58 protein-coding genes (2 of these 58 only partly in view) are annotated in these 55,619 nt (G+C 59.3%); 26 read left to right on the forward strand and 32 right to left on the reverse strand.

Going from position 1 to position 55,619, the window contains the following annotated elements; genetic code table 11:
- Positions 1-867, reverse strand: the 5' portion of a protein-coding gene (gene mtnA / locus FXO12_RS09405) for an S-methyl-5-thioribose-1-phosphate isomerase (RefSeq protein ID WP_057975719.1). 204 nt of this gene lie to the left of the window's left edge; only the first 867 of its 1,071 coding nucleotides appear in the window; the start codon lies at positions 865-867; the stop codon falls past the left edge of the window.
- Positions 868-976: 109 nt separating this feature from the next.
- On the opposite strand from mtnA, the gene FXO12_RS09410 reads away from it, so the two are divergent.
- From FXO12_RS09410 to FXO12_RS09425, 4 genes are all read left to right on the forward strand, one after another.
- Positions 977-2,308 carry a TRZ/ATZ family hydrolase gene (locus FXO12_RS09410; protein WP_057975718.1) on the forward strand — a complete coding sequence of 444 codons (1,332 nt, stop codon included), beginning with the start codon at positions 977-979 and terminating at the stop codon, positions 2,306-2,308.
- A gap of 64 nt (positions 2,309-2,372) precedes the next feature.
- On the forward strand, positions 2,373-3,071 hold the full coding sequence (ubiG, locus tag FXO12_RS09415) for a bifunctional 2-polyprenyl-6-hydroxyphenol methylase/3-demethylubiquinol 3-O-methyltransferase UbiG (protein WP_003189760.1): 699 nt from the start codon (positions 2,373-2,375) through the stop codon (positions 3,069-3,071).
- A gap of 4 nt (positions 3,072-3,075) precedes the next feature.
- Positions 3,076-3,747: an N-acetylmuramic acid 6-phosphate phosphatase MupP gene (gene mupP / locus FXO12_RS09420; protein ID WP_057975717.1), complete on the forward strand. Its 672-nt coding sequence runs from the start codon at positions 3,076-3,078 to the stop codon at positions 3,745-3,747.
- A gap of 177 nt (positions 3,748-3,924) precedes the next feature.
- Positions 3,925-4,665, forward strand: a complete 741-nt coding sequence (locus tag FXO12_RS09425) for a YciK family oxidoreductase (RefSeq protein WP_003189758.1) — start codon at positions 3,925-3,927, stop codon at positions 4,663-4,665.
- Between the two features lie 119 nt (positions 4,666-4,784).
- Here FXO12_RS09425 and FXO12_RS09430 read toward each other — a convergent pair whose 3' ends face one another.
- Genes FXO12_RS09430 through FXO12_RS09455 form a run of 6 tightly spaced genes read right to left on the reverse strand, consistent with a single transcriptional unit; the run spans position 4,785 to position 10,945 of the window.
- Entirely contained in the window at positions 4,785-6,299 is a 1,515-nt protein-coding gene (locus tag FXO12_RS09430) for an ABC transporter substrate-binding protein (RefSeq protein WP_054898619.1), read from the reverse strand.
- A gap of 32 nt (positions 6,300-6,331) precedes the next feature.
- The gene (locus FXO12_RS09435; RefSeq protein WP_057975716.1) at positions 6,332-7,303 is read right to left on the reverse strand and encodes an ABC transporter ATP-binding protein; all 972 of its coding nucleotides are present in this window, start codon (positions 7,301-7,303) and stop codon (positions 6,332-6,334) included.
- Complete coding sequence (locus FXO12_RS09440) at positions 7,300-8,256, reverse strand: ABC transporter ATP-binding protein (protein ID WP_057975715.1); 957 nt, start codon at positions 8,254-8,256, stop codon at positions 7,300-7,302. Before FXO12_RS09440 ends, FXO12_RS09435 begins: the two co-directional genes overlap by 4 nt.
- On the reverse strand, positions 8,253-9,110 hold the full coding sequence (locus FXO12_RS09445) for an ABC transporter permease (RefSeq protein ID WP_054898622.1): 858 nt from the start codon (positions 9,108-9,110) through the stop codon (positions 8,253-8,255). Before FXO12_RS09445 ends, FXO12_RS09440 begins: the two co-directional genes overlap by 4 nt.
- Positions 9,107-10,054: an ABC transporter permease gene (locus FXO12_RS09450; RefSeq protein WP_034126679.1), complete on the reverse strand. Its 948-nt coding sequence runs from the start codon at positions 10,052-10,054 to the stop codon at positions 9,107-9,109. Before FXO12_RS09450 ends, FXO12_RS09445 begins: the two co-directional genes overlap by 4 nt.
- Before the next feature lie 3 nt (positions 10,055-10,057).
- A complete protein-coding gene (locus tag FXO12_RS09455) occupies positions 10,058-10,945 on the reverse strand; it encodes a proline iminopeptidase-family hydrolase (protein WP_034126678.1) in 888 nt (295 codons plus the stop codon).
- A gap of 183 nt (positions 10,946-11,128) precedes the next feature.
- On the opposite strand from FXO12_RS09455, the gene FXO12_RS09460 reads away from it, so the two are divergent.
- Complete coding sequence (locus FXO12_RS09460) at positions 11,129-11,893, forward strand: LuxR family transcriptional regulator (RefSeq protein ID WP_057975714.1); 765 nt, start codon at positions 11,129-11,131, stop codon at positions 11,891-11,893.
- Between the two features lie 94 nt (positions 11,894-11,987).
- Positions 11,988-12,920 carry a proline iminopeptidase-family hydrolase gene (locus tag FXO12_RS09465; protein ID WP_057975713.1) on the forward strand — a complete coding sequence of 311 codons (933 nt, stop codon included), beginning with the start codon at positions 11,988-11,990 and terminating at the stop codon, positions 12,918-12,920.
- Between the two features lie 114 nt (positions 12,921-13,034).
- Here FXO12_RS09465 and FXO12_RS09470 read toward each other — a convergent pair whose 3' ends face one another.
- Entirely contained in the window at positions 13,035-14,537 is a 1,503-nt protein-coding gene (locus tag FXO12_RS09470) for a nucleobase:cation symporter-2 family protein (protein WP_032892803.1), read from the reverse strand.
- 157 nt (positions 14,538-14,694) lie between these two features.
- On the opposite strand from FXO12_RS09470, the gene FXO12_RS09475 reads away from it, so the two are divergent.
- Positions 14,695-15,528: a hypothetical protein gene (locus tag FXO12_RS09475; RefSeq protein WP_057975712.1), complete on the forward strand. Its 834-nt coding sequence runs from the start codon at positions 14,695-14,697 to the stop codon at positions 15,526-15,528.
- A 138-nt stretch (positions 15,529-15,666) separates the two neighbouring features.
- Here FXO12_RS09475 and punC read toward each other — a convergent pair whose 3' ends face one another.
- A complete protein-coding gene (punC, locus tag FXO12_RS09480) occupies positions 15,667-16,851 on the reverse strand; it encodes a purine nucleoside transporter PunC (RefSeq protein ID WP_057975711.1) in 1,185 nt (394 codons plus the stop codon).
- A gap of 122 nt (positions 16,852-16,973) precedes the next feature.
- Between punC and punR the strand changes: the two genes are divergently transcribed.
- Positions 16,974-17,888, forward strand: a complete 915-nt coding sequence (gene punR / locus FXO12_RS09485) for a DNA-binding transcriptional activator PunR (protein ID WP_057975710.1) — start codon at positions 16,974-16,976, stop codon at positions 17,886-17,888.
- A 136-nt stretch (positions 17,889-18,024) separates the two neighbouring features.
- Here the strand turns inward: punR and FXO12_RS09490 are convergent, their stop codons facing one another.
- Positions 18,025-19,194 carry an aspartate aminotransferase family protein gene (locus FXO12_RS09490; RefSeq protein WP_057975709.1) on the reverse strand — a complete coding sequence of 390 codons (1,170 nt, stop codon included), beginning with the start codon at positions 19,192-19,194 and terminating at the stop codon, positions 18,025-18,027.
- A 102-nt stretch (positions 19,195-19,296) separates the two neighbouring features.
- On the opposite strand from FXO12_RS09490, the gene FXO12_RS09495 reads away from it, so the two are divergent.
- Positions 19,297-20,202 (forward strand): LysR family transcriptional regulator, encoded by a 906-nt coding sequence (locus FXO12_RS09495; RefSeq protein WP_054898628.1) that lies wholly within the window; start codon positions 19,297-19,299, stop codon positions 20,200-20,202.
- On the opposite strand, the gene FXO12_RS09500 is transcribed toward FXO12_RS09495, so the two are convergent.
- Together FXO12_RS09500 and fabV are read right to left on the reverse strand one after the other, a co-directional pair.
- Positions 20,199-20,822, reverse strand: a complete 624-nt coding sequence (locus tag FXO12_RS09500; protein ID WP_057975708.1) for an HAD family phosphatase — start codon at positions 20,820-20,822, stop codon at positions 20,199-20,201. The two genes, FXO12_RS09495 and FXO12_RS09500, sit on opposite strands and share 4 nt — an antisense overlap.
- Before the next feature lie 305 nt (positions 20,823-21,127).
- The gene (fabV, locus tag FXO12_RS09505) at positions 21,128-22,321 is read right to left on the reverse strand and encodes an enoyl-ACP reductase FabV (RefSeq protein WP_032902674.1); all 1,194 of its coding nucleotides are present in this window, start codon (positions 22,319-22,321) and stop codon (positions 21,128-21,130) included.
- Between the two features lie 276 nt (positions 22,322-22,597).
- Here fabV and FXO12_RS09510 point away from each other — a divergent pair, with 276 nt between their 5' ends.
- The 4 genes from FXO12_RS09510 (at position 22,598) to FXO12_RS09525 (ending at position 25,766) form a co-directional block, all read left to right on the forward strand.
- Positions 22,598-23,422: an aspartyl/asparaginyl beta-hydroxylase domain-containing protein gene (locus FXO12_RS09510; RefSeq protein ID WP_032900476.1), complete on the forward strand. Its 825-nt coding sequence runs from the start codon at positions 22,598-22,600 to the stop codon at positions 23,420-23,422.
- A gap of 148 nt (positions 23,423-23,570) precedes the next feature.
- On the forward strand, positions 23,571-24,944 hold the full coding sequence (gene ppnN / locus FXO12_RS09515) for a nucleotide 5'-monophosphate nucleosidase PpnN (protein ID WP_032892811.1): 1,374 nt from the start codon (positions 23,571-23,573) through the stop codon (positions 24,942-24,944).
- 172 nt (positions 24,945-25,116) lie between these two features.
- The gene (locus FXO12_RS09520; RefSeq protein ID WP_032892812.1) at positions 25,117-25,374 is read left to right on the forward strand and encodes an AbrB/MazE/SpoVT family DNA-binding domain-containing protein; all 258 of its coding nucleotides are present in this window, start codon (positions 25,117-25,119) and stop codon (positions 25,372-25,374) included.
- Positions 25,371-25,766 (forward strand): PIN domain-containing protein, encoded by a 396-nt coding sequence (locus tag FXO12_RS09525; protein WP_054898630.1) that lies wholly within the window; start codon positions 25,371-25,373, stop codon positions 25,764-25,766. Before FXO12_RS09520 ends, FXO12_RS09525 begins: the two co-directional genes overlap by 4 nt.
- Positions 25,767-25,894: 128 nt before the next feature.
- Here the strand turns inward: FXO12_RS09525 and FXO12_RS09530 are convergent, their stop codons facing one another.
- Positions 25,895-26,224, reverse strand: a complete 330-nt coding sequence (locus FXO12_RS09530) for a YXWGXW repeat-containing protein (protein WP_034127032.1) — start codon at positions 26,222-26,224, stop codon at positions 25,895-25,897.
- Between the two features lie 192 nt (positions 26,225-26,416).
- Positions 26,417-27,313, reverse strand: a complete 897-nt coding sequence (locus FXO12_RS09535; RefSeq protein ID WP_054898631.1) for a LysR family transcriptional regulator — start codon at positions 27,311-27,313, stop codon at positions 26,417-26,419.
- 99 nt (positions 27,314-27,412) lie between these two features.
- Between FXO12_RS09535 and FXO12_RS09540 the strand changes: the two genes are divergently transcribed.
- Positions 27,413-28,084: an NADPH-dependent F420 reductase gene (locus FXO12_RS09540; protein ID WP_034126667.1), complete on the forward strand. Its 672-nt coding sequence runs from the start codon at positions 27,413-27,415 to the stop codon at positions 28,082-28,084.
- Between the two features lie 64 nt (positions 28,085-28,148).
- On the opposite strand, the gene mqo is transcribed toward FXO12_RS09540, so the two are convergent.
- Complete coding sequence (mqo, locus tag FXO12_RS09545; protein ID WP_034126666.1) at positions 28,149-29,795, reverse strand: malate dehydrogenase (quinone); 1,647 nt, start codon at positions 29,793-29,795, stop codon at positions 28,149-28,151.
- Positions 29,796-30,277: 482 nt separating this feature from the next.
- Between mqo and FXO12_RS09550 the strand changes: the two genes are divergently transcribed.
- Positions 30,278-31,465, forward strand: a complete 1,188-nt coding sequence (locus FXO12_RS09550) for an MFS transporter (protein WP_160049607.1) — start codon at positions 30,278-30,280, stop codon at positions 31,463-31,465.
- 187 nt (positions 31,466-31,652) lie between these two features.
- Here FXO12_RS09550 and FXO12_RS09555 read toward each other — a convergent pair whose 3' ends face one another.
- Positions 31,653-31,874: a hypothetical protein gene (locus FXO12_RS09555; RefSeq protein WP_082631515.1), complete on the reverse strand. Its 222-nt coding sequence runs from the start codon at positions 31,872-31,874 to the stop codon at positions 31,653-31,655.
- 147 nt (positions 31,875-32,021) lie between these two features.
- Entirely contained in the window at positions 32,022-32,387 is a 366-nt protein-coding gene (locus FXO12_RS09560; protein WP_054919819.1) for a DUF6124 family protein, read from the reverse strand.
- Positions 32,388-32,657: 270 nt separating this feature from the next.
- Between FXO12_RS09560 and FXO12_RS09565 the strand changes: the two genes are divergently transcribed.
- Positions 32,658-33,605 carry a restriction endonuclease gene (locus FXO12_RS09565; RefSeq protein ID WP_057975706.1) on the forward strand — a complete coding sequence of 316 codons (948 nt, stop codon included), beginning with the start codon at positions 32,658-32,660 and terminating at the stop codon, positions 33,603-33,605.
- 190 nt (positions 33,606-33,795) lie between these two features.
- On the opposite strand, the gene FXO12_RS09570 is transcribed toward FXO12_RS09565, so the two are convergent.
- From FXO12_RS09570 to FXO12_RS09585, 4 genes are all read right to left on the reverse strand, one after another.
- Positions 33,796-34,608: a hypothetical protein gene (locus tag FXO12_RS09570; protein ID WP_054919823.1), complete on the reverse strand. Its 813-nt coding sequence runs from the start codon at positions 34,606-34,608 to the stop codon at positions 33,796-33,798.
- A 367-nt stretch (positions 34,609-34,975) separates the two neighbouring features.
- Entirely contained in the window at positions 34,976-35,566 is a 591-nt protein-coding gene (locus tag FXO12_RS09575) for an HNH endonuclease (protein ID WP_125919845.1), read from the reverse strand.
- 189 nt (positions 35,567-35,755) lie between these two features.
- Positions 35,756-36,064 carry a BrnA antitoxin family protein gene (locus tag FXO12_RS09580; protein ID WP_054919831.1) on the reverse strand — a complete coding sequence of 103 codons (309 nt, stop codon included), beginning with the start codon at positions 36,062-36,064 and terminating at the stop codon, positions 35,756-35,758.
- Complete coding sequence (locus FXO12_RS09585) at positions 36,042-36,344, reverse strand: BrnT family toxin (RefSeq protein WP_306109893.1); 303 nt, start codon at positions 36,342-36,344, stop codon at positions 36,042-36,044. The genes FXO12_RS09580 and FXO12_RS09585 overlap by 23 nt, the downstream gene beginning before the upstream one ends.
- Positions 36,345-36,490: 146 nt before the next feature.
- Here FXO12_RS09585 and dusA point away from each other — a divergent pair, with 146 nt between their 5' ends.
- Positions 36,491-37,477 (forward strand): tRNA dihydrouridine(20/20a) synthase DusA, encoded by a 987-nt coding sequence (gene dusA / locus FXO12_RS09590; protein WP_057975704.1) that lies wholly within the window; start codon positions 36,491-36,493, stop codon positions 37,475-37,477.
- A gap of 194 nt (positions 37,478-37,671) precedes the next feature.
- Here the strand turns inward: dusA and FXO12_RS09595 are convergent, their stop codons facing one another.
- Positions 37,672-38,418, reverse strand: a complete 747-nt coding sequence (locus FXO12_RS09595; RefSeq protein WP_057975703.1) for a hypothetical protein — start codon at positions 38,416-38,418, stop codon at positions 37,672-37,674.
- Between the two features lie 412 nt (positions 38,419-38,830).
- Between FXO12_RS09595 and tal the strand changes: the two genes are divergently transcribed.
- On the forward strand, positions 38,831-39,757 hold the full coding sequence (gene tal, locus FXO12_RS09600) for a transaldolase (RefSeq protein ID WP_003189693.1): 927 nt from the start codon (positions 38,831-38,833) through the stop codon (positions 39,755-39,757).
- Between the two features lie 196 nt (positions 39,758-39,953).
- On the opposite strand, the gene rssC is transcribed toward tal, so the two are convergent.
- Entirely contained in the window at positions 39,954-40,436 is a 483-nt protein-coding gene (gene rssC, locus FXO12_RS09605) for an anti-sigma factor antagonist RssC (RefSeq protein ID WP_003172602.1), read from the reverse strand.
- Positions 40,436-41,617 (reverse strand): two-component system response regulator RssB, encoded by a 1,182-nt coding sequence (gene rssB / locus FXO12_RS09610; RefSeq protein WP_057975702.1) that lies wholly within the window; start codon positions 41,615-41,617, stop codon positions 40,436-40,438. The genes rssC and rssB overlap by 1 nt, the downstream gene beginning before the upstream one ends.
- A 276-nt stretch (positions 41,618-41,893) precedes the next feature.
- Here rssB and FXO12_RS09615 point away from each other — a divergent pair, with 276 nt between their 5' ends.
- Positions 41,894-42,190, forward strand: a complete 297-nt coding sequence (locus tag FXO12_RS09615; protein ID WP_057975701.1) for a PilZ domain-containing protein — start codon at positions 41,894-41,896, stop codon at positions 42,188-42,190.
- Between the two features lie 137 nt (positions 42,191-42,327).
- Here FXO12_RS09615 and FXO12_RS09620 read toward each other — a convergent pair whose 3' ends face one another.
- Positions 42,328-43,017 (reverse strand): VacJ family lipoprotein, encoded by a 690-nt coding sequence (locus FXO12_RS09620; RefSeq protein ID WP_003189688.1) that lies wholly within the window; start codon positions 43,015-43,017, stop codon positions 42,328-42,330.
- Between the two features lie 195 nt (positions 43,018-43,212).
- Here FXO12_RS09620 and FXO12_RS09625 point away from each other — a divergent pair, with 195 nt between their 5' ends.
- Both FXO12_RS09625 and FXO12_RS09630 read left to right on the forward strand, forming a co-directional pair.
- Entirely contained in the window at positions 43,213-43,821 is a 609-nt protein-coding gene (locus tag FXO12_RS09625; RefSeq protein ID WP_057975700.1) for a hypothetical protein, read from the forward strand.
- A 111-nt stretch (positions 43,822-43,932) separates the two neighbouring features.
- Entirely contained in the window at positions 43,933-44,199 is a 267-nt protein-coding gene (locus FXO12_RS09630) for a DUF4404 family protein (protein WP_057975699.1), read from the forward strand.
- A 135-nt stretch (positions 44,200-44,334) separates the two neighbouring features.
- Here the strand turns inward: FXO12_RS09630 and queF are convergent, their stop codons facing one another.
- Complete coding sequence (gene queF, locus FXO12_RS09635) at positions 44,335-45,165, reverse strand: NADPH-dependent 7-cyano-7-deazaguanine reductase QueF (protein WP_057975698.1); 831 nt, start codon at positions 45,163-45,165, stop codon at positions 44,335-44,337.
- 66 nt (positions 45,166-45,231) lie between these two features.
- The gene (locus FXO12_RS09640; RefSeq protein ID WP_057975697.1) at positions 45,232-45,753 is read right to left on the reverse strand and encodes a plastocyanin/azurin family copper-binding protein; all 522 of its coding nucleotides are present in this window, start codon (positions 45,751-45,753) and stop codon (positions 45,232-45,234) included.
- 260 nt (positions 45,754-46,013) lie between these two features.
- Between FXO12_RS09640 and FXO12_RS09645 the strand changes: the two genes are divergently transcribed.
- Positions 46,014-46,694 (forward strand): heavy metal response regulator transcription factor, encoded by a 681-nt coding sequence (locus FXO12_RS09645; RefSeq protein ID WP_020302902.1) that lies wholly within the window; start codon positions 46,014-46,016, stop codon positions 46,692-46,694.
- Entirely contained in the window at positions 46,691-48,040 is a 1,350-nt protein-coding gene (locus FXO12_RS09650; protein ID WP_057975696.1) for a heavy metal sensor histidine kinase, read from the forward strand. Before FXO12_RS09645 ends, FXO12_RS09650 begins: the two co-directional genes overlap by 4 nt.
- 128 nt (positions 48,041-48,168) lie before the next feature.
- Here the strand turns inward: FXO12_RS09650 and FXO12_RS09655 are convergent, their stop codons facing one another.
- The 3 genes from FXO12_RS09655 to FXO12_RS09665 are packed head-to-tail and all read right to left on the reverse strand — an operon-like array spanning position 48,169 to position 51,415.
- The gene (locus tag FXO12_RS09655) at positions 48,169-49,413 is read right to left on the reverse strand and encodes a lipoprotein-releasing ABC transporter permease subunit (protein ID WP_014717521.1); all 1,245 of its coding nucleotides are present in this window, start codon (positions 49,411-49,413) and stop codon (positions 48,169-48,171) included.
- A 60-nt stretch (positions 49,414-49,473) separates the two neighbouring features.
- Positions 49,474-50,157 (reverse strand): lipoprotein-releasing ABC transporter ATP-binding protein LolD, encoded by a 684-nt coding sequence (gene lolD, locus FXO12_RS09660; RefSeq protein WP_019818240.1) that lies wholly within the window; start codon positions 50,155-50,157, stop codon positions 49,474-49,476.
- Between the two features lie 7 nt (positions 50,158-50,164).
- Positions 50,165-51,415 carry a lipoprotein-releasing ABC transporter permease subunit gene (locus FXO12_RS09665; protein ID WP_034126653.1) on the reverse strand — a complete coding sequence of 417 codons (1,251 nt, stop codon included), beginning with the start codon at positions 51,413-51,415 and terminating at the stop codon, positions 50,165-50,167.
- 94 nt (positions 51,416-51,509) lie between these two features.
- On the opposite strand from FXO12_RS09665, the gene FXO12_RS09670 reads away from it, so the two are divergent.
- Together FXO12_RS09670 and FXO12_RS09675 are read left to right on the forward strand one after the other, a co-directional pair.
- Positions 51,510-52,088 carry a PilZ domain-containing protein gene (locus tag FXO12_RS09670; RefSeq protein ID WP_057975695.1) on the forward strand — a complete coding sequence of 193 codons (579 nt, stop codon included), beginning with the start codon at positions 51,510-51,512 and terminating at the stop codon, positions 52,086-52,088.
- A 44-nt stretch (positions 52,089-52,132) separates the two neighbouring features.
- Positions 52,133-52,855 (forward strand): glycerophosphodiester phosphodiesterase family protein, encoded by a 723-nt coding sequence (locus FXO12_RS09675; RefSeq protein WP_014717518.1) that lies wholly within the window; start codon positions 52,133-52,135, stop codon positions 52,853-52,855.
- Between the two features lie 42 nt (positions 52,856-52,897).
- On the opposite strand, the gene sthA is transcribed toward FXO12_RS09675, so the two are convergent.
- Positions 52,898-54,292, reverse strand: a complete 1,395-nt coding sequence (gene sthA / locus FXO12_RS09680; RefSeq protein WP_003189670.1) for a Si-specific NAD(P)(+) transhydrogenase — start codon at positions 54,290-54,292, stop codon at positions 52,898-52,900.
- Positions 54,293-54,506: 214 nt separating this feature from the next.
- Between sthA and FXO12_RS09685 the strand changes: the two genes are divergently transcribed.
- The gene (locus FXO12_RS09685) at positions 54,507-55,040 is read left to right on the forward strand and encodes a chalcone isomerase family protein (protein ID WP_054899070.1); all 534 of its coding nucleotides are present in this window, start codon (positions 54,507-54,509) and stop codon (positions 55,038-55,040) included.
- Between the two features lie 171 nt (positions 55,041-55,211).
- Here FXO12_RS09685 and FXO12_RS09690 read toward each other — a convergent pair whose 3' ends face one another.
- Positions 55,212-55,619, reverse strand: partial view of a glyceraldehyde-3-phosphate dehydrogenase gene (locus FXO12_RS09690; RefSeq protein ID WP_032873405.1) — the end only. 1,056 nt of this gene lie beyond the right edge of the window; only the last 408 of its 1,464 coding nucleotides appear in the window; its start codon lies beyond the right edge, outside the window — the gene reads right to left on this strand; the stop codon is at positions 55,212-55,214.

Here is a 55,619-nt window from a genome sequence, read left to right on the forward strand (position 1 = left end):
CGTAGCCATCATCAAATCGAGGGTCGAACTTGACGCCACCACCATAAAGCGCACGCCATGGTGCATGGCACAGACGGCCAGTTGATAAGTGCCGATCTTGCTGACCACATCGCCATTGGCCGCAATACAGTCAGCACCCACCACCACCCAGGTCACGCCTTTGGTCTTGAGGATATGCGCCCCGGCGGAGTCGGCATTCACCGCCACCGGGATGCCCTGGCCCGCCAACTCCCACGCCGTCAGACGCGAGCCTTGCAGCCATGGGCGGGTTTCATTGACATAGACCTGCTCGACCAACCCCTCCAGATACGCCGCGTGAATCACCCCGAGGGCTGTGCCAACGCCGCCGGAAGCCAACGCGCCGGCATTGCCATGGGTAAGGATCGCCTGGGCATTGCCCTGATGCTTGCGAATCCGCTCCATACCCAACTGGGCCATGACCACATTGGCTTCCCGATCACTCTCATGGATCGCGACGGCTTCGGCCTCCAACACCACCAGCGGGTCGGCGTCCTGCTTGAGGCGATCCAGGCGGTCGCGCATGCGCTGCAAGGCCCAGAACAAATTCGATGCGGTCGGCCGGGTGTGGGCCAGCAAGGCGTAGTCTTCTTCCCACGCGGCCTGCCAGTCACCGCCCTCGGCGATGCGCTCGCGGGCGGCGAGCACCAAGCCATAGGCAGCGCAGATGCCGATGGCCGGTGCGCCCCGCACCACCATGGTGCGAATGGCGTCAGCCACCGCTTCAACGGTACCGCAGGCCACCCAGTGCTCCCGGGACGGCAAAACACGCTGGTCGAGCAGGTGCAGCGCGCCATCACGCCATTCGATGGCCTTCACGTTCTCTGCAGCCAACAGTCGGTCGCGCATCCCTTACCCCGCACTCATGAACAAAAGCCGCCGATTATAGCGATCCGCCAGCCGGGACGCTCGGGTATACTTCGCCCTTCTTTTATAGCTGCCTGGGAAGAAGCCTGCGATGACCTCCACTGCCGCCCCGCTCGACTTGTTGCTGCTGCCGACCTGGCTGGTACCCGTCGAGCCCGCTGGGGTGGTGCTCAAGGAGCACGGCCTGGGTATCCGCGATGGCTGCATTGCCTTTATCGGGCCACGGGACGCGGCGTTGAAGCTGGCGGCGCAAGAGGTGCGTGAACTGCCCGGCATGCTGCTCAGCCCCGGCCTGGTCAATGCACACGGCCATGCAGCCATGAGCCTGTTCCGCGGCCTGGCCGACGATTTGCCACTGATGACCTGGCTGGAAAAGCACATCTGGCCCGCCGAAGCCAAGTGGGTCGATGAAGCGTTCGTGCGTGACGGTACCAACCTGGCCATTGCCGAGCAGATCAAGGGCGGCATCACCTGCTTCTCGGACATGTATTTCTACCCCAAGGTCGCCAGTGACTGCGTGCACAACAGCGGTATGCGTGCGCAGATCGCACTGCCGATCCTCGACTTCCCGATCCCCGGCGCCAGCAGTGCCGACGAGGCGATTCGCCAGGGTATCGAGCTGTTCGGCGACCTCAAGCACCACTCGCGCATCAAAATCACCTTCGGCCCCCACGCGCCCTACACCGTGTGCGATGCCAACCTGGAAAAGATCCGGGTGATCGCCGAAGAGCTGGACGCCGTGATCCATATGCACGTTCACGAAACTGCCTTTGAAGTGCAGCAAGCCGTCGAGCAGACCGGCGAGCGGCCATTGGCGCGCCTGGCTCGCCTTGGCCTGCTGGGCCCGCGCTTTCAGGCCGTGCACATGACCCAAATCAGCGAAGACGACCTGGCTTTACTGGTAGAAAGCAACACCAGCGTCATTCACTGCCCGGAATCGAACCTGAAACTGGCCAGCGGCTTTTGCCCGGTGGAGCGCTTGTGGCAGGCTGGCGTCAACGTGGCCATCGGCACCGACGGCGCTGCCAGCAACAATGACTTGGATTTGCTCGGCGAAACCCGCACGGCGGCGATGCTGGCCAAGGCCGTGGCCGGCTCGGCCACTGCGCTGGATGCCCACCGCGCCCTGCGCATGGCCACACTCAACGGCGCCAGGGCGATGGGCCTGGACAGCCAGATTGGCTCCCTGGAAGTCGGCAAGGCGGCAGACATCGTCGCTTTTGATCTTTCCGGGCTGGCGCAACAACCGATCTACGATCCGGTCTCACAGCTTATATATGCCACCGGGCGCGATTGCGTGAAACACCTTTGGGTTGCCGGCAAGCCATTGCTCGACGACCGGCAATTGACCCGCATGGATGAACAACAGTTGACCGCCACGGCCATTGCCTGGGGCCAACGCATCAGCGGGCACAGCGAATAACGACGCGGCTGAAGCCTTGGGTTCAGCCGCGACACACCGACTTATCAGATTCAGAGGATTCACCATGAGCAACGTCGATCACGCCGAAATCGCCAAGTTTGAAGCCCTGGCTCACCGCTGGTGGGACCGCGAGAGCGAATTCAAACCCCTGCACGATATCAACCCACTGCGGGTCAACTGGATTGACGAGCGCGTCAACCTGGCCGGCAAGAAGGTGCTGGACGTTGGTTGCGGCGGCGGCATCCTCAGCGAAGCCATGGCCCAGCGCGGCGCCACCGTCATGGGCATCGACATGGGTGAAGCGCCGCTGGCCGTGGCCCAGTTGCACCAGCTCGAATCCGGCGTGAGCGTGGAGTACCGCCAGATCACCGCCGAAGCCCTGGCCGAAGAAATGCCCGAGCAGTTCGACGTGGTCACCTGCCTGGAAATGCTCGAACACGTGCCAGACCCGTCCTCGGTGATCCGTGCGTGCTTCCGTATGGTCAAGCCCGGCGGCCAGGTGTTCTTCTCCACCATCAACCGCAACCCCAAGGCTTACCTGTTCGCGATCATCGGCGCCGAATACATCATGAAGCTGCTGCCGCGTGGCACCCATGATTTCAAGAAATTCATCCGCCCTTCCGAGCTGGGTGCGTGGAGCCGCCAGGCCGGGCTGACCGTCAAGGACATCATCGGCCTGACCTACAACCCGCTGACCAAGCACTACAAGCTGGCCAACGACGTTGACGTCAACTACATGATCCAGACCCTGCGCGAGGAGTAAGCCTGTGAAGTTGCGAGCGGTTCTCTTCGACATGGACGGTACCCTGCTGGATACCGCGCCGGACTTTATCGCCATCTGCCAAGCCATGCGCGCCGACCGAGGCCTGGAACCGATCAACCCGCAGCACATCCGCGATGAAATCTCCGGCGGTGCCCGGGCGATGGTTGCCGTGACCTTCTCGATGGATCCTGAATCCCAAGGTTTTGAAGAGCTGCGCCAGGAATTCCTGGAGCGCTACCTCAAGGACTGCGCGGTGCACAGCAAACTGTTCGACGGCATGGCCGAACTGCTGGAAGACATCGAGAAAGCCAAGCTGATCTGGGGCGTGGTCACCAACAAGCCGGTGCGCTTTGCCGAACCGATCATGCAGCGCCTGGGCCTGGCCGAACGCTCGGCCGTGCTGATCTGCCCGGACCATGTGAAAAACAGCAAGCCGGACCCGGAGCCGATGATCCTGGCGTGCAAAATGCTCGACCTGGACCCGGCCAGCGTGCTGTTCGTGGGCGATGACCTGCGCGACATCGAATCCGGCCGCGACGCGGGTACGCGCACGGCGGCGGTCACCTATGGCTATATCCACCCGGATGACAACCCCCGCCACTGGGGCGCGGATGTGGTGGTGGATCACCCGCTGGAATTGCGCAAGGTGCTGGATAACGCGCTGTGCAGTTGCTGATTGTTCGAAGATCTCAACAACGCTGAGATCAATGTGGGAGCTGGCTTGCCTGCGATAGCGGCCTGCCAGCCAGCACATCTGGCGGCAGTTAGTCCGCCATCGCAGGCAAGCCAGCTCCCACAGGAAATGGATTCCACTTCAAGTGGTGTATCACCTTGAATTTTGTCGAGGCTATTTATGTTTGATTACTCTGCACCGCCAGAACTGCTCAAAGGCCGGACCATCCTGGTAACCGGCGCCGGTCGCGGGATTGGCGCGGCAGCGGCGAAGACCTATGCCGCCCATGGCGCCACCGTGCTGTTGCTGGGCAAGACCGAAGCCAACCTGGCCCAGGTGTATGACGAGATCGAAGCCGCGGGCCACCCACAGCCGGTGGTAATCCCGTTCAACCTGGAGACCGCCCTGCCCCATCAATACGATGAGCTGGCAGCGATGATCGAAAAGGCATTCGGCCACCTCGACGGCCTGTTGCACAACGCCTCGATCATCGGCCCGCGCACGCCCATCGAGCAGTTGTCCGGCGAGAATTTCATGCGGGTGATGCACGTCAACGTCAACGCGATGTTCATGCTGACCAGCACTTTGCTGCCGCTGCTCAAACTGTCCCAGGACGCGTCGGTGGTGTTCACCTCCAGCAGTGTCGGGCGCAAGGGCCGTGCTTATTGGGGTGCCTATGGCGTGTCCAAGTTCGCCACCGAGGGGCTGATGCAAACCCTGGCCGATGAGCTGGAAGATGTGGCCGCAGTGCGCGCCAACAGCATCAACCCGGGCGGCACCCGCACCAGCATGCGCGCCCAGGCGTACCCAGGGGAAAACCCGATGGAAAGGCCGGCGCCGGAAGAGATCATGCCGGTGTACCTGTACCTGATGGGACCCGACAGTGCCGGCATCAATGGCCAGGCCTTCGATGCGCAATAAGCCCTGACACACCGCAAAACAAAGGTGGGAGCTGGCTTGCCTGCGATAGCGGTGGTGAATATTCCATCGCCATCGCAGGCAAGCCAGCTCCCACATTGCGTTGTGGTGTAGTTAAAAACTCAGTTTTTGACCACTTCCTCAAGGGTGAAGCGCCCCAACGGGTTCTGCAGGAAGTTGCTTATGTTCTTGCGTGAGATGTTGATGTACGGGCTGTAGTACAGGTCAATCCAGTTCACATCCTGCTTGGCCAGTTTCTGCAACTCCACATACATTTGCTCACGCTTGGCCGGGTCTGCCTCGATCCGCGCGGCCGCCACCAATGCCTTGACCTGGTCGTTCTTGTAGCGGGTCATGTAGTTCTGGTTGGTGTCGTGGCCCAGTACGAAGGTGGTTTTCTGGTCGGGGTCGAGGATGTCGTTGGTCCAGTACATCACCGAAATATCGTATTCACCGTCCACCAGCATCTGCCAGCTTTGGGTGGGGTCGACTTTCTGCAGGTTGGCGGTCACGCCGACCTTGGCTAGCTGGTCCTTGATGATCACCGCGATCTGCTCGTCGGCCTCGTTGCCGGCGTTGACCACGTAGTTGAGCTTCAAATCCTGGGCACCCGCAGCGGCCAGCAGCTTCTTGGCTTCGGCCGGGTCGTACGGGCGTTGCAGGTTGTTGGCGTAGTGGTACAGCGAGCCCTTTGGAATGTAGGAATAAGCCACGGTGCCTTGACCGTAAGTGACGGCTTTGACCAGCGATTGCTTGTCGATGGCCATGTCCAGGGCCTGGCGCACTTGCGGCTTGGCCAACAAGCCGTGCTCGTGGTTGATCAACAGGTGATCTTCACGGGTGGACGGGTCGGCGTGGATCACCACGTTCTGGTCTTTCTTCAGCTCTTCCACGCGGGAGAACGGTACAAAGATCGCCGTGTCGAGTTCGTTGTTCTGCACCATGCGCATGCGCGTGTTGTCATCGGTCACCGACACCCATTCCACGCCGTCCAGGCTCACGCTGCCGGCCTGCCAGAAATTCGGGTTTTTCTTCAGGATCACGCGGTCGCCCTTGCGCCACTCGTCCACGGTAAACGCGCCGGACGTCACCGGGTTTTCCGAGTAGGCGTCTTCGCCCATCTTGGTCATGGCTTTTTCCGACAGGATCGACACCGTCGGCGACGCCAGTTGCGAGAGGAAGGCCACAGCCGGGGTTTTCAGGGTGACCACCAGGGTCTTGGCATCGCTGGCCGTGGCGGTGTTGATCAGGCTGAACGGGTCGCTCCACAACGAGGCCTTGTTGTCGCGGATGCGCAGCAGGCTGAACGCGGCGTCGGCGGCAGTGATCGGCGAGCCGTCAGAGAACTTCGCCTCGCGCAGCTTGAAGGTGTAGGTCAGGCCATCCTTGGAAATGTCCCAGCTTTCGGCGAGGCCCGGTTCCATCTTGGTGCCCAGGTTATCCACGCGCACCAGGGTGTCGTAGACGTTGGCAAATACCCAGGTGTCGCGGTTTTGCGCGCTTTTGATCGGGTCGAAAGTGGTGCTGTCTTCACGGCAGCCGATGGTGAGCACACCGGCGGCATGGGCCAGGCCGGCGGTCAGCGACCAGGCCGTGAGGGTAGCGGCGGCGAGCAATTTCAAGTGGCGCGAGTGCATATCACAACTCCTTGTTAATGAATGGCAGAGGGTCAAAGCAAAGGGTCTTCAAGCACGCAACTGTACCGATGCTCGTGCTGGAAATGGGTGGGGGGCAATACCGAGGAACACATGGCTTGCGCATACCGGCAACGCGGGTGAAAGGCACAGCCTGTCGGCAGATTCAGCGGGCTCGGCGGTTCGCCGGGCAATGGCTGCGCAGGCAATGGCCGGTGCGGATCGATCTCCGGGATGGCCTGGATCAGCGCCGCCGTGTACGGGTGACGGGGCGCGGTGAACACCGCTTCCACCGGGCCCTCTTCGACGATCTTGCCCAGGTACATCACCGCCACGCGGTCGCATAGGCGCCTTACGATGGCCAGGTCATGGGCGATAAACAGGATCGCCAGGTTCATACGCTGTTGCAGTTCCAGCAGCAGGTTGATGATCTGGCCCTGGATAGACACATCCAGCGCGGCCACACATTCATCGGCAATGATCAGGCGCGGCTCCACTGCCAGCGCCCGGGCGATACCCACGCGCTGGCACTGACCACCACTGAGCGAGCCGGGCTTGCGTGAAGCCAGCTCAGGACGCAAGCCGACCAGTTCGAGCAACTCATTCACACGATCAGGAATCTGCTGCGCCGCCACCTTACGCTGCACACGCAGTACCTCGGCGATGGTTTCGCCAATGCTGTGCCGTGGATTGAGCGCGGCGTAGGGGTCCTGGAAAATCATCGCGGTCTCATGCCGCAGCCGGGCGATGTCGATGGCACTGCCATGGGCCATGTCGATACCGTCGAACAACACCTGCCCTGCGCTGATCGGGTTGAGGTGCAGAATGGCCCGGCCCAGGGTGCTCTTGCCACTGCCGGACTCGCCCACCAAACCCAGGGTTTCACCGGCGGCGAGGTTCAGCGACACCCCGTTCACCGCCCTCACCCACTGGCGGTTGAGGCCAAACAGGCCGCTGCCGGACGCGGCAAAGCGTACTTCCAGATCCTTGACCTGTAACAGGCTCATGGGCGCGCTCCCAACGGGTAGTGACAGGCCACGCGTGCGCCCTGGGGCAGCAACTCGGTGCACAAGGCGCCGGCCTGCGGGCAGCGCGGGTGGAAGCGGCAGCCGTCGGGCAGTGCGTCGAGTAACGGCGGCTGGCCAGCAATGGTGCGCAACAACGCATGCCCGCTGCTGTGGGCCGGCTGGCAGTCGATCAGGCCTGCGGTATACGGATGTTGCGGTTGGGCCAGCAGTTCGTATTTGCTGCCGTGCTCGCACAGGCGCCCGGCATACATCACGGCGATGGCATCGCAGGTTTGCGCCACCACGCCCAGGTCATGGGTGATCATGATGATCGACAGGCCACGCTGGTCGCGCAGGTCGAGCAACAGCCGCAGGATTTGCGCCTGCACCGTCACATCCAGGGCCGTGGTCGGTTCGTCGGCGATCAACACCTTCGGGTTGCAGCCCAGGGCCACGGCGATCATGGCGCGCTGGCGCATGCCACCGGAAAACTCATGGGGGTAGTTGTCGACCCGCGCCTGCGGGTCGGGAATCCCGACCTGACGCAATACCTCGATCGCCTGCAAGCGCGCGTCTTTTTTCGACGCGCCTTGGTGCAGGCGGATGCCCTCGGCGATCTGCTCACCGATGCGCATCAACGGGTCGAGGTGGCTGCTGGGGTTCTGGAAGACCATGCCCAACTGCCCGCCGCGCACGGCACGCATGCCGGCATCATCCAGTGCCAACAGGTCCTGGCCGGCCAACTGCACAGCGCCGCCCTGCACGCGCAGATTGGGCGATGGCAACAGACGCATCAGGCCGCGACAGGCCATGGTCTTGCCGGAACCGCTCTCGCCCACCAGGCCAAGGATTTCACCTTCGGCCAGGTCGAAGGACACCCGATCCACCAAGGTGACCTCACGCCCGGCGTTGTTGGCGATCACACTGAGGTCGCGCACCTGCAACAGGCTCATGAGCGCTCTCCCAATACCTGCGCAACACCATCGGCCAACAGGCTGAAGCCCATGGCCAAGGTCACGATGGCCAGGCCCGGAAAGGTGCAGATCCACCAGGCGGTGGTGATAAAGGCTTGCCCCTCGGCCACCATCGTCCCCCATTCGGCGGTCGGTGGTTGCACCCCCAGGCCCAGGTAACTGACGGCGGCGCCGTTGAGCAGCACCAGCACCGCGTCGGACATGGAAAACACAATGGAGCCAAACAGCGCATTAGGCAGCAAATGCCGGAACAGAATGCGCCCATGGCCAAAGCCCAGGCTCTTGGCGGCCAGGGCGAACTCGCTTTCCTTGAGCACCAGGATCTGCGAGCGAATCAGGCGCGCGTACGACACCCAGCCCACCAGCGCCATGGCGATATAAAAACTCTGCAAGCCCGGCCCGAGGATGGCCATGATCGCCAGCATCAGCACCAGGAACGGGAACGCCAGCACCACATCGATCACACGCATGCAGACACTGTCGAAACGCCCGCCGATATAACCCGAGACCGCACCGATAAAGGTGCCAATGATGAACGGGAAGATCACCCCGATAACCGCCAACTGCAGGTCGATGCGCGCACCCCAGATCACCCTCGACAGGATGTCCCTGCCGTAATTGTCCGTACCCAACGGATGGGCAAGGCTGGGGGCCAGCAAACTCATGCTGGTGTCCTGCGCGATAGGGTCATAGGGCGCGACCCACGGCGCAAACAGCGCCAGGGCCAACCACGCGAACAGGATCAACAAACCCCATGCGGCGGTCAGCCGGCCATTGCGAAAACCAAAGCGCAGGCGCAAGCGCCACGGGGCAATCAATGGGCGGCTGCTCATTGCATCTTTACCCGTGGGTCGAGGGCCACCGTCACCAGGTCGGCCAGGAAGTTGACCACCACCGTGGCACAGGCCAGCACCATCGCCACACCCTGCACCACCATGTAGTCACGGGTGAAAATGCCGCGCACCAGCAACTGGCCGATGCCTGGAATCGCGAACAGGCTTTCGATGACCACCGTGCCGCTGATCAGCCAACCGATGTTGACCGCCAGCAGGTTGACCGCCGGCACCAGAGCGTTGGGCAGTACATGCCGGCGAAACACCGCGCCTTCCGCCAGCCCGCGTGCACGTGCGGCGGTGACGTGATCCGCCTGCAACTCCATCAACATGCTCGCCCGCAGGTTGCGCACCAGCACCGCCGACAGCGCCAGGGCGATGGTCAGGCATGGCAAAAGCATGTGGTGCGCCTTATCCAGCCAAGTGCGCCCGTAACCGGACACCGGGAACAAGCCCCATTTCACGCTGAGCAGCAGGATCAGCATCAACCCCAGCCAGAACGCCGGCATGCCCAGGCCGACCGTGGTGAACACGCGGATCAGCTTGTCCGCCCAACGGCCTTGCTGGCGCGCCGCAATCGTTGCCAGTGGCACCGCTATCAACAAAGCGAGCACCACGCTGCCCAGCACCAGCACCAGCGTCGGCTCGATCCGGGTGACGATCAGTTTGAGGGCGTCGACCTTGTACAGCAGCGATTGGCCGAGGTCGCCCTTGAGCAGGTTTTTCAGGAAGTAAAAGTATTGCAGCCACAAGGGCTGGTCGAGGCCGAACTGGGCGCGGATCTTCAGCAGCGCATCCGGCGTGCTGCGCGAACCCAGCAAGGCACGCGCCGGGTCGCCAGGAATCGAGCGCACCAACACGAAGGTGATCAGGCTGATGCCCAGCAGCACCGGCAGCAATTGCAGGGGCCGGGACAACACAAAACGGTAGCGCGCCAGGTTCATGCGTCAGCCTCGGTGGCGAGCGAGAAAGTCCAGCAGCACCGGGAAGTACGCCTGTGGCTCCTCGTAAAAAGGCATATGACTGCTGTTGGGGAACACATGCAACTCGGCGTGGGGGGCTGCAAGTTTCATGCGCATCGCACAGGCGGGGGTGAGTTCATCATGCTGGCCGGTGGTGATCAGGATCGGCATCGTGAACTCGGCCATTTCCTTGAGGCGGTTCCAGTCCTTGAGGTTACCGATATAGAGGAACTCGTTGGGACCTTGCATGGTTTCGTACGGCCCCATGTTCCAGTCGCCCAGGGAGCGCTTGACCGGCTCTGGCCATTCGTCGAGCCGGCACACGTGGCGGTAGTTGAGCAAGGTGATGGCGGCCTGGTACTGCGGGTGGTCCAGGGTGCCCATGGCTTCGTGGCGTTGCATCATGGCCACGGTTTCGCTGCCCAGGGCGCCGCGCAGACGCTCCAGTTCCTGGGACAGGTGGGGAATGTCGCCGACGGTGTTTTCCAGGATCAGGCTTTTGAGCGCACCGGGATAATGCACGGCATATTCGATCCCCAGCCAACCGCCCCAGGAATGCCCGAGCAGATGCACGCGGCCCAGGCCCAGCGCCTGGCGCACGGTCTCGACTTCTTCGACATAACGGCGGATTTCCCACAGTGAGGCATCGGTCGGTCTGGCTGATGCGCCCGTGCCAAGCTGGTCGAATGCAACAACTCGCAGGTTATGTGCTTTGAGCCAGCCATGGGCGTCGCGCAGATAGTCACACGGCAGGCCCGGCCCGCCGTTGAGACACAGCAGCACCTCATCGCCTTCGCCAAAGCTGTAGACCACGAGGTTATGGCCGTCGACTTGCACGTTGTACTGCTGGTCGGGGGCAATTTCACGCCACATGCATACATTCCTTGTGTTGTATCGGCCTGGCGGGTAGCGGCCGTTTATCAGGTCAACACTACCGAGGATGCCGTGCGTCCATAACCTAGTATTTCTTATAGGTTTGGCCTGGCAGTCCTTCGCCGGGGCGTGGCATTCTACTTGCAGCAAGTCGAGATTCAAATGAATTCGGGAGCAGAACGGATGCTGGCCAAGCTGACCGCCTTCAATAATCGCCTCATACCGGGCAGGAGCCTGGATGAACAGATGGACAATACGTTTATCCTTGCCCAACAACTGGGCTTCGATGCCCTGGTGTATGACTACACCCCGGTGCCCATCGACCTCAACGGCGCACTGATCACGCCCTCGCTGTTGCAACTGCGCAACACACCGAGCGATTGGCACGCCTTATGGTGCAGCGAAGGGTTTTACCAGATCGACCCGGTGCAACACCTGGCGCTGAGCACAGTGTCGCCGTTTGTCTGGTCCTATGAGGCCAAGACTGAGACGGCCCTGCAAAGGATCATCGACCCCTGCCACGCCCCCGTTTCTTCTTATCTGCATGAGCGTCAGCTGACCTGCGGCGTCAGCGTGCCGATTCATCTGCCCCGGGGCGGCTTCGCCTCGCTGACCGGGTTGCGCACCGGCAAGGCGCGCACGGTATTGAAGGACGCCCAACATACGCTGGCCGATTTCAGCCTGATTACCCATGCCCTCCAGGAAGCGGCGTACCCGCTGTTCAGCAAGGAGGTGCGGGCTTATCCGCACATACGCCTGACCAAGCGCGAGCGCGAATGCCTGAAATGGGCGGCTGAAGGCCTGACCGCCGCCGAAATCGCCTCGCAATTGAGCCGCTCCCTGGCGGTGGTCACTCTGCACCTGGCCTCGGCCATGCACAAACTGGGCGCCAAGAACCGTGTTCAGGCCGTGGTTCGCGCCACCCACTACCGCTTGCTGGAAGGTTGAGCTTTCGGCAAAAACCTATCTGTTTTGCTAGTTACCTAAACTTTTTGTTCAGACTATCGTAACCCTGATCCTTTTTTTCAGAGCAGGGTACGAAATGGAATTCATCGAAAAAGTTCGCGAAGGCTACGCGCCCTTTGGCGCCTATCAGACCTGGTATCGCGTCACCGGCGACCTGACCACAGGCCGTACGCCCTTGGTGATCATCCATGGCGGCCCGGGCTGCACCCACGATTACGTCGACGCCTTCAAGGACGTCGCCGCCAGCGGCCACGCGGTCATCCACTACGACCAGTTGGGCAACGGCCGGTCCACGCACTTGCCGGAGAAAGACCCGTCGTTCTGGACCATCGGCCTGTTCCTCGACGAGTTGAACAACCTGCTGGACCACCTGCAAATCAGTGAGAACTACGCGATCCTCGGTCAATCCTGGGGCGGCATGCTTGGCAGCGAACACGCGATCTTGCAACCCAAGGGCCTGCGCGCGTTTATCCCTGCCAACTCCCCCACCTGCATGCGCACCTGGGTCAGCGAAGCCAACCGCCTGCGCAAGCTGTTGCCTGAAGGCGTGCATGAAACCCTGCTAAAGCACGAGCAGGCCGGCACCTACCAAGACCCGCAATACCTGGCGACCTCACGGATTTTCTATGACCAGCATGTGTGCCGGGTCAACCCGTGGCCCGAAGAAGTGGCACGCACCTTCGCCCAGGTGGATGCCGACCCGACGGTGTACCACGCCATGAGCGGCCCGACCGAATTCCACGTGATTGGCAGCTTGAAGGACTGGAATGTGATCGGCCGCCTGTCAGCCATCAAGGTGCCAACCCTGGTGATTTCCGGTCGACATGACGAAGCCACACCGTTGGTGGTCAAGCCATTCCTGGATGAGATATCGGACGTGCGCTGGGCACTGTTTGAAGACTCCAGTCACATGCCCCATGTGGAAGAGCGCCAGGCGTGCATGGGGACGGTGGTGAAGTTTCTGGATGAGGCGTGTTCGTTGCCGCACAAAGCCCTCAAGGCCGGCTGAAATCCGCCCTCTGTAGGAGCGAGCTTGCTCGCGAAAAACTATCAGACGCCGTGTTTATTCAGAAAGCACGCGTCATCGTTGACGTTTTTCGCGAGCAAGCTCGCTCCTACCTGTTTAAACCTCAGTGGTTTCGGGTTTTGCGGCTTTCTTTGAGGTATCTGCTACCAGGGGAATTTCCTTGCCCTCGGCATCAAACAACTTGCCACCCCGGTAGTAATCCCCATCGCGCAACGCAGCCACGTCGCGAAAGCACAAGCTGCGCTCAGTCCCCGCCACAAACACTGACTGCTGGTCCGAGTTGCCGGCGGTGAAGTGGTTGAACGCCAGGTTCAGCAATATCGCCATGATTGCCGACGAGCTGATGCCCGAGTGGAAGATGGTCGCGAACCAGCTTGGAAACTGATCGTAGAAGCTCGGCGCGGCGATGGGGATCATGCCGAAGCCGATAGACGTGGCAACGATGATCAGGTTCATGTTGTTGCGGTAATCCACCTTGGACAGCGTGCGAATCCCACTGGCCGCCACTGTGCCGAACAACACAATCCCGGCGCCGCCCAACACGGAGGTGGGCACGGCCGCGATCACTCGCCCCATGAACGGCAACAGGCCGAGCACCACCAGGAACACTCCGCCAGTGGCCACCACAAACCGACTCTTGACCCCTGTCACCGCCACCAGGCCGACGTTCTGGGCGAATGCGCTCTGGGTAAACGAACCGAAGATCGGCGCAAACATGCTCGACAACATGTCGGCACGCAGGCCGTTGCCCAGGCGCTTGGAGTCCACCTTGGTGTCGATGATCTCACCCACCGCCAGGATGTCCGCCGACGTTTCCACCAGCGTCACCATCACCACGATGCACATGGAAATGATCGCCGCCACATGGAAGGTGGGCATGCCGAAGTGAAAGGGTGTGGGGAAACCGAACATCGGCCCCTGCATGACGCCAGAGAAGTCCGCCATGCCGAGCAGCACCGCGATCACGGTGCCGATCACCATGGCCAGCAGGATCGACAAGCGAGAGATGGTTGCGCTGCCGATCTTGCTCAGCAGCAGCACCAGCACCAGGGTCAGCGCGGCCAGGCCGATGTTGGACATGCTGCCAAAATCTGCCGCCCGGCTGTTGCCACCCATGGCCCAGCGCGCCGCTACAGGCATCAGGGTCAGGCCGATGGTGGTAATCACAATGCCCGTCACCAGCGGCGGAAAAAACTTGGTGATCCTTGAGAACACCGGGGTAATCAACAAACCGATAAAGGACGCGGCCATCACCGCCCCGAGAATCGCTGGCACACCACCGGCACCGTCGCTGCCGACAATCGCCACCATGGTCGCCACACCCGCGAACGACACGCCCTGCACCAGCGGCAACTGACAGCCGAAGAACGGCAGGCCCAGGGTTTGCAAAAGCGTGGCCAGGCCACCGGCAAACAGCGATGCAGCGATCAGCAGACCGATATCCGCCGGCGACAACCCGGCTGCCTGGCCGACGATCAACGGCACGGCGACGATGCCGCCATACATGGTGAGCACATGCTGCAGGCCGTAAGCCATGTTGGCGGCGACGCCCAGATTTTCATCTTCGGGCCGCTGCGGTGACGCCTTCGGGATAGTCATGGTGAGGGGTTCTCTGTTTTTGTTGTGCGCTCACTGTATGCAATGTTCAGACTGTATGTCCATAGAGTTGTATACAATCAATCGAACAAGATACCCTCCAACGGCGTTACAAAAACAATCCGGCCGTCACGAGCCAGAACGCCAAAGGACAAAAATAATGAAAAAGGCACTACAGGGCGCCACCGTCGCATTGACCCTTCTCGGCGGCGGGGAGGCTGTTGCGGTGGAATGGATGAACAACAGCGTCGGGTTCCGCTACGGGCAGCACTTCACCAACCCGAACAACCCCGACGACTTCAGCAAGCGCATCTACAGTTTTACCCACGCCAGCGGCTACCGTTACGGCAGCAATTTCCTCAACCTCGACGTATTCCTGTCCGACAGCAGCGACCCGCGCAAAGGCACCGACCACGGTGGCAGCGAGGTGTACGCTGTGTACCGGCATCAGCTGTATGCCTCACGCGTGTTCGACTTGCCGCCGGGCACGGGGCTGATCAAGGATTACGCGCTGACCCTGGGCTTCGACGCCAACCGTAACAACAACTTCGCCTCCGCCAAGAAGCGCGCCCTGGTGATTGGCCCTACGTTGAAGTTCAACACTGTCGGCGTGCTGGACCTGAGCCTGATGTACTACAAGGAAAAGAACCACACCGGCATTCCCGGCGCGCAAGAGTCGAACCACACCTTCGACGCTACCTACATGCTCAACCTGAGCTGGATGCGACCGTTCGAGGTGGGCAACCATGCGGCGAAATTCCAGGGGTTTATCAATTACGTCGGGGAGAAAGGCGAGGACTACCATGGCCGCGATACGGCAGCGGAGGCCTTGATGCGTACAGCGCTGATGGTGGCGGTGCGACCAGGTAAAAGCGTGAAGCCGAACCTGTATCTGGGGGTGGGGTATGAGTACTGGCATAACAAGTTCGGGGTGGACGGCGGCCGTGGTAGCCGCACCTCAACACCGACGCTGAACATGGAAGTGACGTTCTGACTGAAGAAGCAGGCTTTTTGTAGGAGCGAGCTTGCTCGCGAAAAACTCACCGACGCCGCGTTCATTCAGAAAGCCCGCGTTATCGTTGACGTTTTTCGCGAGCAAGCTCGCTCCTACCAGTTTGATCGTATTGTCAGCTCAGGCGTTGGCCAGTTCGGAAGCGTTGCCCTTCGGCCGTGCCAGCCAATAGCCCAACACCGCCAGTGGCGCCGTCGCCAGCATCACAATCACCGTGATCAACAGCGGTTGCTCAATCATCGACGACACCAACAGGCTGGCCACGAAGCACAGGCCCAACTGCAGGGTGTTTTGCAGGGCCGCCGCCTTGCCGGAATTTTCCGCAAAGGGCATCAGCGCATTCGCCACCACAATCGGGTAGCTGGCGCCGTTGCACAGCGCCATCAGGCAGAACGGGATCAACAAGGTGGTCAGGGTCGGCACACTCAAGGTAGCCACCAAGTACAACGCCACCATACTCAAGCAATAGGCGACCAGCAACCACGGCAGCAGGGTTTTACCCGGCAGGCGCTGCAAGGCACTGCGGCAACTGTAGCCGCCAACGAGAAACGCCAGGGTCGGCAGCACGTAGCTGAGGCCAATGTCATTCGGGCTGTAACCCATGCCACCGAGGATGAACGGCGAGGCGGTCAGCCAAGCGAAGAAGCTGGCCGAACAGGCGGCGAAGATCATCACATTGCCGGTAAACACCCGAGAAGTGAGCAATTGCCCATACCCCAGGCGCACCGGGCTGCCCTTGTGCTCCGAACGCTTGGGCACATTGCGCAGGAACAAGGTCGGCAACAACAGCAACAACGACACCACCAGCAACACGCCGAAGATCGCCTGCCAGCCAAAGTGATTCAGCACCATGGCGCCCAACAGCGGTGCCAGGGCCGGCGATAGCGACATCAACGGCATGATGCTGGCGAAGACGCGGTGAGCCTTGTCGGCCGGGTAGCGATCAATCACCAAGGCCTGCCAACTGACGGCGGCGGCACACACGCCAATCGCCTGCATAAAGCGCAGGGCCAGCAGTTGCGGCGCGCTCTGAACCCAGAACATGCCCAGGCAACCGAGCACAAACAGGCTCAGGCCCGCGATCAGAATCGGCTTGCGCCCCAGGCGGTCCGAGAGCGGCCCCCACAGCAACTGCCCCAGCGCAAAGCCGGCAAGGAAAATACTCAAGCTGGCGCCCACCGCGCTAGCACCAATGTTCAACTGCTCGCCCATGGCGCCAAATGCCGGCAAGTACATGTCCATGGCGAGATAACCGAGCATGCTCAGCCCCGCCAGATACCAGGTAAAACCAAAAGAATTTTTCATCGAAGCCTTGTAGATACTGCCATCAAACTATTTGCTGACTGGCGCCCATTATGAGGCTGACAATATCTGTGTGAAGCGATAATAATTGGACACTCATATCAATAATTTTGAAGGCAGTACCTATGTGGTCGGAATATTCCCTGGATGTAGTCGACGCCGTCGCCCGTCACGGCAGCTTCAGCGCCGCCGCCCAGGAACTGCACCGCGTACCGTCGGCCATCAGCTACACCGTGCGTCAGCTCGAAGAATGGTTGGCCGTGCCGCTGTTTGTGCGCCGGCATCGCGACGTGGAACTGACCCCTGCCGGCCGCCTGTTTATCGACGAAGCCCGCGGCGTGATGAAAAAAATGCTCGGCACCCGACGCCTGTGCCAACAGGTGGCCAATGGTTGGAGCGGCCAATTGAAGGTGGCCGTGGACTCCATCGTCAAACCCCAGCGCTGCCGGCAATTGGTGCTCGACTTCTATCGACAGTTTCCCGAAGTGGAATTGCTGCTCGAATACGAGGTGTACAACGGCGTGTGGGATGCGTTGGCCGATGAACGCACCGACATCGTGATCGGCGCCACCAGCGCGGTGCCGGTGGCCAGCCACTTCAGCTTCCGCGACATGGGCCTGTTGAACTGGCTGTGCGTGGTCAGCGCCCGGCACCCGCTGGCTGCGGTGGAAGGTTTGCTCAGTGATGACCAACTGCGCCCCTTTGCCTCGTTGTGCATGACCGACACCTCCCGCAACCTGCCCAAGCGCGACACCTGGACCCTGGATAACCAGCGCCGCCTGGTGGTGCCCAACTGGGCGTCGGCCCTGGATTGCCTGCGCGATGGCCTGTGTGTAGGGATGGCGCCGGCCCATCAGGTGTTGCCATGGATCGAGCGCGGGGAGTTGGTGGCGCTGCAATTGAGCCGGCCATTTCCGGCCAGCCCGTCGTGTGTGGCGTGGGCGCAGAACAAACTGTCGCCGGCCATGGCGTGGTTGTTGGAGTACTTGGGCGATACGAAGACCATGAACCAGGAATGGCTGAATGGCCCCTCCCTCTGATCTGATCGTTCCCACGCTCTGCGTGGGAATGCTGCCCTGGACGCTCCGCGTCCGCTCTTAAGGCGTGACGCAGAGCGTCACAGGAGGCGTTACCACGCAGAGCGTGGGAACGAGCATCGCCCCCTTCCGCACTTTTTCAGTCCAGTAGGCGGGTGATGGCTCGCACGATCATCTCCACTTCCTTGCGCTCCAGCGTCAGCGGCGGCAACAGCCGAATGATCTTGCCCCGCGTGACGTTGATCAACAGCCCGTGCTCCTGCGCGGCCCGTTGGGCCAGGTCACGGTAAGGGCTGGCCAGTTCAATGCCGATCATCAAGCCCTTGCCACGAATCGCCCGCACCTGCGGATGGTCCTCCAACTCCATGCGTAAACGCGCCAGCAAGTGTTCGCCCTGGCGTGCGGCGTTTTCCAGCAAGCCTTGCTCCTGGATAATCTCCAGCACCGTACACCCGACGCGACACGCCAGCGGGTTGCCACCAAAGGTGCTGCCATGGCTGCCGGGGGTGAACAGCTCAGCGACGCCAGCGCGGGCCAGGCAGGCGCCGATGGGCACGCCATTTCCCAGGCCTTTGGCCAGGGTCATCACGTCCGGCACGATGCCTTCGTGCTGGAAGGCAAACCAGGTGCCGGTGCGCCCGATGCCGGTCTGGATTTCGTCGAGCATCATCAGCCAGCCGTGGCGCGTGCAGTGATCGCGCATGGCTTTCAGGTAGCCTGGTGGCGCCACCAACACACCACTTTCACCTTGGATTGGTTCAAGCAGTACCGCCGCGATGCGTGTACCGAACTGCGCGGTGACCGCCTCCAGAGCCGCCATGTCGCCAAACCCAATCTTGATGAAATCGCCGGGCAATCGCTGGAACCCCAGGCGCACCGAAGGCCCGTCGCTGGCAGCCATGGTGCCTAGCGTGCGGCCGTGGAAGGCGTTCTCCATCACGACCACCAACGGCTGTTCGATGCCTTTTTTCCAGCCATGCAAACGCGCCAACTTCAGCGCCGTCTCGTTGGCCTCGGCGCCGGAATTGTTGAAGAACGCGCGGTCCAGCCCGGACAGCTGGGCCAGGCGCCGGGCCAATTGTTGTTGCCAGTCGATGCTGTAGAGGTTGGAGGTGTGCAGCAGCAAGCCGGCCTGTTCGCTGATGGCGGCCACTAACCTTGGGTGGGAATGGCCAACATTGGTCACCGCCACGCCGGCCACGGCGTCCAGGTATTCGCGGCCCTGTTGGTCCCACAGGCGCGTGCCCAGGCCGCGGGTGAAGCTCAGGGCCAGGGGTTGATAAGTGCTCATCAGGCAGGCGGCGGTCATGGTGGCGGCTCCAGTGCATCGTTGGGGTGGATCAAGTATGGTTAACCACCCTCGCTGGATAAACGCAGAATTGCTGCAATAACTTTAAACCAGGGCTTGATAATGGATCTGTTCCAGGCAATGTCGGTGTACGTGAAAGTCGTCGAGACCGGCAGCATGACCGCCGCCGCGCAGGAATGCGGGATTTCGACCACCATGGTGGGCAACCATCTGCGAGCGCTGGAACAACGGCTTGGCGTCAGCTTGCTCAAACGCACCACGCGCAAACAAAACCTCACCGAATTTGGCGGGCAGTATTATCAGCGCTGCCTGGAAGTGCTGGGGCTGGTGGCCGACTCCGAGCTGCTGGCCGAGCAGGTCCACAGCGAAACCCCCAAAGGCAGCCTGCGCATCACCGCGCCCCCGGTGTTCGGCACCGAACGCCTGGTGCCGGCCTTGAGTGAGTTTTCCCAGCGCTACCCACTTATCGACCTGTACGTGGTGATGAGCAATGAGCGCATGGACCTGGTCGACAGCGGTTTTGACGTGGCGATCCGTCTCGGCGAACTGGAAAGCTCCAGCCTGATCGCCCGGCCTCTGCAGGCCTATACCCTCACCCTTTGCGCCTCCCCTGCCTACCTGGCGCGACGCGGCACACCGCAAACCCCGGATGACCTGCAGCAGCATGACTGCCTGGCATTCGCCTACCCCGCGAACGACAACTGGCGCGACACCGATAAACTCTGGCGCATGACCGGCGATGAAGGTGAAGTGGAGGTGCCGGTGTCTGGCTCATTGACCATCAACAGCTCCCAAGGCTTGCGCCAGGCCGCCATCAACGGCATGGGCATCAGCATGTTGGCCGATGCCCTGGTGCAACCGGACCTGGAGAGCGGCAAGCTGGTGGCCTTGCTGACCACCTATAAACTGCCCAGCCGCCCCATGCACCTGATGTATCGCCAAGACCGCTACCGCCTGCCCAAGCTGCGGGCGTTCGTCGACTTTGTAATGGAGAAATGGGCGCGCTAGAACGCCACGCCCAACTCACGCAAACGCGCAGCGGTGCGCTCGGCCGATACGTGATGAATGCCCTGCCAGCCCAACGCAATGGCAGCCTCGATGTTGCCGGCGACGTCGTCGACAAACACCACTTCACTGGCCTGGACATCCGGCAGGTGCGCACGCACCTGGGTGAGGCTGGCGTGGTAGATCGCCGGGTCAGGCTTGATCAACTTCACCTCGCCGGACACCAGAATGTCGCGAAAACGCGTCAGGAATGGATAGTTGGCCCGGGCGTAAGGGAAGGTTTCAGATGACCAGTTGGTGAGCCCGAACAGCGGCATCTCAACCTGATGCAACGCTTCGAGAATCGCCACGCCCTCGGGTAATTCAGCCCGCAGCATTTCGGGCCAGCGCTCGTAATAAGCCTGGATCAGGGTCGTGTGTTCGGGGTATTGGGCAACCAGGGTGCAGGTGGCTTCAGCCAGGGAGCGCCCGGCATCTTGCTCGGTGTTCCAGTCCTGGGTACAGATGGTGTCGAGGAACCACTGGCGCTCGACGTCGTCGGCAATCAGCTTGCGGTACAGGTGCTGCGGGCTCCAGTCGAACAGGACACCGCCGAAATCAAAAACTACTGCACGAATCGTCATCAGATCCTCCGTTAGCGTGGCTTGATAGCTGCTGGAGTCTGACAGATCTGAAAGAGGGAGGCGGCCGCCGAGATGTAAGAAGTGTCTGAAAAGACAGGTGGGAGGAGGCATGGCCTCATTGAGCGAACGCAATGCTCAAAACAACGAAGATCAAATGTGGGAGCTGGCTTGCCTGCGAAAGCGGTCGTACAGCCTCAGATGCTGCGACTGACACACCGCCTTCGCGGGCAAGCCCGCTCCCACAGGGGATTTGCGTTAACTGACTGGCATCAGGGCAAGCCAGTTTCCACCTTATTGACCGCGTTTTAAGCCTGGATCAGGCCGTTGATTTTGACGGTCGGGTTCACATCCGCGTCGTAATCCACGCCGTCGACTTCAAAGCCAAACAAGCGCAGGAATTCAGCCTTGTAACCGGCAAAATCGCTGATCTCGTTGACGTTGTCGTCGGTCACCTGGTTCCACAGTGCGGCCACGGCGTCCTGAACCTTCGGTTCCAGCTCGGCCAGGTCGGCACGCAGGCGGCCATCGGCGTCGAGTTTCGGCTCGCTGCCGTACAGGCTGTCCTTGAACAGGCCGTAGACCTGCTCGATGCAGCCTTCATGGGTGCCCTGCTCTTTCATCACCTTGAACAGCAGCGACAGGTACAGCGGCATGATCGGGATCGCCGAGCTGGCCTGGGTGACCACGGCCTTGAGCACCGACACACGGGCGTCGCCCTTGAGCGCAGCGAGGTTCTCGCGCAGGGTCAACACTTTCTTGTCCAGGTCTTTCTTGGCTTCGCCGATGGAGCCGTTCCAGTAGATGTCCTGGGTCAGCTTCTCACCGAGATAGGTGAACGCGGTGGTCTTGGCGCCTTCGGCCAATACATCGGCGTCACGCAGGGCGTCGATCCACAGCTGCCAGTCTTCGCCGCCCATGACCTTCACGGTACCGTCGATTTCTTCCTGGGTCGCAGGCTCAAGCGTGGTGTCGACCACCACGCCCTTGTCGGTGTTGATCCCGCGCAGGGTCACGGCCTTGCCGATTGGCTTGAGGGTGGAGTTGTGCACCACGCCTTGCGGGTCGGTACGGCGTGGCGCAGCCAGGCTATAGACCACCAGGTCGATCTTGCCCAGGTCTTTCTTGATGGTCTCGATGGTCAGGCGCTTGATCTCGTCGGAGAACGCGTCGCCGTTGATGCTCTTGGCGTACAGGCCCTTTTCCACGGCAAACTTCTCGAACGCTGCGCTGTTGTACCAGCCGGCGGAGCTCAGCTTGCCTTCTTCGCCTTCTTTCTCAAAAAACACGCCCAGGGTGTCGGCGCCACAGCCAAACGCAGCACTGATGCGCGCGGCCAGGCCGTAGCCGGTGGAGGCACCGAGGACCAGTACCTTTTTAGGGCCGCCCTCGATGACGCCGTTTTTGGTTACGTAGTCGATCTGCTCTTTGACGTTCGCTTCACAGCCAACAGGGTGAGCGGTCACACAGATAAAGCCACGAACCCGCGGTTTGATGATCATAAAAATTTCTGCCTCTTCCAAGGTGCCGAAGGCCAATAGTGGCCATTCAACTTCAATCGTACCGGTCTATGACGCCTGAAAAACCGAAGCGTCACGATAGTCGCAAATCTTCTGTTCTCAAAATTCAATCCACAAAACGTCGGAGCCTGCACGGCAACGGTTACAAATTGTGCAGCAGCTTCACAATTTCACCCTATTTAAAAACGCCTGCCGGCCCCATAAACCCCTATGATGACGAGATTGTTTCAATATGTTTCGGCTTTGGAGCCTCGTTTCATGAGCAAAAATGCTGTCGGCAAGAAGCTGGTGTCCCTGGCGTGGGTACTCGGCGTTCTGCTATTGATCTATTGTTTCCCGCGCAGTTGCCTGGTGTTTCTGCTGTTGGTGGTGTGCTGCGGCGTTTATGACTTCCTGCGTAACGGCCTGTACGACCGCGACACCATCAAGAAGTATTTTATCGGCAACGGCCGTAATACCTGGGTGCTGGCACCGTTCAACACCCTGCTCGACCTGCTCAGCAGCCGCAACCGGCATGTCTACACCATGAACGACCTGCCACCGGCTTGGCGCGAAGACCTGCAACAGGTGATCGACGACGCCATGGCCCGCAAGGATGAAATCATCAGCTACCTGGACGAGCGCATGGCCGAGAAGAAACGCGGCATGTTGTTCTTCCAGTGGTACGGTCGCCCGATCGAAACCACCCTGGATATCCCGCAGCTGCGCAAGAAACTGCCGTTCGTGAAAACCATCGGCGTCTCGGTGTTCAACGAGAACCGCTCGACCTCGTTCCACTTCGGCCCCCTGCGCATGATGTTCCGTGTGCTCTACAACATGGCGCCGGCACCGCACCATGAGGGCGTGTACATCCAGGTGGGCAAGCACAAGCACTACTGGCACGACGACCCGCTGTTTATCTTCGATGACACGCTGATGCACGCCTCCTTCAACAAAAACGACGCCAAACGCTACTGCCTGTTCATTGATATTGTGCGCCCGACCCTGCTGCCCTCGGTGCTCAACGCCGTGATCGCAGGGTTTGCCGGCCTGGTCTTTACCCTGCGTCGGGTTTTCTACAAAAACTGGAAGCTGATTCAGTAAGTTCTGCGGCATGATGGTGTTGGACGGCATTTGCGCTGGGCCTTGCGCCTGAGGTAAATAACCGTCTCGTGCGACCTTAATTGGCGCTCACCATTCTCAAGCCATCGCCCCCTAGCGGGCGCGGTGGCTATGCTTTCAAGGAATCAGAATGCCCCAACGTCAAGTCATCAACGCCTCCGTCAGCCCCAAGGGCAGCCTCGAAACCCTGTCCCAACGTGAAGTGCAGCAACTGAGCGAAGCCGGTACCGGCAGCATCTACACCCTGTTCCGCCAATGCGCCCTGGCGATTCTCAATACCGGCGCGCATATCGACAACGCCAAGACCATCCTCGACGCCTACAAAGACTTTGAAGTGCGTATTCACCAGCAGGACCGCGGCGTACGCCTGGAACTACTCAACGCCCCCGCCGATGCCTTCGTCGATGGCGAAATGATTGCCAGCACCCGCGAAATGCTGTTCAGCGCCCTGCGCGACATCGTCTACACCGAGAACGAGCTGGATAGCCAGCGTATCGACCTGAGCAACTCCCAAGGCATCACCGATTACGTGTTCCACCTGCTGCGTAACGCCCGTACGCTGCGCCCGGGTGTCGAGCCGAAGATCGTGGTGTGCTGGGGCGGCCATTCGATCAACACCGAAGAATACAAATACACCAAGAAAGTCGGGCACGAACTGGGCCTGCGCAGCCTCGACGTGTGCACCGGTTGCGGCCCCGGCGTGATGAAAGGCCCGATGAAGGGCGCAACCATTTCCCACGCCAAGCAGCGCATCACCAATGGCCGTTACCTGGGCTTGACCGAACCAGGCATCATCGCTGCCGAAGCGCCGAACCCCATCGTCAACGAGCTGGTGATTTTGCCGGACATCGAAAAGCGCCTGGAAGCCTTCGTGCGTGTGGGCCACGGCATCATCATCTTCCCCGGCGGCGCAGGCACGGCCGAGGAGTTCCTGTACCTGCTCGGCATCCTCATGCACCCGGACAACCGCGACCTGCCGTTCCCGGTGGTGCTCACCGGGCCGAAACATGCCGCGCCTTACCTGGAACAATTGCACGCGTTCGTCGGCGCCACCTTGGGCGAAGCGGCGCAGAAGCATTACCAGATCATCATCGACGACCCGGCTGAAGTGGCCCGCCAGATGACCACCGGCCTCAAGGCGGTGAAGCAATTCCGCCGCGAGCGTAACGACGCGTTCCACTTCAACTGGCTGCTGAAGATCGACGAAGGCTTCCAGCGCCCGTTCGACCCCACCCACGAAAACATGGCCAGCCTGCAACTCAACCACGCGCTGCCGGCCCATGAACTGGCGGCCAACCTGCGCCGTGCGTTCTCGGGGATCGTGGCGGGTAACGTCAAAGACAAGGGTATTCGCCTGATCGAGGAGAACGGCCCGTATGAGATTCACGGCGACCCGGCGATCATGAAACCGTTGGATGAATTGTTGAAGGCGTTCGTGGCCCAGCACCGCATGAAACTGCCGGGCGGAGCCGCGTATGTGCCGTGCTATCGCGTGGTGCAATAAGCCAGCGGCGGTCGGTCATAGTTTGTATTCGTTTGGGACATAGCAACGCGTGTGAGGAACAAGAGTTCGGACTAGGGTTTTACTATTCCGACTCATTCACCTCAGCGAGCGACCTATGGACCAACGGATATTGTCCTCCGTCATTCCTTACCTTAAGGTAAGGAATATCACGATGGAGATCTTCACTATGGCCACCGCCACACTCACTTCAAAAGGGCAAATCACCATCCCAGTCCAGGTCAGGACAGCCCTGGGCCTGGAAACAGGCGACCGGGTGGAATTCGTCGAAATGGAAGACGGCAAGTTTTCCATGATTGCCGCGAGCAAAACCGTCAAGGACCTCAAGGGTTTGATCCGCAAGCCTGCCCATGCCGTGTCTATCGAAGACATGAACCGCGCCATCGCGGCCCAGGGAGCAACAGCTGGATGATCGGCCTGGATACCAACGTGCTGGTGCGTTACGTGACCCAGGACGACCCGGTTCAATCAGCCAAGGCGTCCCAGCTCATCGAATCGCTCACCGCCACCTCGCCAGGCTTTGTCAGTCTGGTGACGCTTACGGAGCTGGTGTGGGTGTTGCAGTCCTGCTACCAGTCGGCCAAAAGCGAGGTGGTGATGGTGTTGGAAACCTTGTTGCACACGCGGGAACTGACCGTCGAGCACGCCGATATCATCTGGCAGGCATTGCGCAAGTTCAGCGCAGGCAAAGCCGACTTTGCCGACTGCCTGGTTGAACGCTGTGGCCATGCGGCGGGATGCGAGTACACCGCCACCTTTGATCTGAACGCGGCCAAGGCAGCGGGAATGAAACGGCTCGGCTAGCCCGCTTTGTTTGTGTAGGAGCGAGCTTGCTCCCGAAAAAATCACAGGCACCGCGTGCAACCTGAATGCCCGCGTAACCGTTGACGTTTTTCGTGAGCAAGCTCACTCCTACAGAGAAGGAGGTTAGGTCAGCGTATCCAGCCGCCGATCTGCCAGTGGTAGCCATCATTACGCTGCACCCAGTGCGGGTGTACATAACGATAGCCCTGGCGCACCGGCTCCCAATGGCCGTGCACCGCCACATAGCGCCCGCCTTCCCAACGCCAGTAACCGCGTGACCAGATATAACCCTCGCGTACCGCCGGTTCGACTTCTATCACCTGCACCGGAGGCGGCTGCGGCGCCACCACCTCAACATACTCACGTTGCACCGGCCTGCGTTCATGTACTACACGCTCTTGTACACACCCGGACGCCGCCACCACCATGGCGGCCAATGCTGCATAACGTAACAACATACAAAACCCTCGGGCGCGAACGCCCTGCACCTGCATCAGAAAGTAATCCGCCTTTATTCCAGCCGGGCTCCTGCATGGGCTTTGATTATTTTTAACAGGAAATGTCTGTCAGATTGCTGAACCCACCGGCCTCAAGTCGAACGGACACTGCTGGCGCTGCATCTGCATGAACAGGTGAGAGAGCTCGCGCGTTTAAACCGAGCCAAAACGTTGTAATACGGCGTCGACAAACCGCCGCAACTTAGCCGTGCGCTGCCGATTCGCGGTGTAGACCAAATGCATTGATCGACTTGGCGCGTCAAAGTCCGGCAGCACCCGCACTAACTGGCCCTCGGCCAGTGCCCTGCGCAAGAAGTCTTCAGGGCCGAGCACGATACCGAAACCATCCAGCGCCGCCGACATCAGCGCCCTGCTTTCGTTGATCTGCAAACGGCTGCTTACCTGCACCCTGTGCGGGACCGCACCTTGGTAAAACACCCATTCACGATCTGCCGGGCGTGACCAGAAGGCATAGCCCAGGCATTCGTGATGCTCAAGGTCTGCCGGCGTCATCGGTGTGCCCCGCGCCTGCAAATAGGCCGGTGCCGCACAGACAACCAGGCGATACGGCGCCAGCGGCCGGGCGGTCAGGCCAGTGGTCCCCAAGGGGCCGATACGAAAGGCCGCCTCATAGCCCTCCTCTACCAGGTCGACGAAACGATCCGTAAGGTGCAGATCGATTTGCACATCCGGGTTGTCACGCAAGAATCCGGTGATCAACGGCATCAGGCTGTAGGAGCCGAACGTCACCGGAGCGGTGATTTTCAGCTTGCCACGCGGGGTGTCGTTCATGATTTGCGCAAGGGAATCCGCCGCCTTAGTCTCCGTCAGGATGTGCTTGCAACGTTCGTAGTAAGCGCTCCCCAACTCCGTAAGGCTTTGCCTTCGCGTAGTACGGTTAAGCAAGCGCGCGCCCAAGCGTTGTTCCAAGGCGGTGACATGCTTGGCCACCATTTGCGGTGACATATTCAAGCGCTCAGCGGCACGCACGTAGGAACCGAGCTCAGCAGCCATCACAAAGGCATTCATGCTTGATAAACGATCCATCATTCCCTACCCCTAGTAACAACAGCCGCGCCACAACTGCGATTTATCACCAAATGGTTGCCAATCATCATAGCCACTTCGTACTTCCATCGGAGCAAGCACATGAAGATTGGCGTAATTGGAGCAGGTTTCATTGGGCGTGCTGTGGCACAACTGGCCTTGGCCGCCGGGCATGAGGTGATGCTGAGCAATTCCCGCGGCCCGCACACCATGAGCAGCGTGGTAAGCGGCATACTCGGTGTGCAAGTTGGCAGCGCAGACGATGCCGCACGGTTCGGCGATGTGGTGCTAGTGGCGATTCCCTTTCAACACTACCGCAGCGTGCCCGCGCAATGGCTGGAGGGTAAAACGGTGATGGATGCCAACAATTACTACCCCGACCGCGATGGGCATATCCCAGAGCTGGACCGCTTTGAAACGACTACCAGCCGCTTGCTGGCCGACCATTTGACACATTCACACGTGGTGAAAGTGTTTAACGCGATCTTCGCCCCCGACCTGACGCAAGACGCCCGCCCTCACGGTGCACCTGATCGGCGGGCGCTGCCCGTCGCGGCGGATGACGCCACCGCGAAGGCCGTCGTGACCCAGCTGCTCGATGAGTTGGGGTTCGATGCCGTCGACGCTGGTGAGCTGGATGAAAGCTGGCGATTCGAGCGGGCCAAACCGGCGTACTGCGTGCGCCTGGACCAGGCTGGCTTGAAGGCTGCGCTGGCGGCGGCCGAGCGTGCGGTTGAGCTGCCCCCGGTGGAGCGACACCCGCCGCTCTCCTGAACATTTCCCCACAAAAAAGCCCGCTGACCGTCACCGGTTCAGCGGGCTTTTTCGTGGGTGAGGCTTACAGCGCCAGGTCAGAAACCGGCTTGCTTGGCTCAGCCGCAGGCTTGGCAGCCTCGGTAGCCTGTGGAGCGGCCAATTGCGGGATCGCTGGCGGTGGTGTCAGTTGCAGCACACCGGCAGTGTAGGCCCATTCCTTGGCAACCGCTTCAGGGCTGTCGTTCAGCTTGGTGCCGTAGCTTGGCACGATCTGGTGCAGTTTTTCCTGCCAGGCCGGGCTTGCTACCTTGTCCTTGAACACTTTTTGCAGCACGGTCAGCATGATCGGAGCCGCGGTGGACGCGCCTGGCGATGCACCCAACAGGCCTGCGATGGTGTTGTCGGCAGAGCTGACCACTTCGGTACCCAGCTTCAGCACGCCGCCTTGCTCTTCATCACGCTTGATGATCTGCACGCGCTGGCCGGCTTGCCACAGGCGCCAGTCGGACTGCTTGGCGTTCGGGAAGTACTCTTGCAGCGCCTTGAAACGGTCATCATCAGACAGCATCAGTTGGCCGGCGAGGTACTCGACCAGTGGGTATTCACGAATACCAACTTTGGTCATAGGCCAGATGTTGTGGGTGGTGGTGCTGGTCAGCAGGTCCAGGTACGAGCCTTCTTTCAGGAACTTGGTCGAGAAGGTGGCGAATGGGCCAAACAGAATCACACGCTTGCCATCCAGCACGCGGGTGTCCAGGTGCGGAACCGACATCGGTGGCGAACCTACCGAAGCCTTACCGTAGGCCTTGGCCAGGTGCTGCTCGGCGATGGTCGGGTTCTCGGTCACCAGGAACGAACCACCGACTGGGAAGCCTGCGTATTCCTTGCCTTCAGGAATGCCCGACTTCTGCAGCAAGTGCAGGGCACCGCCGCCGGCGCCGATGAACACGAACTTGGCGTCGGTTTCAGTCTTGGTGCCGTCTTTGAGGTTTTTGTAGCTCACACGCCACGAACCGTCGGCGTTCTTAGTGATGTCCTGCACTTCGCTCGACAGCTTCAAGTCAAACTTCGGCGTAGTTTGCAGGTGAGCGACGAACTGGCGGGTGATCTCGCCGAAGTTAACGTCGGTACCGATCGGGCTCCAGGTGGCCGCGATTTTCTGGCTCGGGTCACGCCCTTCCATCATCAACGGAACCCACTTGGCGATCTGCGCCGGGTCTTCGGAGTACTGCATGCCGGCGAACAGCGGGCTGGCCTTCAGGGCTTCGTAGCGTTTTTTCAGGAACTTGATGTTGTCATCGCCCCACACAAAGCTCATGTGCGGAGTGGAGTTGATGAACGAACGCGGGTTCTTCAACACGCCCTGCTGAACCTGCCAGGACCAGAACTGACGGGAGATCTGGAACGCTTCGTTGATCTCGACCGCTTTCGGGATCTCAACGTTGCCGTTCTTGTCTTCCGGGGTGTAATTCAGCTCAGCCAGGGCCGAGTGACCGGTACCGGCGTTGTTCCAGCCGTTGGAGCTTTCTTCGGCCACGCCATCGAGGCGCTCGACCATCTCCATGGACCAGTCCGGCTCCAGCTCATTGAGCCAGACACCCAAGGTTGCACTCATGATGCCGCCGCCGATCAGCAGCACATCGACTTTCTTTGCCTCTTCCGCGTGAACGGACGTGATCCCCATCGACAAAGCCAGCCCCAGCAGGGCAGTGTTTACTTTTTTAAACATCAGTAGCACCTATGATAAAACGCCATCCGCCCTACCGCCCCCGATCATGAGTAACCCTCGTTCACGCTACGTCAGGCAACGTACCGCGGGGTCTGCACAGTCACATAAAGGCTGCAGGGTGGGCACACAAGGCCGATGGATCGACCTCACTGTTATGTCCCTTCTGCGCTGACTTCTTATCATTATTGGCTTCAGCTACCTGGGCGACAGCCAACCGCTGGGACGTATACGGGTGTACGCACCAGGGAAAGACTAGCCCAAGACGGCGCGCAGAATATCACGCTAAACAGCGTTTATGCGCCGTTTGGCCAATTGACAGGCCTAAATCGCGGCTTTTAATGCGCCCCTGTCAAGCCTGGCAGCCGCGACCTGCGGTCACAGGCGTGGAACTCTGCCGAAAATGGCGGTTCTAGACACCTTCGTCGCGGCTTGCGTAGCATCGGCGACTGTCCTTCGTGCACACCTTTCACACAGAGTTACCCATGACTATCCAGCAATCATCCGGGCAGGTACTGCCCGCGCGCAGCGCCGCCAAAATGGAAGCGGCCATGGCCGTGGGCGCCTTCGCGATCGGCACCGGCGAATTCGCCATCATGGGCCTGATGCCCGACATCGCCCAGAACCTGGGCCTGAGCGAACCCCAGGTCGGCCACGCCATCAGCGCCTACGCCCTGGGCGTGATGGTCGGCGCCCCACTGCTGGCCATCCTCGGCGCCAAGTTGCTGCGCAAACACATGCTGCTGTTGCTGATGGGCCTGTACGCCCTGGGCAACTTCGCCACCGCCTTCACCCCGACCTTCGGCTCGCTGGTGGCCTTCCGCTTTATCAGCGGCCTGCCCCACGGCGCCTACTTCGGCATCGCCGCCGTGGTCGCCTCCAGCATGGTGCCCACCGACAAACGCGCCGGCGCCGTGGCCCGCGTAATGATGGGCCTGACCCTGGCCATGCTGCTCGGCAACCCCATTGCCACCTTCCTCGGCCAACACCTGGGCTGGCGCTCGGCGTTCGCTCTGGTCAGCGTGATCGCCCTGCTCACCATCGCCCTGGTCTGGCAATTCGTGCCCCACCGCCACGACGAACAACGCAGCGACCCGCGCAAGGAACTGCGCGCCTTCACCAAACCCCAGGTCTGGATGGCCCTGTCCATCGGCGCAATTGGCTTTGCCGGCATGTTCTGCGTATTCAGCTACCTGGCGCCGACCATGCTGGAAGTGACCAAAGTCTCGCCGCAGTGGATCCCCTTCGGCCTCGCGGCATTTGGCGTGGGCGGCATCATCGGCAACATTGCCGGTGGCAAGCTGTTTGATCGCATGCAGTTTCGGGCGGTGGGTTTGATATTGGTATGGTCGATGGCGGTGTTGTTGTTCTTCCCCTTCGCTGCGTCTTCGCTGTGGAGCGTGCTGCTGAGCATGGGGCTGGTGGGCACCATGGTCGCATTGGCGGCGCCGTTGCAGATTCGCCTGATGGACATTGCCCACGAAGCACCGAGCCTCGCGGCAGCATCCAACCATGCGGCGTTCAACCTGGCAAATGCGCTGGGCCCGTGGTTTGGCGGTATGGCCATTACTGCCTGCCTAGGCTGGACCAGCACCGGCTACATCGGCGCCGCGACCGCCCTGGTGGGCCTGGGTCTCTACCTGATCGCCCGGCGGATGAAAGGCGGCCACTAACGCCCTACTGGATCAAACTGTAGGTGGGGCTTCCAGTTGTAGGAGCGAGCTTGCTCGCGAAAAACTCACCGGCACCGCGTTCACTCAGGAAGCCCGCGTTATCGTTGACGTTTTTCGCGAGCAAGCTCGCTCCTACAGAAGGCGATGACGCTTAACTGGCAGGCATTAGTGCTTGCCCCCCACCCCATCAATCATCATGCAACAACCCCGAACCATACTCCCCATAACTACTCCCCAGCCCACTGCCACCAAAATTCATCTTCGCGGCTTTGTTGGGGCTATGGTCGCCAAATGCCTGGCACCCGCCTGAAAAGCACGGGTCGCTGTTGGTCACGCTCGATGAAGATGAACAAGCGCTTAACAACAACGTGCCGGTGATCATCACGACTTTGACGAGGTTCGAGATCATGGTTTCAGTTCCCTATGGGCTGGAGGCGCTGGGGTCCTCTCTCAGTAGGGGATCGTAGACCTTAACAGCGCAGGGAATTATGAAACTTTGCTGGGTGACAGCATGAGTTCAGGTTGCCGCCTTAGGGCAAGGCGGCAGGGTTGGTTGTCAGGCTTTGACTGGGGCCGTTACAGGCGCAACCTGCTCCTGGGCTCGGTCAACGAGTAGCGAACTCAACTCGATTAACTGCTGAATGCCCAGGGCGATGGCGCGTTGGGAGTCGTCGAGGTCGAACGCCAAGGTGGCGGCCATTTCGTTGGCGGATGCGAGGTTTTCGGCGGCATTGGCCAGGAGGGTTTCGGGGTCGATGGTCGGGTTTACGAGGAATAGGTTGTTGCTTGGGAGTTCAACAGGCGCAGCGTCGTCGGATGGGGGCAAGTGATGATGGATTGCTCGCTGGGCTGCGGCTTGAAGCTTGGCATCCACGGACGATGCGGTTTGATCAGTTGAAGAACTGTTTGTGTTGTTGTGCATGGGCGAAGCTCCAAATATTTTCGGGAGTTAAAACGCCTTAGCAGTTCGGACTTCCACCTCCGGCCACTGGGTTTACATACAGCAGCTTGAGAAGGTTAGCGGTGGTAGGTCTGACAGGCAAGCCGAGAAAAGTGTCGGAAGGTTCCTATGGAATATCATAGTCTGGCTTTGCCATATGTACTGCCGTAAAGATCTTCAAAAATAAAGCTCTGAACACTTCACTCCGACGCCAAGCGCTGTCATATTGGCATCAAATCCAAGGAGCCGAACATGTTGAACCAGGATACCGAATACGAAAAACTAACGAGAGAGGTATACGAAGAAATCCTTAGAACTGATGGATTCGATACAATCTTAGTAAAACACAATGTAAACCTCGCTGGAAAATCGACACAAAAGCATCAGCTAGATGTTTATTGGGAATTCAAAGTCGCAGGACTGGTTCATCGCGTTGCCGTTGAGTGTAAAAACTATACATCTACAATAACGGTTGGCAAGGTGAGAGATTTCGCAGCAGCTCTTGATGATATAGGTAATATACAAGGAATATTCATAACAAAAACCGGATATCAAAAAGGTGCAAAGGTATTCGCAGACCATAAAGGCATAGCATTGAAAATGCTTAGAGAACCTACAGCCGAAGATCTAGAATTAGCACTTGGCATTAAAACCATACATACTGCAGGCACAATGTACTATTTAGATAATGTGCGCCCAGCATTAAAATTTGATCTCAACTGGATTGAATCAAATACAACACTGAGAGAAGGTGACTCCATCGAAATATCAGGAATGACGGATAAAATCACAATAGTTGATGAATCCGGCAACATTATCGTTAAATGGTCCAAACTGCAAAATGAACTCGCAGAAAACTCAGGAAAATTTGAAGAGTTTGAAAACCGCATAAAGGTATATAACTTTACGAACCACTATATAATCTGGCCAGACTGTACACACGGCAAGTTAAAGCTAGAAAAAATCGCCTTCAAATATAATATACGCGCCATCAAAACAACATCAAGGTTCGAAGGAAAAATCGCAGCAAAGGCTGTATTGAAAGACATAAAGACAGGCGAAATACATCTTCACCAAAGAAAAGTGACAGTCGAGTCCCATACAGAGCGGGAAGACTCATCCAAAAGTACTTTGAGAGGGGGACATCTGAGTCAGACTACAATACCTCCCACAGTGGACTTAGAGAAGAAAAACGAATGAGTCACGACCTGCTGATTCAACCCAGCGCTCCACGGTGTAAGATGCACCCACAAGCTCTTAGACACTTGTCCTACACAGTTAATTACTTAAATGATTTCGCGCTATAATTCCGAGGACTTTAGATTAACTAACTGCTCACGCGGGACATTAGTAGAAAACTCACTCACAACTAAATAGTCGAAATAAAAGCTCAGGAACCCTCAAGAATTTCACGTCTTTCCCGCACCACGAAACCCTTCAAATTTTTCAAGCACAACTCAGCTTCAACAGTAGGAATAAGTTTTTTAAACTCTACGTGATACTTCTTAATCACTGCATTGCTAACGGCAACATAATTCTGTAGTTTTTCATATTCACTCTCCACAGAGCGATACAGCTCTTCAACGCGGCAAAAGGTCCTTGCAGCATCAACACCTTTTGCTATCAAACCATCTAAGTGACCAGACAATTCACTATCAAAATAAACATCTACAACCCCCAAAACCACACGAAGCTCAACTTCAACCTCTTTACACTTAAAATACCACTCCAACGATTTCTCTCTAGTTGACTCATACTCAACTCGATAGCTCTCTTTTACCCCTTCAAAAAAAGCCTCTTCCTTAGCTTCAATATAAAGAAAAATGGCCTCATTAACACCCGACGACAAGTGCGCGATATGATAATTCTCAATTTGCTCCACGTACTTATAAATAAGAGAAATTGCAGTCTTGTAGGTATCAAGCCTAAGATCAAACTCTTCCTTCAGCCACACCTCACGCTGCTGCCCCTTCCAAATTAAGTTCTTATAACCTTCCAAATCAACAAGATATTGCGTCCTCACGCGCTCAACTTGATGAGTAATACCTGCAACATCTTCTTTCGTAGCGAGATTTTCACCTTTCTTTTTGATATAACCGGGCAAATAAAACTTAAACAATAAAAACTGAAATACAACAAATACCAAGAAAACCAGCCCTAAAAACCTATTTAAAAAACCACTCAAAAACTCAATATAAATCACCACACCCCTCCAAAAAAACGCCTATTAAATTCTGTTCCGTAAAAATATACAGACAGTCCATCACCGATGGCTGTCATGACTCGGATATCCCTAAACCTTTCGGAAGACCTGTCCAACTCTGTCGCCAACTTGGCCAAAACCATCGTCAACCTGGAGCTGGGGTCCAAGCTGCCGGAGGATACCATTGAAGACCTGACGGAAGATAACAAGGGGGAATTCATTGGGGTCACCGCGTACTACCGCGACAGAGGGACCGGTAAAGGCAGTGAAAGCAGAGGTCAGAGCAAGCCTCGACGATTACGGTAGTTATATGCTATGGAGAAGACGGCGAAACGGGCAGTGGATCGAGAGTGGAACAGACTTGAGGTCAAAAATATCCAGGAAGGTTTGCCTTTAAAATAGCTAAAGTCACCTGCTCTGGACCACGAACCCAAATTTCATACGCCATCACCAACCCAGTAATTTGATTCGCAACGACTGCCTTATGGAGGTATTCGTAGCCCTGTACTCGGACGAAAAATCTAAGCATTTCATCGCTCAACGTAAAAAACTCATCGTGCTCTAAATCTAAAGCGTCTGAGGACTCAAGCAGCTTTCGATAGTAGAAGGCGATCTCGTCTTGGTCGTCCCCCCCTTGAGCACCTATCGGCAGCGTCATATCCGGCCGGCCGTTAAATCCTTCGTGTGCAACCTTGTGGCATTCGAAACACAGCGTAATTCCGTTGCCGAGTTCATATCGCGCCTGCGAAAACAAAGTCCGTCTAAAAACATGATGCGCTTGGACCCGATCGTCAGAATTACAGACGACACACTGGTGAGCATCTCTAGCTCTGACAAACCTACTCCAAAGCGCCAAACACCATCTGTCTGAGCGGTTGTTATCAATTGCTCTATATAGCCTATCTCTAAGCCTGATTAACTGTTCCTTGTCGATAACAGGAACTCCTGAACTACTCATCAGCCTCTCCTTGATTATCGTGGATTGATTGCGCCGGCCAGCTTAGTACCGCGTGGCTCCAACTCACGAAATATTCCTGTTGAAACAACACCAAAAGACAGCACAAACGGACAGATTTATTTATACCATCGCTGAGAAAAAGCTAATCACAAGACAGCAAAAAGCCGCGTCATCCGCGGCTTTTTTGCCTTAGGCCTTCAGTTCATCCGGTGTATGCGTCTTAAGCCAATCAGCCAAGGCGGCATTCATTCGCGTTTGCCAGCCTGGCCCAGAAGCCCTGAATCGCTCCAGCACGTCAGCATCAAAACGAACATTAACGTGCTCTTTAGTGGCTACCGACTTTGGCCGCCCGCGCTTGGGTTTGAGCATTTCCTTCGCCTGAGCTTTGCCAAACAATCCCACAAGCACCTCGCTGGCTGGCTTGGCCTTAGCAAAGTCTTCAGCCGACCACTCAGGGTTCGCTGTATCGACCTTCTCAGGGCTGGGTTTCTTGGTCATAATTTTTGACCTCCCGTTTGTTGGCTTTACGAAAGCTGATGACGTGGACCGCGTCCCCCCGTGGGGTGAACACTACGACATGCAGCCGATCCCCTATGTATCCCATCGCTCGATAACGACACTCACCGTAGTCGAATCGATCATCTTCCACGATCAAGGCCGTAGACCATTCAAAGTCCCGCACTAACGCAAACGGGAGTCCGCGTTCTTCAACGTTACGAGCGTCTTTGGCTGGGTCATAGGTAATATGCATGTGATTATCGTATCCACAATAAATCATCAACACAAGCTGCGCGTCGAAAGCCTACCGAGCATGCACTCGGGTTACCACCGATGATTGGCTGGCTGGGCTTGAGAACCCGCCAAGTACCTGACAAGCATCCCTGATAAACTGTGCCCCATTCGCCTCGCTGACTCAGATCCCCCATGTCCCTACAAACCGCCCCACTCTCCCGCCGCTTTTCAGTCGCCCCCATGATGGACTGGACCGACCGCCACTGCCGGTTCTTCCTACGCCTGCTCTCCAAACACGCCCTGCTCTACACCGAGATGGTCACCACCGGCGCTATCCTCCATGGCGATCACGACCGCTTCCTGCGCCACAACGAAGCCGAGCACCCGCTGGCGCTGCAGTTGGGCGGCAGTGTTCCGGCTGATCTGGCCGCCTGCGCTCGAATGGCCGAGGCCGCCGGTTACGACGAAGTGAACCTGAACGTCGGTTGCCCCAGCGACCGGGTGCAGAACAACATGATCGGCGCGATCCTCATGGCGCACCCTGCCCTTGTGGCGGACTGTGTGAAGGCCATGCGCGATGCGGTGTCGATTCCGGTGACGGTGAAGCACCGTATCGGCATCAATGGTCGGGACAGTTATGCCGAGTTGTGTGACTTCGTCGGGACGGTGAAGAACGCCGGTTGCACCAGTTTTACCGTGCATGCGCGGATTGCGATTCTGGAGGGGTTGTCGCCCAAGGAGAACCGGGACATTCCGCCGTTGCGTTATGACGTGGCGGCGCAGTTGAAGCGGGATTTTCCGGAGTTGGAGATTAATCTCAATGGTGGGATCAAGACGCTGGAGCAGTGCCAGGAGCATTTGCAGACGTTTGATGGGGTGATGCTGGGGCGGGAGGCTTATCACAATCCGTATCTGTTGGCGGAGGTGGACCAGCGGTTGTTTGGCAGTGAGGCGCCGGTGATTAGCCGGGCGGAGGCGTTGGCGCAGTTGCGGCCTTATATTGCTGAGCATTTGGCCAGTGGTGGGACGATGCATCACATTACTCGGCATGTGTTGGGGTTGGGCACGGGGTTTCCAGGGGCGCGCAAGTTCAGGCAGTTGTTGTCGGTGGATATTCATAAGGCGGCGGATCCGTTGGCGTTGCTGGATCAGGCGGGGACGTTGTTGGAGGGGCGGTGATTGGTCGAGTGTCAGGTAGATGCTCATTGGGCGTACCGACGTTATCGCAGGCAAGCCAGCTCCCACATTTTTGCCTGGTGAGTGTCAGGTAAGTGCTCACTGGGTGTACCGGCGCTATCGCAGGCCAGCTCCCACATATTTAGCGGTGATTGCAAGAGCGCGGCAGGTGCTGCCGGCCCTTGCTGCACTGTTGCTTAGTTTTCCGGCACTGTTCCTTTGGGCACCGTTACCCATTGGTCGGTGTCTCGGTTATACCTTTTCCAATCTTTATCGGTCCTGACTTTTCGGTAAAGCGTGTTGAATGTGGTGCCGCCGAGTATTTGAAATTGAACTTCACCGCCTGGCGTTTTGCAGTTAACCAACCCCAGAATGGGTGAGTTCGGGTTTACTTGCAGTGCATACACGGCGTCTCCAAAGGTTCCGGTGGTGGCGTAGTCCAGTGCAAAACTCACGAACTGACTTTTCGGGGTGTCGCTGGACTGTAAGGCGAGCAGTCGCATTGTCGTGTAGGTGGCACTGATAAAACCCAGCGCGTGTAGGTCAGGCCCATCGATGGCCCAGTATTTTTCGGGTGTACCACCGTCCCTGAGGTATTTGTCCAGGTCGTTCTGCGCTTTGGAGTAGATCACCCCGGCCTTGAGTTTCTGGACGTGCCAATTGTTGGTGTCCGCGCTCTCATACGCGCGGTACACCCAGGTGGCAGGCGCAGTCACTCTGGTATCGGTGATCTTGCCGCCGTAGGATGAGGTCAGTTCGTTTTCCTTTTCCAGGGTGCGGCTCCCCATGGGTTTACCTGCCTTGGCAGTGTCAATGATGCCACGCATTTCCTGGGTATCGTAACAACCGGCGCTGAGGGCCTGCTGTACCGTCACATCGGCAAATACCGTTGTTGAACAAATAAAACCCAGGGCGGCGAATAGTGTTGATATATTCCGTTTCATTACATCTCTCCTTTGCTTTCAAACTAACGAACCAGCAGATTTTAATGCACAGACGCACACACTTCGCCGCGGACAGTTATGTCATCAGAGTTTTTATCGGCCCAAGTTAGCGCTTGCCAGTCAGGTATAGCACAAGTAAAAACGGCAACAACTAAAGAGCTGGAAAATAAACTTTTCACAACTTCAAAACATTGATATTGCCTCTATCAACTGGCTTGAAACCAGTGGCGCAGGACGGGTGGAATCCAGTTGAACCTAGCTGCGATTTTGCCCTCCAATTGAGCACCACGGCCGGTGATTCAAACGGCCGTTTCCAGGTTATTGCCCTCGCAAACGACCTAACGCATTTGCGCCCTTGAGCGCCTGCCAGCGCTCGGGTAATGTCACTAGACCCACAGGACAGAGCACGCCCATGACTTCCAAGCTGGAACAACTCAAGCAATTCACCACCGTCGTAGCCGATACCGGCGATTTTTCCACTCTCGCCAAGCTCAAGCCACAAGACGCTACCACCAACCCTTCCCTGCTGCTCAAGGCTGCGTCGATCCCTGGCTATGCCAAGCTGCTGGATGAGTGCGTGCAGGACTGCAACGGCGATGTGGGCCTGGCCAGTGACCGCTTTGCGGTGGCGGTGGGTCAAGAAATTCTCAAAGTAGTGCCGGGCCGTATTTCCACTGAGGTGGATGCGCGCCTGTCGTTCGACGAGGCCGCTATTCTCAAGCGTGCGCACCGTCTGATCGACCTGTACGACAAAGCCGGCGTCAGCCGCGACCGCGTGCTGATCAAGATCGCCTCCACCTGGGAAGGCATCCGCGCAGCCGAGAAGCTGGAAAAAGAAGGCATCCAGACCAACCTGACGCTGCTGTTCTCCTTCGCCCAGGCCGTTGCCTGTGCGGAAGCGGGTGTGTTTTTGATTTCGCCGTTCGTGGGCCGTATCTACGACTGGTACAAGAAGGCCAACGGCAACGACTACACCGGTTCCGATGACCCGGGCGTGCAGTCGGTGACGCGCATCTATAACTACTACAAGGCTAACGGCTACAAAACAGTAGTGATGGGTGCGAGCTTCCGTAACCTCAGCCAGATCGAGGAACTGGCCGGTTGTGATCGCCTGACCATCAGCCCGGACCTGTTGGAGAAGCTGGCAGCCGATGAAGGCAAGCTGGAGCGCAAATTGGCGCCAGGCCATGCCGGTGAGGCCCGTGTGCATATGACTGAAGCGCAGTTCCGTTGGGAGTCCAACGAGGACGCGATGGCGACTGAGAAGCTGGCGGAGGGGATTCGTCAGTTTGCTCGGGACCAGGAGAAACTGGAGGCGTTGTTGTCGGCCAAGCTGTAAAAGCAGATAGCAGCAAAAAGGGCGGCACCTGTGAGGGTGTCGCCCTTTTTTGTGCGTCGGTGTCACCGCCGTCCGATGTGGGAGCTGGCTTGCCTGCGATAGCGGTGGGCCAGCCAACACGTCATCGACTGACACTGCGTAATCGCAGGCAAGCCAGCTCCCACATTGGACTGTGTGTGTTTGGGCAGGGAGGCCGTCAGTGCCGCTCGAGGGCGTTGACGAGGTCGTGGAAGGCTTCGCGGTTGGACTCATTCAAGCCCATCAGGATTTTGTGCGCTTCCAGCACCTTGACCCGCACCACTTCCTCGGACTGGTCCTGGGACGGCAGGTCGGTCAGGCACTCAGGGCACGGGATGGGGCGGTCAACGATGTTGAACACCTGGTCAAAGCCCATGGATTGCAACAGACGGGTGATGTCTTCGTGGGTGGTGACCACGGTCGGCAATAGGCCGACCTTCTGCCGAGACAGAATGGACAATTTGGCCAACAGGCCCAGGGTGGTGCTATCGATACTGCGCGTTTCGGTCAGGTCGATCACGATCGCCGAGAAGTTCAGCGCAGTGAAGATCCGCTCGATCGTCGCATCCAGGGCCGAACACAAGGTCAGGCGCACTTCACCGACAAACTTCAGGACGAAGGTCCCGTCTTGCTCGGCGAATTGGATTCTTCCGGTACTCATCAAAGATTCCTGCTCAACACCAATAGGGCGATATCATCCGGCATCTCCCCTAGCGTGGCCAATCCAAAAACCTGCCGCAGGCCATCCAGGCTGCCGCCCGCCGACTTGACCTTTTGGGGCAAGGCGGCTTCTTTCTCTTTGAGTGTAGGCTCTGGAAGAAGGTCCAGAATACCGTCAGACATCAGCGTCAGGCTGAAGGTCGGCGGCAGTTCCAGGATGTGGTCTTCGTAGGTGGCTTCGTTAAACAAGCCTACGGGCAGGCCACGCCCTTCCAGGTAGCGCACACTGTCAGGAGTGTACAAAACAGGCATCGGCAGGTGACCGCCAATGCTGTAGGTCAAAAGACCGGTTTCTTCGTCGATCACGCCGCCGACCATCGTCACGTGCTTGCCCAGCTTGCAGCTGATCAGGCCCCGGTTGATGTGGCCCAGCACCTCGGAGGGGGTGAACTCCGGCAAGGTGCCGTTGCGCTTGGACTCGAACAACAGCCGTGTGGTCATGAACTTCAACAACACGGTAACAAACGCGGAAGACGCGCCGTGGCCGGAAACGTCGGCCAGGTAGAACGCCACACGGCGCTCATCGACACGGAAATAGTCGACAAAATCACCCGACAGGTACAACGACGGGATGATCTGGTGGGCAAACTTGAACTCGTCAATCGTCCAGGGGCTCACCGGCAGCATGTTCATCTGCACCTGGCGCCCGGCGTTCTGGTCTTCCTGCAGCAGGTTCAAGCTGGCTTCGAGCTCGCGGTTGGCGGTCTCGAGCTTTTCGCGGTAGCGCTGGTTTTCCACGAGCAGGCGTGCACGGTCCAGAGCGCGGCGCACCGAGTGCTCCAGCACGGCCAGGTCTTCCAGGGGCTTGATCAGGTAATCGGCGGCGCCCAGGCGCAAGGCTTCAACGGCATCGTTCATGACACCGGCACCGGACACGACAATCACCGGCGTTTGCGGGGCAAGGTCGGTCACCTGGCGAATCAGCTCCAGGCCGCCCATCTGGGGCATGCGCAGGTCGCAGATCACAAGGTCGGGCTTGTCGCGCTCGAATACCTGGAGACCCTGTTGGCCATTACTGGCCTGCAGGACGCTGAAGCCACTGTCTTCCAAGTAGGCCGCGAGGCTCGCGCGCACTACTTCGTCGTCATCGATAATCAGCAGCGTGGCACTGGTTTTTTGCATGTGGGCAAACGGCGCCAGAATTAGGTTGGCGTAGGCGGCTCGGCAATGGCCGGGCTCACGTACTGGATTCGCTTTCTAGCCTCTCTGTCCTACAAAGCAATGGGATTTGGCCCATGCACAACGGTAAAGCAGAGGTGCCCTTCTAAGGCGCAGACGGTACTCCCATCCGTGAGGGGTTTCAAGCTCATGCCGATGGTCGCCGGGCGTCTTTACACCGCAAATCACCCGGAGTTATAAGAACCCTCACAACCACAACGCAAAGTAAGGATGGATGCTGTGAGCGAACACGAGAGCGACTACGCCGAAAAACGCGATTTCATCCGCATGCGAATAGATGCCGATGTGTCTTTGATCCATGCCGGGCAGGAGATTGCCGGCACCTGCGTGGACCTCTCCAGTTCCGGCATGCAGGTGCAGGCACCTCGCCAGTTCACTGTGGGCGACCTGCTGACCGTGCGCATTGATTCAGAGCACGCCGCGCTCAGGGGTCTTGAGGCGGATACCGAGGTGGTGTGGGCCAAGGCGGTAGGCGATGACCAGCATCTGGGCCTCAAGATTCTGAAAATGCGCTAACGCAACATCCCGCCCCTGCGCAAAGGTGACGCGGAGCGTCACGGGATGCATTCCCACGCGGAGCGTGGGGAACGATCAGCGCGCACAAAAAAGGCGACCTTACAAAGGTCGCCTTTTTCATTTCAAAACGTCACAGCTTAAAAGTCGTCAACGACCTTGCCGTCCTTGACCTTGAACTCGCGGTTCTGCAGGTAAGCGTTACGAATGAAGGTGTACTTGTCGCCGCTGATCAGCTTCTCGCTGTCGAGCAGGCTGGCGCGCACGTCAACGACGTTGAGGCCGAAGGTGCTGTTACGCCAGCCGATATCGTTCATGTAGCGGTACGGTTGGGTGTAGCTGTCGACGTATTTGGACGGCGCATCACGCAAGGTGCTTGGGCCCAGCAACGGGATCATCACGTACGGCCCACTGCCCACGCCCCAGTAGCCCAGGGTCTGGCCGAAGTCTTCGTCGCTGCGCTGCAGCCCCATTTTGGTGCCGACGTCGATAAAGCCCAGTACGCCAAATGTGGTGTTGACCAACAGGCGGGCGGTGTCGACGCCTGCATTGTGCGGCTTGAGTTGCAGCACGTTGTTGGCCAGGTTGCCGACATCACCGATGTTGCGGAAGAAGTTGTGAACGCCGTCCTGCACAAATTGTGGGGTGACGAACTGATAGCCCTGGGCGATTGGCTTGAGGGCATAAGTATCAACGGTATCGTTGAAGGTGAAGATGGGGCGGTTGACGCTTTCCCATGGGTCATCTTCCGAGGCCGCCTGGGCAGCGAACGGTGCCAACAGGATGGTGGCACACACCGATAGCTGAGCGAAGTACTGGCTCCAGCGCATAGCTTTTGCTCCTTGAATGGTCTGTCATGGGCGCTATGCCCTGAATAAGGCTGTCAGTATATGACGGAAGTGTCGATTTAGGCAGCTACCTAGAATCGTCTTAGGGAAAATGCACAAAATTCCTACAAATACCGACAGTGTCATCCCCTTGTCATGCCGCCCCGATAGCGTGGCAGCTATTTCAGGGACGTTCAGATGCCACACGCCGAGATTGCCGTCGCCGCCGCCCCCTCATTGACCGCCGTGTTATTTGGCCTGAGTGGCTGCCTGGTGGATTTTGGTTCCCTGGCGCGCAGCGACTCACCTTGCGCCGACGCCGAGGCCACGCCAGGCGCATTGAAAATCCTGCGCAGTCTCAAAGAACAAGGCGTGCCCTGCGCCTGGCTGGACGAACTGCCTCCCGCCGTGACCGCGCCACTCTGCGCCGGCCTGCCTGGCTGGCTCAAGGCCGCCTCGCCCTCCTCCATTCGCTGGCCTGCGCCCCACGCCTGCTGGCAAGCGCTGATGGAGTTGAACATCGAACGTCTGGAAGGCTGCGTACTGGTCAGCGGTGAGCCGCGTCTGCTGCAATCGGGCCTGAATGCCGGTTTGTGGACCATCGGCCTGGCCTCCTGCGGTTCGCTCTGCGGCCTGTCGCCCCGGCAATGGCAGGCGCTGACCGAGCAGCAACGCGAACACAAGCGCGGCAAGGCCACGGTGGCGCTCTATGGCCTGGGTGTGCACTCGGTGATCGACCATCTCGGCGAACTCGGCACCTGCCTGGCCGACATCCGCCTGCGCCAGCTCAAGGGCGAGAAGCCCTGATCGAGATCATGCACAGTTGGCCCCAGTGGATTAATCTACAGGTCAGCCCGTAGACCTTTCACGGCGTGCCGCGGTCTATGCCAGTGCCTATCGATAAAAGGAAAGAACGTCATGCCTGATCGCGAGAAGTTACAACAGCAGGCCGATATTGTGCGTGAGCAACTTGAGAACCATCCCGAGTTGCCCGCCGAGAAACGTCAAGCATTGGAAGAGTTGATCGCCAAATTCGAAGTCCAGCTGAAAATGGAACCGGCCACCCAGACGCCCAGCATCGCTGACGATGTGAACCGGGCAGTGGAAGGTTTTGAACTGGACCATCCAGGCATTGCCGGGACGTTGCGCAATATCGTGCTGACCCTTGGCAATATCGGCATCTAACCCGAGCCCAAGCCAAACACAAAAGCAAATGTGGGAGCTGGCTTGCCGGCGATAGCGGTGTATCAGTCACTTGATGAAGGACTGAAAGATCGCAATCGCAGGCAACCCAGCTCCCACAGTTTTTTGTATGAAGGCTTACTGACGCGCCAGCCGCACGTTCAGGAACTGGGTGTTCTCAGTGCTGCGATACGGATTGATATCCAACCCACCCCGACGCACATACCGTGCATACACGGTCAACTTCTCCGGCTTGAGCAAGCGCTGCAAGTCCAGGAAGATCCGCTCCACACACTGTTCATGAAAGTCCGAGTGCTGGCGAAAGCTGACGATATATTCCAGCAGGCTGGCGTGATCCAGCGCCGCACCACGGTATTCCACCACCACGCTGCCCCAGTCAGGCTGGCTGGTCACCGGGCAATTGGATTTGAGCAGGTGGCTGTGCACGCTCTCCTCCACCACGCGCGAATCATCGCAACGCAGCAGTTCCGGGCGTGGGTGTTCGTAGCTGCTGACGTTGATATCCAGGCCGTCAATGCACACGCCCGGCAACGCCATCACGCCTTCTGCCTCGATGTCGGCCAGGCTGCGAATGCGCACGCTCACGGGCTTGCCGGCCGAAAAGCTGAGGTCGGTGCGCAAGGTGGCTTCAAGGCTTTGCGTCTCGGCAAACGCGGTCTGGTTCAGCGAGTTGAGGTACAGCTTGAACGACTTGGACTCGATGATGTTCGGCGAGTCGGCCGGAATGCTGAACTCACCGATGGCCACCACCGGCTTGCCCGAGGGCAACAACCAGGACAGTTCGAAGCAGTTCCAGAAATCCACGCCCTTGTACGGCAGGGTCTCGGCGCTCAGGCCCAGCTCGGCCCACTTGGCGGCGCGTGGAATCGGAAACAGCAACGAAGGCGTGTAGGTGCTGATGTATTCACTGGACTTGCCCAGCGGCGAATGTTCGGCTGCGGGATGCATGGCGGAAACCTGGCTAAATAAACCGCGCCAGTCTACCAGCCTTTGCTCCCGCCCTTAACAAACGCCTCACTCAACGGTCAGTTTGCCCACCATGCCCGCCTGGTAATGCCCGGGCAGGTTGCAGGCAAACTCAAGGCCTGTGGCCTGCTTGAACGTCCAGGTCAGTTCGGCCGTCTTGCCCGGCTCCACCAACACACTGTTGGGATCGTCGTGCTTCATGCCGCCCATGTCGCCGTGGCCCATGGCGCTGTGATCCATCTTGCCCATACCGGTGGCGGTGAGCATGCCACTGGCTTGCATCTGCAACATCTCTTTCTGGTGGGCGGCATGCATGGCCGCGTCTCCCAGGTTGAACTCATGCAGCAACTGGCCTTTGTTGACCAGCACAAAGCGCACGGTTTCACCGGCCTTGACGTCCAGGGACTTGGGCTCAAAGGCAATGTCCCGCAGCGTGACTTCAACGGTGCGCGTGGCTTTATCCGCCGGGGCCGGCTGGCCGAACGCGTAGGTGTGAGTCGCATCTGCCAGGGCATTGAAACTCAACGCCAGCAGGCAGCCTGCCAATAACAGAGGTGTACGCAACGCCATCTTTCACTCTCCAAAATAGGTATCCAGCTTGGGCAACACTTTAAGATGGCCTCGCTGCCAGCCAGCTGACTGCTAGATTACAACTTTGTCAGCTTGCGCCCATCCCCTGACGAGCACGGTATAAAGCCCAATGTTTTTTGTAGGAGCGAGCTTGCTCGCGAAGGGCTTAAGCACAACGCGTCAAGCCTGACAGCCCGCGTTACCGTTGGCGTTTTTCGCGAGCAAGCTCGCTCCTACATAGCCCCTATCAAGAGCCCGATATGAAACTGCTGATCGTCGAAGACCAACCCAAAACCGGTCATTACCTGCGCCAGGGCCTGGCCGAAGCGGGCTTTACCACCGAACTGGTGGCCGACGGCACCAGTGGCCAGCACTTGGCGCTGACGGGCGACTATGACTTATTGATCCTCGATGTGATGCTGCCCGGCCGCGATGGCTGGCAAATCCTGCAGGCGGTGCGCAGTGCCGGCCTGGACATCCCGGTGCTGTTCCTCACCGCTCGCGATGCCGTAGAAGACCGAGTACATGGCCTGGAGCTGGGCGCCGACGATTACCTGGTCAAGCCCTTCGCCTTTTCCGAACTGCTGGCGCGGGTGCGCACCTTGTTGCGCCGTGGCAGCAGCACGCCGCAGGAGACCACGCTGCAACTGGCCGACCTGAGCCTGGACTTGATCCGCCGCCGCGTCGAGCGCAGCGGCCAGCGCATCGACCTCACCGCCAAGGAGTTCGCCCTGCTGGAGCTGCTGCTACGCCGCCAGGGCGAAGTGCTGCCCAAGACGCTGATCGCCTCCCAGGTGTGGGACATGAATTTCGACAGCGACACCAACATCATCGAAGTCGCCATTCGCCGCCTGCGCCTGAAAGTCGACGACAATTTCCCCAATAAGCTGATCCACACCGTGCGCGGCATGGGTTACGTGCTGGAGGAACGGTTCACGTGATCAAGCGCCTGTCCCTGACCAGCCGCCTGGCGCTGCTGTTTGCCGCCTGCACGGCGGTGGTCTCGTTGATCGCCGGAGTGTTGTTCAACCGGGCCAGCGAGGCGCACTTCATGGAGCTGGACCAGCAACAGCTCGAAAGCAAACTGGTAGCCCTGCGCAGCACCTTGCAAGGTGTCGCCTCACCGGAAGACCTCGCCCGGCGAACCCCTCAACTGCGCGCCGAACTCGATCACCAGCCCGACCTCGCCTTGCGCATCACCGGGGCGGGTCAACGTTGGCTGGACGGCGCGCCGCACCTTCCCTTGCCCCAAGCGCCCGGCCTGCACAGCCTGCAATACGCAGGCACCGACTACCGCGTATTCATCGCACCCTTGACGCCCAGCCAACTCGATTCGCCACAGCTGACACTGATCCTCGACATCACCCACCACCAGCACTTTCTGCAACGCATGCAACGCTTGATCTGGCTGACCGTCGGCCTCTCGGCCCTGGCCACTGCCCTGCTCGGCGCCTGGGCTGCACGCAGTGGCTTGCGACCACTGCGGCGCATGGGCGAAGTGGCTGCCAGCGTCTCCGCCCATTCCCTGACGCAACGCTTACCCCAAGCGCAAATGCCGGTGGAACTGGCGGAGCTCGCCCAGGCCGTCAACGCCATGCTGGCCCGCCTCGATGATGCGTTCCAGCGCCTGTCCGCCTTCAGCGCAGATATTGCCCACGAACTGCGCACACCGCTGTCCAACTTGCTGACCCAGACCCAAGTCATCCTCACCCAGCCACGCCCGCTGGAGGATTACCGCGAGGCGCTGCACAGCAACCTGGAAGAGCTGCAATGGATGGCGCAACTGGTCAACGACATGCTGTACCTGGCCAAAGCTGACCACGGCTTGCTGATGCCCAGCCGAGAAGCTCTGGATTTGGGCGATGAGGTCGACGCACTGTTGGAGTTCTTTACCCTGCTGGCGGAGGACGCACAGGTGACGCTGGTGCGCGAAGGCACCGCCCAGACGATGGGCGATCGCGGTATGTTGCGTCGGGCCTTGTCGAATCTGCTGGATAACGCGCTGCGGTTTACCCCACCGGGCGGTGAAGTGCGGGTGCGGATCAAGAGTGGCGTGACACTGACGGTTGAGAACAGCGGGGAAGGCATTCCTGCGTCGTTACTGCCGAGGCTGTTTGACCGGTTCTACCGAGCCGACCCGTCGAGGCGCGCAGGCAGCAGTGAACATGCGGGGCTGGGGTTGGCGATTACCCAGTCGATTGTACGCGCGCATGGCGGGAGGATTTATTGTGAGTCGCAGGCGGGCTGGACAAGGTTTGTGATCAAGTTGCCCAATGGCGACTGCTGATCGTTCCCACGCTTTGCTGATCGTTCCCACGCTCCGCGTGGGAACGCATTCCGGGACGCTCTGCGTCCCAACAGCGAACGCGGAGCGTCCGGTGAGGCATTCCCACGCGGAGCGTGGGAACGAGCAGGTTACGAATACCTGAGGGCGTGCGCCGGCTCAATCTTCGCCGCCCGATACGCCGGGTAAATCGTCGCCAAGAAGCTCAACACAAACCCCGCCGAGCAAATCAGCAACACATCCCCACCTTGCAGCTCCGAAGGCAGGTTGCTGACAAAATACACATCCGAACTGAAGATATGCTGCCCGCTCACCCGCTCCAGCCAGCCCACCAGCTCACTCACGTTCAGGGCCGCAATCACCCCCAGCACGCCGCCGATCAAGGTGCCGACCACGCCAATCACGGTGCCCTGCACCATGAAGATCGCCATGATCTGCCGAGGTGTAGCGCCGATGGTACGCAGGATGGCGATGTCCGCGCCCTTGTCGTTCACCACCATGATCAAGGTGGCGATGATGTTGAACGCGGCCACGGCGACGATCATCAGCAGCAGCAGGCCGATCATGGTCTTTTCCATTTTCATCGCGCTGAACAGGCTGCCCTGGGTGTGGGTCCAGTCATCCGGCTTATAAGCCGCGCCCAGGCTGGCGGCGATATCTGCCGAGACTTTGGGCGCTGCATACAGGTCCTTCACCGCCAGGCGCACGCTTTGCACCTGGTTGGGCTGCCAATGCTGGATTTCAGCGGCGTCGGCCATGTGGATCAGGGCCATGGAGCCATCCAGTTCGGCGCCGACCTTGAAGATGCCCACCACATTCAGGCGCTGCATGCGCGGGGTGATACCGCCCGGGGCGCTGCTGAGTTCCGGCACGATCAGGGTCAGTTTGTCGCCCACGTTCAGGCGAAAACGCCGTGCAGTGATATCACCGACCACCACCCCGAACTCGCCGGGTTTGAGGTCGTCGAGTTTGCCGCGCACGATGTGCTGGGCCACGATCGACACCTTGCCTTCCTGAGCCGGGTCGACGCCGCTGATCTCGATGGGCTGCATCGCGCCCTTATAGGAAAACATGCCATCCATCTGGGTGAAGGGCACAGCGGCGGTGACTTGCGGATTCTTCATCGCGGCCGCGGCCACCGGCTGCCAATCATCAATCGGCTTTACGCCGACGATGGTGGCGTGGGGCACCATGCCGAGGATGCGCGAGCTCATTTCACGCTGAAAGCCGTTCATCACCGAAAGCACTACGATCATCGCCAATACGCCCAGGGCGAGGCCGATCATCGAGGTCATCGAGATAAACGAGACAAAACGGTTGCGGCGCTTGGCGCGGGTATAGCGCGTGCCGATAAAAATCGATAACGGTCTGAACATTCGCGGGCACCGTTGGAAAAATGAAAAAGCCCGACCTCAAAAAACCGGGCTTGCAACAGGTCAGATAGCGACCAGATGACCTTCCTGCAAATGCAGTACGCGGTCCATCTGCCGGGCCATGCTCATGTCATGGGTCACCACCAGGAACGCGGTGCGCATCTGGGTGCTCAGTTCCAGCATCAAGTCCTTGATGCCCTGCGCGGTGTGGGAGTCGAGGTTGCCGGTCGGCTCGTCGAGCATCACCAGGCCGGGGTTGTTCACCAGGGCACGGGCAATCGCCACGCGCTGGCGCTCACCACCGGACAACTCCGCTGGCTTGTGCTCCAGGCGGTGGCCGAGGCCGACGCGCTCGAGCAAGGCCGTGGCACGCTGACGCGCTTCAGGAATCGCGGTCTTGCCAATCAACAGCGGCATGCACACGTTTTCCAGGGCGGTGAATTCCGGCAGCAAGTGGTGGAACTGGTACACAAAGCCCAACGAGCGGTTGCGCAGTTGGCCGCGGGCCTTTTCATTCAAGGCCGAGAGTTCTTCACCGGCCAGCCATACGCTGCCCTGGGACGGCGTATCGAGGCCGCCCAGCAGGTTGAGCAAGGTACTCTTGCCGGAACCGGAACTGCCGACGATCGCCACACGCTCGCCAGGGTGCAGTTCAAGCTGCAGGTTGGACAGCACCACCACCGACTCCGGGCCTTCCTCGTAGGATTTGCCCAGGTTGCGGCAGCTCAGGATTGCTTTTTCACTCATGCCCGATTCACTCATAACGTAATGCCTGTGCTGGCTGGGTACGTGCCGCGCGCCAGGCTGGATACAGGGTGGCAAGGAAGCTCAGGACCAACGCAGCGCCGCCCACCATCAGCACGTCCTGGGTTTGCACCTGGGACGGCAAGTAATCGATGAAGTAGACGTCGGCGTTGAGAAACTTGTGGCCGATCACCTTTTCAAGCAGGGCGATGGCGGCGCTGACGTTCAGCGCGGCCAAAATGCCCACCGCCGTGCCGATCAAGGTGCCAACCACGCCGATCACGGTGCCCTGCACCATGAAGATCGCCATGATCTGCCCCGGCGTGGCGCCCAACGTACGCAGGATGGCGATGTCGCCCTTCTTGTCGTTCACCACCATCACCAGCGTGGAGATGATGTTGAAGGCCGCCACGGCGACGATCAGCAACAACAACAGGCCGATCATGGCTTTTTCCATGCGGATGGCCTGATACAGGTTGCCGTGGGTGCGGGTCCAGTCGCGAGCGTAGTACTCGGTCTCACCCAGGTGCTGGGCAATTTCCCAGGCGCCGCGCGGCGCATCGAACAGGTCGTTGAATTTCAGGCGCAGGCCCTGCACCTGGTCGGGCTGCCAGCGATGCAGGCGGGCCAGGTCCGTGAGATTGGTCAGGCCGATGTAACCGTCGATCTCGCCAGCTCCGACGTGGAAGGTGCCCACCACGGTAAAGCGCTTCATGCGCGGGAACATGCCGGCCGGGGTCACGGTGACTTCCGGGGCGACGAAGGTCAGCTTGTCGCCAACCCCCACGCCCAGCTTGGCTGCGGCCTTGTCACCGATGACGATGCCAAAGCTGCCCGGCGACAGCTCGTCGAGCTTACCTTGCAGCATGAACTTGTCGATGATCGAGACGTTGCGCTCCTGGGCCGGGTCGATGCCGTTGAGCAGGATCTTCTGCACTTTGCCGTCGTTGGTGAGCAACCCCTGCATCTGGGTAAACGGCGCTACCGCCACCACCTTGGGGTTCTGCTGGACCTTGGCGGCCAGGCTTTGCCAGTCGTTGATGGGCGCATCGCCCTCGATGGTCGCGTGGGGCACCATGCCCAGCACGCGGGTGCGCATCTCATGATCGAAGCCATTCATCACCGACAGCACCACGATCATCACGACCACGCCCAGGGCGAGACCGATCATCGAGGTCAAGGAAATGAACGACACAAAATGATTGCGACGCTTTGCACGGGTATAACGCGTGCCGATAAATACGAAGAGAGGTCTGAACATGTCGGGGCTTGTTCGGAGGAAAAGAAGACGTCCCGGTGGCGGGGTCTGGTCAGCAGCTTTACACTCAGACCATTACCGTTACCTGGGGTTCGCCATGTCGACATTAGATGAAGAAGAGCGCCGCGAATACTACCGTATCGACGACATGATCGCACTTCAAATCAAACCCCTGTCGGGCCCCGACGCGGCGAGCAAGGAAGTGTTGCTGGATGATTCACCGCTGTTCAATCTGCTCAGCGAGCTGCACTTGAGCGAATTCGAAGCCCAGCACCTGCTGCGCCAGATCAGCGAGAAAGACCGCAGCCTGGCGGCCTTCCTCAAAGTGCAGAACAAACGCCTGGATCTGCTCAGCCAGGTCATGGCTCGCGGCTTGCTGAACGAGGTGGGTGCGCCGCAACCGGTGATCCTCTCCGAGGGCGGCGTCGACTTCCAGCACCCGACACCGCTGGCCGCCGACGCTCACCTGGCGGTCAAGCTGGTGCTGATGCCCCAGGCGCTCGGCCTGTTGCTGCGCGCGCGGGTGACCCATTGCGACCCCAAGGGCGACGGCTTTGATGTGGGCACGGAGTTCGAGTCCATGACCGACGCCCAACGCCAACTGCTGGCGCGCTATATCCTGCAGAAACAGGCCCAGGAACGCCGCCTGGCGCGAGAACAAAGCGAAGACCTCTGAATGCGTATTCACGACGCCAGCCATCCTGGCGCAAAGGAGCAACTGTGACCCTGATTTACGGCCACCGCGGTGCCAAAGGCGAAGCACCGGAAAATACCCTGACCAGTTTTCAGGAATGTCTCAAACACGGCGTACGTCGTTGCGAACTGGACTTGCACCTGTCCATGGACGGCGAGTTGATGGTCATCCACGACCCGACCCTCAAGCGCACCACCGACCGGCGCGGCAAGGTCGTCGAGTACTCGGCGGCTGATCTGGTGAAAATGGACGCGCGCAAAGGCGGCCCAGGCTGGGTAAGCCCCTGCCCGATTCCACGCCTGGAGGAGTTGTTCGAACAGTGCGACTTCGATCACTGGCAACTGGAAGTCAAAAGCGCCTCGCGTACCCGTGCCGCCACCACTGTGCTGGCGATTCGCGAAATGGCTGTGCGCTTTGGCTTGATGGACAAGGTCACGGTCACGTCAAGCTCGCGGGAAGTGCTCAAGGCCGCCGTGGAACTCACCCCGGACCTGTCACGCGGGCTGGTCGCCGAATATGCCTGGCTCGACCCGCTGAAGGTCGCGCAGAACTACGGCTGTGAGTATTTGGCATTGAACTGGACGCTGTGCACCCCCGAGCGGCTGGAAAAAGCCCAGCGCCAGGGCTTGCATGTGTCCGTGTGGACAGTCAACGAACCTGCGCTGATGCGCAGGCTCGCCGACTTCGGCGTAGATAGCCTGATTACAGACTTTCCCGGTTTGGCCACTGCCACCCTCGAGAATTACTGAAATCGGTCTCCCCGGCCGGCTCAGGCCACCGGCCGGAGCCGCTCAAAAAAGCCGGTTGAGGCCGTCGTAGGCCGCTACCCGATAGGCTTCGGCCATGGTCGGGTAGTTGAAGGTGGTGTTGACGAAATACTTGAGGGTATTTTGCTCACCTGGCTGGTTCATGATCGCCTGGCCGATGTGCACGATCTCCGAGGCCTGGTAGCCGAAGCAATGCACGCCGAGTACTTCCAGGGTTTCGCGGTGGAACAGGATTTTCAGCATGCCTTGCGGCTCACCGGCAATCTGCGCACGCGCCATGCTCTTGAAGAACGCCTTGCCCACTTCGTAAGGCACCTTGGCCTTGGTCAGTTCGTGCTCGTTCTTGCCGATCGAGCTGATCTCGGGAATCGTGTAGATCCCGGTCGGCACGTCGTTCACGTAGCGCCAGCTGCCATTGTCGACAATGCTGCCAGCGGCCGAGCGGCCCTGGTCATGGGCGGCACTGGCCAGGCTTGGCCAGCCGATCACGTCACCGGCGCCGTAGATGTTCGGCACGCAGGTGCGGTAGTTCTCATCCACTTCGATCTGGCCACGGCTGTTGACCTTGACCCCGATGTTTTCCATGCCCAGCTTGTCGGTGTTGCCGGTACGGCCGTTGCACCACAGCAAGGCGTCGGCCTTGATCTTCTTGCCGGACTTGAGGTGCAGGATCACCCCATTGTCCAGGCCTTCGACCCGCTCGTACTCTTCGTTGTGGCGCACGGTGATGTTGTTGTTGCTGAAGTGGTAGCTCAACGCCTGGGAGATTTCCGAGTCGAGGAAGCTGAGCAACTGGTCGCGGTTGTCCACCAGCTCGACCAGTACACCCAGGCCACTGAAGATCGAGGCGTATTCACAGCCGATCACGCCGGCGCCGTAGATGATCAGTTTGCGCGGGGTATGGCCCAGGCTCAGGATGGTATCGCTATCGTAGATACGCGGGTGGTGGAAATCGATGTCCGCCGGGCGATACGGGCGCGAACCGGTGGCGATGATGATGTGCTTGGCCACCAGTTTCTCGACCACGCCATTGGCGCAGACCACTTCGACGGTTTGCTCATCGGCAAAACTGCCGGTGCCGAAGAACAGGTCGACGCGGTTACGGGCGTAGTAGCCGGTACGCGAGGCGACTTGCTTGGAGATGACTTTTTCAGCGCTTTTCAGTACGTCCGGGAACGAGAACCAGCGCGGCTCACCAATGGCCCGGAACATCGGGTTGGTATTGAACTGCATGATCTGCCGTACCGAGTGACGCAACGCCTTGGACGGGATGGTACCCAGGTGGGTGCAGTTACCGCCGACCTGGCGACGGCTATCGACCATCGCCACCTTGCGCCCTGCTTTGGCAGCGTTCATCGCCGCACCTTCTCCAGCTGGGCCGGAACCCAGTACCACCACGTCGTAGTTGTAGACAGCCATGCGTACTCCTCAGAACAGGCCAGGCGTACGATTGGACGCCGGGCTAAATCATGCCGCGGCCAGCGAGCATGAAGGACAATTTGGCTCAAGTGTGTGAACCGGGGCACAGTCTATAGAAGGCCGAGCGCCGCGAACATTAACCCTTGGTCGCGTCGTAGGCCAGTGTTGCCATACTACAGGACGCACATCAGCGCCGAATTCAGGATGAGCCATTATGCGACAACTATTTTTCTGTTTGATGCTGATGGTGTCGCTCACGGCGCACGCCAACGACGCACAGCGGCTCAAGCAGGCAAGCTTCCCCGCACAGGTCGAGGGGCTGGCCCTGAAAAACCAGGCGGTGTTCAACTATCTCTGGGCGGAGGTGTATGCCGCCGCGCTGTATGCACCCGCTGACCTGCCGGCAAAGCAGGCCTGGGACCAGCAGAAGGCTGTGCGCCTGGCGCTGTATTACTTTCGCGACATTGACCGCGATGATGTGATCAAGGCGGCCACCGTCACCTTGGAGCGCCAGCAAGCCAATGCCGGGTTGAACCCAGAGATAGCCAAGCTGCACGCGCGCTTTCGGGATATTCGCAGCGGTGATCGCTACGCCCTGGATTTTCGTCCGGGGCGCGGGTTGAATCTGGAGATTAATGGGCAGGTGGTGTTCAGCAGCCCGGACGCTGAATTAGCGAAGGCCTACCTGGGTATCTGGCTGGCGCCCAAAGGGCTGTCGGACAGTTTGCGCAACACGCTATTCAAGTGATGGCGGCGTGGACGGTTCCATCGTCATCGCAGGCAAGCCAGCTCCCACAGGTAAATGCAGTTCAACTGTGGGAGCTGGCTTGCCTGCGATAAGGCCCTCCCAGACACCACAAAACCCACGGCCATAAAAAAGCCCCGAACCAGTCGGGGCTTCTTCATTCAGCGCAAAGGCTTAGCGCGGAAACGCAGGCGGGTTGACCCCAGCCATGTCTTCCATCACGCGAACCACTTGGCAGCTGTAGCCGAACTCGTTGTCGTACCACACGTACAGCACAACACGGTTGTCCTGGGTGATGGTCGCTTCCGCGTCCACCACACCAGCATGGCGCGAGCCAACGAAGTCGGTGGAGACCACTTCCTGGGAATTGACGAAGTCGATCTGCTTATGCAGGTCGGAGTGCAGCGCCATGTAGCGCAGGTACTCGTTCATCTCTTCGCGGGTGGCGGCTTTCTCAAGGTTGAGGTTGAGAATGGCCATCGAAACGTTCGGCGTCGGTACGCGGATCGCGTTACCGGTCAGCTTGCCGGCCAGCTCAGGCAGAGCCTTGGCAGCGGCAGTGGCAGCACCGGTCTCGGTGAT

Origin of the sequence: Pseudomonas sp. J380 (assembly GCF_009827115.1) — a bacterium.
Classification (GTDB): Bacteria; Pseudomonadota; Gammaproteobacteria; order Pseudomonadales; family Pseudomonadaceae; genus Aquipseudomonas; species Aquipseudomonas paracarnis.

Coding starts and splice junctions, on each gene's coding strand:
- FXO12_RS09410 (WP_057975718.1), top strand. CDS start 977: ATGACCTCCACTGCCGCCCCGCTCGACTTGTTGCTGCTGCCGACCTGG.
- ubiG (WP_003189760.1), top strand. CDS start 2,373: ATGAGCAACGTCGATCACGCCGAAATCGCCAAGTTTGAAGCCCTGGCT.
- FXO12_RS09425 (WP_003189758.1), top strand. CDS start 3,925: ATGTTTGATTACTCTGCACCGCCAGAACTGCTCAAAGGCCGGACCATC.
- FXO12_RS09430 (WP_054898619.1), bottom strand. CDS start 6,299: ATGCACTCGCGCCACTTGAAATTGCTCGCCGCCGCTACCCTCACGGCC.
- FXO12_RS09435 (WP_057975716.1), bottom strand. CDS start 7,303: ATGAGCCTGTTACAGGTCAAGGATCTGGAAGTACGCTTTGCCGCGTCC.
- FXO12_RS09440 (WP_057975715.1), bottom strand. CDS start 8,256: ATGAGCCTGTTGCAGGTGCGCGACCTCAGTGTGATCGCCAACAACGCC.
- FXO12_RS09445 (WP_054898622.1), bottom strand. CDS start 9,110: ATGAGCAGCCGCCCATTGATTGCCCCGTGGCGCTTGCGCCTGCGCTTT.
- FXO12_RS09450 (WP_034126679.1), bottom strand. CDS start 10,054: ATGAACCTGGCGCGCTACCGTTTTGTGTTGTCCCGGCCCCTGCAATTG.
- FXO12_RS09455 (WP_034126678.1), bottom strand. CDS start 10,945: ATGTGGCGTGAAATTGCCCCCGACCAGCAGTACAACGTGCAAGTCGAC.
- FXO12_RS09460 (WP_057975714.1), top strand. CDS start 11,129: ATGCTGGCCAAGCTGACCGCCTTCAATAATCGCCTCATACCGGGCAGG.
- FXO12_RS09465 (WP_057975713.1), top strand. CDS start 11,988: ATGGAATTCATCGAAAAAGTTCGCGAAGGCTACGCGCCCTTTGGCGCC.
- FXO12_RS09470 (WP_032892803.1), bottom strand. CDS start 14,537: ATGACTATCCCGAAGGCGTCACCGCAGCGGCCCGAAGATGAAAATCTG.
- FXO12_RS09475 (WP_057975712.1), top strand. CDS start 14,695: ATGAAAAAGGCACTACAGGGCGCCACCGTCGCATTGACCCTTCTCGGC.
- punC (WP_057975711.1), bottom strand. CDS start 16,851: ATGAAAAATTCTTTTGGTTTTACCTGGTATCTGGCGGGGCTGAGCATG.
- punR (WP_057975710.1), top strand. CDS start 16,974: ATGTGGTCGGAATATTCCCTGGATGTAGTCGACGCCGTCGCCCGTCAC.
- FXO12_RS09490 (WP_057975709.1), bottom strand. CDS start 19,194: ATGACCGCCGCCTGCCTGATGAGCACTTATCAACCCCTGGCCCTGAGC.
- FXO12_RS09495 (WP_054898628.1), top strand. CDS start 19,297: ATGGATCTGTTCCAGGCAATGTCGGTGTACGTGAAAGTCGTCGAGACC.
- FXO12_RS09500 (WP_057975708.1), bottom strand. CDS start 20,822: ATGACGATTCGTGCAGTAGTTTTTGATTTCGGCGGTGTCCTGTTCGAC.
- fabV (WP_032902674.1), bottom strand. CDS start 22,321: ATGATCATCAAACCGCGGGTTCGTGGCTTTATCTGTGTGACCGCTCAC.
- FXO12_RS09510 (WP_032900476.1), top strand. CDS start 22,598: ATGAGCAAAAATGCTGTCGGCAAGAAGCTGGTGTCCCTGGCGTGGGTA.
- ppnN (WP_032892811.1), top strand. CDS start 23,571: ATGCCCCAACGTCAAGTCATCAACGCCTCCGTCAGCCCCAAGGGCAGC.
- FXO12_RS09520 (WP_032892812.1), top strand. CDS start 25,117: ATGGAGATCTTCACTATGGCCACCGCCACACTCACTTCAAAAGGGCAA.
- FXO12_RS09525 (WP_054898630.1), top strand. CDS start 25,371: ATGATCGGCCTGGATACCAACGTGCTGGTGCGTTACGTGACCCAGGAC.
- FXO12_RS09530 (WP_034127032.1), bottom strand. CDS start 26,224: ATGTTGTTACGTTATGCAGCATTGGCCGCCATGGTGGTGGCGGCGTCC.
- FXO12_RS09535 (WP_054898631.1), bottom strand. CDS start 27,313: ATGATGGATCGTTTATCAAGCATGAATGCCTTTGTGATGGCTGCTGAG.
- FXO12_RS09540 (WP_034126667.1), top strand. CDS start 27,413: ATGAAGATTGGCGTAATTGGAGCAGGTTTCATTGGGCGTGCTGTGGCA.
- mqo (WP_034126666.1), bottom strand. CDS start 29,795: ATGTTTAAAAAAGTAAACACTGCCCTGCTGGGGCTGGCTTTGTCGATG.
- FXO12_RS09550 (WP_160049607.1), top strand. CDS start 30,278: ATGACTATCCAGCAATCATCCGGGCAGGTACTGCCCGCGCGCAGCGCC.
- FXO12_RS09555 (WP_082631515.1), bottom strand. CDS start 31,874: ATGATCTCGAACCTCGTCAAAGTCGTGATGATCACCGGCACGTTGTTG.
- FXO12_RS09560 (WP_054919819.1), bottom strand. CDS start 32,387: ATGCACAACAACACAAACAGTTCTTCAACTGATCAAACCGCATCGTCC.
- FXO12_RS09565 (WP_057975706.1), top strand. CDS start 32,658: ATGTTGAACCAGGATACCGAATACGAAAAACTAACGAGAGAGGTATAC.
- FXO12_RS09575 (WP_125919845.1), bottom strand. CDS start 35,566: ATGAGTAGTTCAGGAGTTCCTGTTATCGACAAGGAACAGTTAATCAGG.
- FXO12_RS09580 (WP_054919831.1), bottom strand. CDS start 36,064: ATGACCAAGAAACCCAGCCCTGAGAAGGTCGATACAGCGAACCCTGAG.
- FXO12_RS09585 (WP_306109893.1), bottom strand. CDS start 36,344: ATGATTTATTGTGGATACGATAATCACATGCATATTACCTATGACCCA.
- dusA (WP_057975704.1), top strand. CDS start 36,491: ATGTCCCTACAAACCGCCCCACTCTCCCGCCGCTTTTCAGTCGCCCCC.
- FXO12_RS09595 (WP_057975703.1), bottom strand. CDS start 38,418: ATGAAACGGAATATATCAACACTATTCGCCGCCCTGGGTTTTATTTGT.
- tal (WP_003189693.1), top strand. CDS start 38,831: ATGACTTCCAAGCTGGAACAACTCAAGCAATTCACCACCGTCGTAGCC.
- rssC (WP_003172602.1), bottom strand. CDS start 40,436: ATGAGTACCGGAAGAATCCAATTCGCCGAGCAAGACGGGACCTTCGTC.
- rssB (WP_057975702.1), bottom strand. CDS start 41,617: ATGCAAAAAACCAGTGCCACGCTGCTGATTATCGATGACGACGAAGTA.
- FXO12_RS09620 (WP_003189688.1), bottom strand. CDS start 43,017: ATGCGCTGGAGCCAGTACTTCGCTCAGCTATCGGTGTGTGCCACCATC.
- FXO12_RS09625 (WP_057975700.1), top strand. CDS start 43,213: ATGCCACACGCCGAGATTGCCGTCGCCGCCGCCCCCTCATTGACCGCC.
- FXO12_RS09630 (WP_057975699.1), top strand. CDS start 43,933: ATGCCTGATCGCGAGAAGTTACAACAGCAGGCCGATATTGTGCGTGAG.
- queF (WP_057975698.1), bottom strand. CDS start 45,165: ATGCATCCCGCAGCCGAACATTCGCCGCTGGGCAAGTCCAGTGAATAC.
- FXO12_RS09640 (WP_057975697.1), bottom strand. CDS start 45,753: ATGGCGTTGCGTACACCTCTGTTATTGGCAGGCTGCCTGCTGGCGTTG.
- FXO12_RS09645 (WP_020302902.1), top strand. CDS start 46,014: ATGAAACTGCTGATCGTCGAAGACCAACCCAAAACCGGTCATTACCTG.
- FXO12_RS09655 (WP_014717521.1), bottom strand. CDS start 49,413: ATGTTCAGACCGTTATCGATTTTTATCGGCACGCGCTATACCCGCGCC.
- lolD (WP_019818240.1), bottom strand. CDS start 50,157: ATGAGTGAAAAAGCAATCCTGAGCTGCCGCAACCTGGGCAAATCCTAC.
- FXO12_RS09665 (WP_034126653.1), bottom strand. CDS start 51,415: ATGTTCAGACCTCTCTTCGTATTTATCGGCACGCGTTATACCCGTGCA.
- FXO12_RS09670 (WP_057975695.1), top strand. CDS start 51,510: ATGTCGACATTAGATGAAGAAGAGCGCCGCGAATACTACCGTATCGAC.
- sthA (WP_003189670.1), bottom strand. CDS start 54,292: ATGGCTGTCTACAACTACGACGTGGTGGTACTGGGTTCCGGCCCAGCT.
- FXO12_RS09685 (WP_054899070.1), top strand. CDS start 54,507: ATGCGACAACTATTTTTCTGTTTGATGCTGATGGTGTCGCTCACGGCG.